This window comes from Cellulosimicrobium sp. So1_17, assembly GCF_055181235.1.
The window spans coordinates 172,259-228,363 of sequence record NZ_CM143702.1; the positions used below are offsets into that span (position 1 = coordinate 172,259).

52 protein-coding genes and 1 tRNA gene (2 of these 53 running past the window's edge) are annotated in these 56,105 nt (G+C 74.2%); 30 read left to right on the forward strand and 23 right to left on the reverse strand.

Annotated features, from left to right (window positions below; all coding sequences use genetic code 11):
* The 4 genes in view from cydC to ACZCLJ_RS00745 are tightly spaced (at most 45 nt apart) and all read right to left on the reverse strand, a layout consistent with a single transcriptional unit that may run on beyond the window.
* Positions 1–1,265, reverse strand: the 5' portion of a protein-coding gene (gene cydC / locus ACZCLJ_RS00730; RefSeq protein WP_463105126.1) for a thiol reductant ABC exporter subunit CydC. It extends 637 nt beyond the left edge of the window; the window shows 1,265 of its 1,902 coding nt (coding positions 1–1,265); it begins with the start codon at positions 1,263–1,265; its stop codon lies beyond the left edge, outside the window.
* Positions 1,262–2,977 carry a thiol reductant ABC exporter subunit CydD gene (gene cydD / locus ACZCLJ_RS00735; protein WP_463105127.1) on the reverse strand — a complete coding sequence of 572 codons (1,716 nt, stop codon included), beginning with the start codon at positions 2,975–2,977 and terminating at the stop codon, positions 1,262–1,264. Before cydD ends, cydC begins: the two co-directional genes overlap by 4 nt.
* Complete coding sequence (gene cydB / locus ACZCLJ_RS00740) at positions 2,974–4,110, reverse strand: cytochrome d ubiquinol oxidase subunit II (protein WP_463105128.1); 1,137 nt, start codon at positions 4,108–4,110, stop codon at positions 2,974–2,976. Before cydB ends, cydD begins: the two co-directional genes overlap by 4 nt.
* A 45-nt stretch (positions 4,111–4,155) precedes the next feature.
* Positions 4,156–5,682 (reverse strand): cytochrome ubiquinol oxidase subunit I, encoded by a 1,527-nt coding sequence (locus tag ACZCLJ_RS00745; RefSeq protein ID WP_463105129.1) that lies wholly within the window; start codon positions 5,680–5,682, stop codon positions 4,156–4,158.
* Positions 5,683–6,781: 1,099 nt separating this feature from the next.
* Between ACZCLJ_RS00745 and ACZCLJ_RS00750 the strand changes: the two genes are divergently transcribed.
* From ACZCLJ_RS00750 to ACZCLJ_RS00765, 4 genes are read left to right on the forward strand one after another with little or no spacing between them, the layout of a single operon-like run.
* Entirely contained in the window at positions 6,782–10,204 is a 3,423-nt protein-coding gene (locus ACZCLJ_RS00750; protein WP_463106333.1) for an Rne/Rng family ribonuclease, read from the forward strand.
* The gene (locus tag ACZCLJ_RS00755) at positions 10,201–10,830 is read left to right on the forward strand and encodes a GNAT family N-acetyltransferase (RefSeq protein WP_463105130.1); all 630 of its coding nucleotides are present in this window, start codon (positions 10,201–10,203) and stop codon (positions 10,828–10,830) included. Before ACZCLJ_RS00750 ends, ACZCLJ_RS00755 begins: the two co-directional genes overlap by 4 nt.
* A gap of 7 nt (positions 10,831–10,837) precedes the next feature.
* Positions 10,838–12,328 carry a 5'-nucleotidase gene (locus ACZCLJ_RS00760; protein WP_463105131.1) on the forward strand — a complete coding sequence of 497 codons (1,491 nt, stop codon included), beginning with the start codon at positions 10,838–10,840 and terminating at the stop codon, positions 12,326–12,328.
* A 30-nt stretch (positions 12,329–12,358) separates the two neighbouring features.
* The gene (locus ACZCLJ_RS00765) at positions 12,359–13,027 is read left to right on the forward strand and encodes a thymidine kinase (protein ID WP_463105132.1); all 669 of its coding nucleotides are present in this window, start codon (positions 12,359–12,361) and stop codon (positions 13,025–13,027) included.
* On the opposite strand, the gene ACZCLJ_RS00770 is transcribed toward ACZCLJ_RS00765, so the two are convergent.
* Positions 12,976–13,584: a protein-L-isoaspartate O-methyltransferase family protein gene (locus tag ACZCLJ_RS00770; protein WP_463105133.1), complete on the reverse strand. Its 609-nt coding sequence runs from the start codon at positions 13,582–13,584 to the stop codon at positions 12,976–12,978. The two genes, ACZCLJ_RS00765 and ACZCLJ_RS00770, sit on opposite strands and share 52 nt — an antisense overlap.
* 217 nt (positions 13,585–13,801) lie before the next feature.
* Here ACZCLJ_RS00770 and ACZCLJ_RS00775 point away from each other — a divergent pair, with 217 nt between their 5' ends.
* The 12 genes from ACZCLJ_RS00775 (at position 13,802) to ACZCLJ_RS00830 (ending at position 22,722) form a co-directional block, all read left to right on the forward strand.
* The gene (locus tag ACZCLJ_RS00775) at positions 13,802–14,008 is read left to right on the forward strand and encodes a dodecin family protein (protein WP_251151671.1); all 207 of its coding nucleotides are present in this window, start codon (positions 13,802–13,804) and stop codon (positions 14,006–14,008) included.
* A gap of 260 nt (positions 14,009–14,268) precedes the next feature.
* Positions 14,269–14,577, forward strand: a complete 309-nt coding sequence (gene rplU, locus ACZCLJ_RS00780) for a 50S ribosomal protein L21 (protein WP_251151886.1) — start codon at positions 14,269–14,271, stop codon at positions 14,575–14,577.
* Between the two features lie 83 nt (positions 14,578–14,660).
* Complete coding sequence (gene rpmA / locus ACZCLJ_RS00785; RefSeq protein ID WP_251151670.1) at positions 14,661–14,918, forward strand: 50S ribosomal protein L27; 258 nt, start codon at positions 14,661–14,663, stop codon at positions 14,916–14,918.
* 136 nt (positions 14,919–15,054) lie between these two features.
* Positions 15,055–16,575 (forward strand): GTPase ObgE, encoded by a 1,521-nt coding sequence (gene obgE, locus ACZCLJ_RS00790; protein WP_251151669.1) that lies wholly within the window; start codon positions 15,055–15,057, stop codon positions 16,573–16,575.
* A gap of 142 nt (positions 16,576–16,717) precedes the next feature.
* Positions 16,718–17,845 (forward strand): glutamate 5-kinase, encoded by a 1,128-nt coding sequence (proB, locus tag ACZCLJ_RS00795; RefSeq protein WP_251151885.1) that lies wholly within the window; start codon positions 16,718–16,720, stop codon positions 17,843–17,845.
* A gap of 92 nt (positions 17,846–17,937) precedes the next feature.
* Positions 17,938–19,269: a glutamate-5-semialdehyde dehydrogenase gene (locus ACZCLJ_RS00800; RefSeq protein ID WP_463105134.1), complete on the forward strand. Its 1,332-nt coding sequence runs from the start codon at positions 17,938–17,940 to the stop codon at positions 19,267–19,269.
* Between the two features lie 173 nt (positions 19,270–19,442).
* Positions 19,443–19,598 carry a hypothetical protein gene (locus ACZCLJ_RS00805; RefSeq protein ID WP_251151667.1) on the forward strand — a complete coding sequence of 52 codons (156 nt, stop codon included), beginning with the start codon at positions 19,443–19,445 and terminating at the stop codon, positions 19,596–19,598.
* Positions 19,599–19,639: 41 nt separating this feature from the next.
* Complete coding sequence (gene nadD, locus ACZCLJ_RS00810; protein ID WP_463105135.1) at positions 19,640–20,245, forward strand: nicotinate-nucleotide adenylyltransferase; 606 nt, start codon at positions 19,640–19,642, stop codon at positions 20,243–20,245.
* Positions 20,238–21,413 (forward strand): hypothetical protein, encoded by a 1,176-nt coding sequence (locus ACZCLJ_RS00815; RefSeq protein ID WP_463105136.1) that lies wholly within the window; start codon positions 20,238–20,240, stop codon positions 21,411–21,413. Before nadD ends, ACZCLJ_RS00815 begins: the two co-directional genes overlap by 8 nt.
* Positions 21,414–21,444: 31 nt before the next feature.
* Positions 21,445–21,906 (forward strand): ribosome silencing factor, encoded by a 462-nt coding sequence (gene rsfS / locus ACZCLJ_RS00820; protein ID WP_463105137.1) that lies wholly within the window; start codon positions 21,445–21,447, stop codon positions 21,904–21,906.
* Positions 21,903–22,583 (forward strand): histidine phosphatase family protein, encoded by a 681-nt coding sequence (locus tag ACZCLJ_RS00825; RefSeq protein ID WP_463105138.1) that lies wholly within the window; start codon positions 21,903–21,905, stop codon positions 22,581–22,583. Before rsfS ends, ACZCLJ_RS00825 begins: the two co-directional genes overlap by 4 nt.
* 66 nt (positions 22,584–22,649) lie before the next feature.
* A tRNA-Ala gene (locus tag ACZCLJ_RS00830) sits at positions 22,650–22,722 on the forward strand.
* Between the two features lie 161 nt (positions 22,723–22,883).
* Here the strand turns inward: ACZCLJ_RS00830 and ACZCLJ_RS00835 are convergent.
* Positions 22,884–23,813, reverse strand: a complete 930-nt coding sequence (locus tag ACZCLJ_RS00835; protein WP_463105139.1) for an SH3 domain-containing protein — start codon at positions 23,811–23,813, stop codon at positions 22,884–22,886.
* 203 nt (positions 23,814–24,016) lie between these two features.
* On the opposite strand from ACZCLJ_RS00835, the gene ACZCLJ_RS00840 reads away from it, so the two are divergent.
* A complete protein-coding gene (locus tag ACZCLJ_RS00840) occupies positions 24,017–27,727 on the forward strand; it encodes a carbohydrate-binding protein (protein ID WP_463105140.1) in 3,711 nt (1,236 codons plus the stop codon).
* 112 nt (positions 27,728–27,839) lie between these two features.
* Here ACZCLJ_RS00840 and ACZCLJ_RS00845 read toward each other — a convergent pair whose 3' ends face one another.
* The 3 genes from ACZCLJ_RS00845 to ACZCLJ_RS00855 form a co-directional block, all read right to left on the reverse strand.
* Positions 27,840–28,292, reverse strand: a complete 453-nt coding sequence (locus ACZCLJ_RS00845; protein ID WP_463105141.1) for an iron chaperone — start codon at positions 28,290–28,292, stop codon at positions 27,840–27,842.
* A 145-nt stretch (positions 28,293–28,437) separates the two neighbouring features.
* Positions 28,438–29,370 (reverse strand): aldo/keto reductase, encoded by a 933-nt coding sequence (locus ACZCLJ_RS00850; RefSeq protein WP_463105142.1) that lies wholly within the window; start codon positions 29,368–29,370, stop codon positions 28,438–28,440.
* Positions 29,371–29,393: 23 nt separating this feature from the next.
* Entirely contained in the window at positions 29,394–30,254 is an 861-nt protein-coding gene (locus tag ACZCLJ_RS00855) for an aldo/keto reductase (RefSeq protein WP_463105143.1), read from the reverse strand.
* A gap of 144 nt (positions 30,255–30,398) precedes the next feature.
* Here ACZCLJ_RS00855 and ACZCLJ_RS00860 point away from each other — a divergent pair, with 144 nt between their 5' ends.
* From ACZCLJ_RS00860 to ACZCLJ_RS00880, 5 genes are all read left to right on the forward strand, one after another.
* Positions 30,399–31,337, forward strand: coding sequence for a LysR family transcriptional regulator (locus ACZCLJ_RS00860; protein ID WP_463105144.1), 939 nt, complete (start codon positions 30,399–30,401; stop codon positions 31,335–31,337).
* A complete protein-coding gene (locus ACZCLJ_RS00865) occupies positions 31,334–32,611 on the forward strand; it encodes an MFS transporter (protein WP_463105145.1) in 1,278 nt (425 codons plus the stop codon). Before ACZCLJ_RS00860 ends, ACZCLJ_RS00865 begins: the two co-directional genes overlap by 4 nt.
* Positions 32,612–32,662: 51 nt before the next feature.
* Positions 32,663–32,899: a hypothetical protein gene (locus ACZCLJ_RS00870; protein WP_463105146.1), complete on the forward strand. Its 237-nt coding sequence runs from the start codon at positions 32,663–32,665 to the stop codon at positions 32,897–32,899.
* A 147-nt stretch (positions 32,900–33,046) separates the two neighbouring features.
* Positions 33,047–33,655: a carboxymuconolactone decarboxylase family protein gene (locus ACZCLJ_RS00875; RefSeq protein ID WP_463105147.1), complete on the forward strand. Its 609-nt coding sequence runs from the start codon at positions 33,047–33,049 to the stop codon at positions 33,653–33,655.
* On the forward strand, positions 33,652–34,554 hold the full coding sequence (locus tag ACZCLJ_RS00880; protein ID WP_463105148.1) for an RNA polymerase sigma-70 factor: 903 nt from the start codon (positions 33,652–33,654) through the stop codon (positions 34,552–34,554). The genes ACZCLJ_RS00875 and ACZCLJ_RS00880 overlap by 4 nt, the downstream gene beginning before the upstream one ends.
* Positions 34,555–34,597: 43 nt before the next feature.
* Here the strand turns inward: ACZCLJ_RS00880 and ACZCLJ_RS00885 are convergent, their stop codons facing one another.
* A complete protein-coding gene (locus ACZCLJ_RS00885) occupies positions 34,598–34,816 on the reverse strand; it encodes an SCO4848 family membrane protein (protein ID WP_463105149.1) in 219 nt (72 codons plus the stop codon).
* A gap of 192 nt (positions 34,817–35,008) precedes the next feature.
* Here ACZCLJ_RS00885 and ACZCLJ_RS00890 point away from each other — a divergent pair, with 192 nt between their 5' ends.
* The gene (locus ACZCLJ_RS00890; RefSeq protein WP_463105150.1) at positions 35,009–35,893 is read left to right on the forward strand and encodes a siderophore-interacting protein; all 885 of its coding nucleotides are present in this window, start codon (positions 35,009–35,011) and stop codon (positions 35,891–35,893) included.
* Between the two features lie 34 nt (positions 35,894–35,927).
* Here the strand turns inward: ACZCLJ_RS00890 and ACZCLJ_RS00895 are convergent, their stop codons facing one another.
* A complete protein-coding gene (locus ACZCLJ_RS00895; RefSeq protein ID WP_251151649.1) occupies positions 35,928–37,037 on the reverse strand; it encodes a fatty acid desaturase family protein in 1,110 nt (369 codons plus the stop codon).
* A gap of 136 nt (positions 37,038–37,173) precedes the next feature.
* Complete coding sequence (locus tag ACZCLJ_RS00900; protein WP_251151648.1) at positions 37,174–38,127, reverse strand: helix-turn-helix domain-containing protein; 954 nt, start codon at positions 38,125–38,127, stop codon at positions 37,174–37,176.
* Between the two features lie 89 nt (positions 38,128–38,216).
* Here ACZCLJ_RS00900 and ACZCLJ_RS00905 point away from each other — a divergent pair, with 89 nt between their 5' ends.
* The gene (locus ACZCLJ_RS00905) at positions 38,217–38,366 is read left to right on the forward strand and encodes a hypothetical protein (RefSeq protein ID WP_251151647.1); all 150 of its coding nucleotides are present in this window, start codon (positions 38,217–38,219) and stop codon (positions 38,364–38,366) included.
* A 103-nt stretch (positions 38,367–38,469) separates the two neighbouring features.
* Here the strand turns inward: ACZCLJ_RS00905 and mqo are convergent, their stop codons facing one another.
* The 4 genes from mqo to ACZCLJ_RS00925 all read right to left on the reverse strand — a co-directional run bounded on the left by mqo (position 38,470) and on the right by ACZCLJ_RS00925 (position 42,274).
* Positions 38,470–39,987: a malate dehydrogenase (quinone) gene (gene mqo / locus ACZCLJ_RS00910; protein ID WP_463105151.1), complete on the reverse strand. Its 1,518-nt coding sequence runs from the start codon at positions 39,985–39,987 to the stop codon at positions 38,470–38,472.
* A 204-nt stretch (positions 39,988–40,191) separates the two neighbouring features.
* Positions 40,192–40,974, reverse strand: coding sequence for a maleylpyruvate isomerase family mycothiol-dependent enzyme (locus ACZCLJ_RS00915; protein WP_463105152.1), 783 nt, complete (start codon positions 40,972–40,974; stop codon positions 40,192–40,194).
* On the reverse strand, positions 40,965–41,675 hold the full coding sequence (locus tag ACZCLJ_RS00920; RefSeq protein WP_463105153.1) for a pyridoxine/pyridoxamine 5'-phosphate oxidase: 711 nt from the start codon (positions 41,673–41,675) through the stop codon (positions 40,965–40,967). Before ACZCLJ_RS00920 ends, ACZCLJ_RS00915 begins: the two co-directional genes overlap by 10 nt.
* Positions 41,672–42,274: a TetR/AcrR family transcriptional regulator gene (locus tag ACZCLJ_RS00925; protein ID WP_463105154.1), complete on the reverse strand. Its 603-nt coding sequence runs from the start codon at positions 42,272–42,274 to the stop codon at positions 41,672–41,674. The genes ACZCLJ_RS00920 and ACZCLJ_RS00925 overlap by 4 nt, the downstream gene beginning before the upstream one ends.
* A gap of 76 nt (positions 42,275–42,350) precedes the next feature.
* Here ACZCLJ_RS00925 and ACZCLJ_RS00930 point away from each other — a divergent pair, with 76 nt between their 5' ends.
* Positions 42,351–43,739: a DHA2 family efflux MFS transporter permease subunit gene (locus ACZCLJ_RS00930; RefSeq protein WP_463105155.1), complete on the forward strand. Its 1,389-nt coding sequence runs from the start codon at positions 42,351–42,353 to the stop codon at positions 43,737–43,739.
* Between the two features lie 75 nt (positions 43,740–43,814).
* Here ACZCLJ_RS00930 and ACZCLJ_RS00935 read toward each other — a convergent pair whose 3' ends face one another.
* Positions 43,815–45,008, reverse strand: a complete 1,194-nt coding sequence (locus ACZCLJ_RS00935) for an aminopeptidase P family protein (RefSeq protein ID WP_463105156.1) — start codon at positions 45,006–45,008, stop codon at positions 43,815–43,817.
* 59 nt (positions 45,009–45,067) lie between these two features.
* On the opposite strand from ACZCLJ_RS00935, the gene ACZCLJ_RS00940 reads away from it, so the two are divergent.
* The gene (locus ACZCLJ_RS00940) at positions 45,068–45,448 is read left to right on the forward strand and encodes a cupin domain-containing protein (RefSeq protein WP_251151640.1); all 381 of its coding nucleotides are present in this window, start codon (positions 45,068–45,070) and stop codon (positions 45,446–45,448) included.
* Positions 45,449–45,516: 68 nt separating this feature from the next.
* Here the strand turns inward: ACZCLJ_RS00940 and ACZCLJ_RS00945 are convergent, their stop codons facing one another.
* A complete protein-coding gene (locus tag ACZCLJ_RS00945; RefSeq protein WP_463105157.1) occupies positions 45,517–46,452 on the reverse strand; it encodes an NADP-dependent oxidoreductase in 936 nt (311 codons plus the stop codon).
* A gap of 43 nt (positions 46,453–46,495) precedes the next feature.
* Entirely contained in the window at positions 46,496–46,903 is a 408-nt protein-coding gene (locus ACZCLJ_RS00950) for a VOC family protein (RefSeq protein ID WP_463105158.1), read from the reverse strand.
* 174 nt (positions 46,904–47,077) lie between these two features.
* Here ACZCLJ_RS00950 and ACZCLJ_RS00955 point away from each other — a divergent pair, with 174 nt between their 5' ends.
* From ACZCLJ_RS00955 to ACZCLJ_RS00965, 3 genes are all read left to right on the forward strand, one after another.
* Positions 47,078–49,816: a helix-turn-helix transcriptional regulator gene (locus ACZCLJ_RS00955; RefSeq protein WP_463105159.1), complete on the forward strand. Its 2,739-nt coding sequence runs from the start codon at positions 47,078–47,080 to the stop codon at positions 49,814–49,816.
* 125 nt (positions 49,817–49,941) lie between these two features.
* Complete coding sequence (locus ACZCLJ_RS00960; protein ID WP_463105160.1) at positions 49,942–50,766, forward strand: alpha/beta fold hydrolase; 825 nt, start codon at positions 49,942–49,944, stop codon at positions 50,764–50,766.
* Positions 50,767–50,777: 11 nt separating this feature from the next.
* A complete protein-coding gene (locus ACZCLJ_RS00965) occupies positions 50,778–51,638 on the forward strand; it encodes an alpha/beta hydrolase (protein WP_463105161.1) in 861 nt (286 codons plus the stop codon).
* Between the two features lie 89 nt (positions 51,639–51,727).
* Here the strand turns inward: ACZCLJ_RS00965 and ACZCLJ_RS00970 are convergent, their stop codons facing one another.
* Entirely contained in the window at positions 51,728–52,999 is a 1,272-nt protein-coding gene (locus ACZCLJ_RS00970; protein ID WP_463105162.1) for an amidohydrolase, read from the reverse strand.
* Positions 52,996–54,276: a YncE family protein gene (locus ACZCLJ_RS00975; RefSeq protein WP_463105163.1), complete on the reverse strand. Its 1,281-nt coding sequence runs from the start codon at positions 54,274–54,276 to the stop codon at positions 52,996–52,998. Before ACZCLJ_RS00975 ends, ACZCLJ_RS00970 begins: the two co-directional genes overlap by 4 nt.
* A 100-nt stretch (positions 54,277–54,376) precedes the next feature.
* On the opposite strand from ACZCLJ_RS00975, the gene ACZCLJ_RS00980 reads away from it, so the two are divergent.
* Positions 54,377–55,066: a GntR family transcriptional regulator gene (locus ACZCLJ_RS00980; protein WP_463105164.1), complete on the forward strand. Its 690-nt coding sequence runs from the start codon at positions 54,377–54,379 to the stop codon at positions 55,064–55,066.
* A gap of 41 nt (positions 55,067–55,107) precedes the next feature.
* Here ACZCLJ_RS00980 and ACZCLJ_RS00985 read toward each other — a convergent pair whose 3' ends face one another.
* Together ACZCLJ_RS00985 and ACZCLJ_RS00990 are read right to left on the reverse strand one after the other, a co-directional pair.
* Positions 55,108–55,524, reverse strand: a complete 417-nt coding sequence (locus ACZCLJ_RS00985; protein ID WP_463105165.1) for a nitroreductase/quinone reductase family protein — start codon at positions 55,522–55,524, stop codon at positions 55,108–55,110.
* Between the two features lie 167 nt (positions 55,525–55,691).
* On the reverse strand, positions 55,692–56,105 hold the 3' end of the coding sequence (locus ACZCLJ_RS00990; protein ID WP_463105166.1) for an ATP-dependent DNA ligase. The gene runs 2,238 nt beyond the window's last position; only the last 414 of its 2,652 coding nucleotides appear in the window; the start codon falls outside the window, past its right edge; its stop codon occupies positions 55,692–55,694.

Consider the following 56,105-nt stretch of genomic DNA (forward strand, 5'->3'; position numbering starts at 1 on the left):
CCCGCGGCGGTCGCGAGCAGCGTCGTCTTCCCGATGCCGGACGGCCCGACGAGCGCGACCGCGCGCCCCGGGTGCAGCGTGAGACCGACGCCCTCGACGACGGTCCGCGCCCGGGGTCCGTCGGCCTGCCACGCGCACGAGACGCCGTCGAGCACGAGCGTGGTGTCAGGGCCGGGGACCACTGCGGTGACCTGTCGCCCTGACACGGCAGCGGGGTCCGTCGGCTGGTCAGGGTCGGAGGTCAGCGGGGTGACCGGTGGTCCTGACACGTCGAGCAGGCCCATGACGCGGCGCGCGGCCTGGCGCGAGCGGTGCAGCTGGACCGCGGCGGCGGGCAGCGCGTTCGCCGCCTCGAACACCGCGAGCGGCGTGAGCACGACGACGGACAGCTCCTCGGGCGTGAGGGTGCCCGACACGACGGCGGGCAGGCCCAGCACGACCGCCGCGAGCACCGCCGCCCCGACGGCCGCCGCGGCGAGAGCGGCGGAGACCCCGGCGGTGCGGGCGCCGTCGTCGGTCGCGCGGGCGAGGTCCCGGTCCGCTGCGCGCAGGTCGGCGAGGCGACCGGGAAGGCGGCCGGACACCGCGAGCGGTCCCGACTCCTCGAGGATCTCGAGCGCCGAGGCCGTCATCGCGGCGCGCGCGGTGGCGCCGCGGACCTCGACGTCGCGCGCCGAGCGTGCCGAGAGCCACGGCGCGACGACTGCGGCGAGCACGAGGCACAGCGCGAGGGCCATCCCTGCTGCCGGGAGGAACGCCGCGACCAGCGCCACGGAGCCGACCGACACGGCGAGCGCGACGCCCGCGGGGATCAGCGCGCGGACGACCACGTCGCCGACGTCGTCGACGTCGGCCCCGACCCGCGCGAGCAGGTCGCCGCGGCGCAGCCGCACGAGGGCCGCAGGCGAGCCGCCGGCCAGAGCCGTGTACAGGTTGGCGCGCAGCGCGGCCATGCCGCGCAGCGCGACGTCGTGCGACGCGAGCCGTTCGAGGTAGCGGAACACGCCGCGGGAGATCCCGAACGCGCGCACGGCGACGACGGCGACCGACAGCGTGAGCACGGGCGGCATCTGCGACGCCCGCGCGATGAGCCACGCCGCGACGGCCGCGAGGGCGACGGAGCTGCCCAGCGCGAGCGTGCCGAGCGTGATCGCCCACGCGACGCGGCGCCAGCGCACGTCGAGCAGGTGCAGGGCCTGCCACAGCGGGTCGGCGGCGAGGCGCGCACGGAGCGGTCCGCGCGTCGGCGCGGTGTCGCGGGTCATGCGCCCACCTCCGCCAGGGGCGTCGTGACCGGTGCCGCCGTCACCTCGACGACCTCGTCCGCGGCGCGCACGAGCGACGCGCGGTGGGCGACGACGAGCACCGTCCGGCCCTGGTCGCGCCACGCCCGCACGGCGTCGAGCACCACCTGCTCACCGCGTGCGTCCAGGTGCGCGGTGGGTTCGTCGAGCACGACGAGCGGTGTGCGCGCGGGATCGCCGAGCAGCGCCGCCGTGAGCGCGGCACGCTGTCGCTGCCCGACGCTCAGCCCGGTGCCGCCGCGCCCGACGGGCGTGTCCCAGCCGTCGGGCAGTCCCGCGACGACGTCGTCGAGCCCGGCGGTCCGGGCCGCGCGCGCGAGCGAGTCGTCGTCGACGTCGAGCCCGTCGGTGACGGCGTCGCGCAGCGTCCCGGGGGCGAGCGCCGGGCGCTGGGGGAGCCACGCGACCTGCGGCCAGTAGGTCGGGAGGTCGATCTCCGCGAGCGGGACGCTGTCGCCGTCGGCCGTCGTCCAGGTGACGCCCCCGGCGTCGGGCCGGACGAGACCGAGGAGCACCTGCACCGCCGTCGTCTTCCCGGCCCCGCTCGCTCCGACGAGCGCGACCACGCGGCCCTGACCGGGGGACGCGGCGACGGGCAGCAGGAGATCGAGGCCGGCCGGGGCGAGGACGTCGCGGTCGCCCGCGCGCACCCCCACGCCGTGCAGGGTGAGGGTCGAGCCGGCGAGGCGGGGTGCGGGGCGTCGCCCGGGCTCCGGGGCGGGCTCGTCGAGGATCGCGAACGCCTGCTGCGCGGCGGCGATGCCGTCGGTCGACGCGTGGAAGTGCAGGCCGACCTGGCGCAGCGGGAGGTAGACCTCGGGCGCGAGCACGAGCACGGCGATCGCCGGCTCGAGCTCCATACCGCCGTGCACGAGCCGCAGGCCGACCCCCACGGCCACGACGGCGACCGAGAGGGTCGTGAGCAGCTCGAGGACCATGCCCGACAGGAACGCGACGCGCAGCGTGCCCATCGTCGCGCGACGGTTGGCGTCGCCGAGCGCCCGCACGCGCCGTTCCGGTCCGCGGGCGCGCCCGAACGCGAGGAGCGTGGGCAGGCCCGCGAGCAGGTCGAGCACCTGTGCGCCCAGGCGCTGCATGACGACGAGCCGACGCTCCGACGTCCCGGCGGTGAGCTGGCCGACGAGGACCATGAAGAGCGGGACGAGGGGGATCGTCACGGCGATCACCAGTGCGGACACCCAGTCCAGGCCGAGGACGACGGCGAGCGCGGCGGGCGTGACCGTCGCGGCGAGCAGGAGCTGCGGGAGATAGCGCACGAGGTAGGGCTCGAGCGCGTCGAGACCGCGCGTCGCGAGCGTCGCCACGGCCGGTCCGCGGCCGCTCGCGAGCCACCGCGGGCCGAGCGCCGCCGCGTGCGCGACGACCTGCTCGCGCAGCTCGGAGACCGTGCGGGTCGCGGCGCGCAGCGCGAACCGCTCCTGCGCCCACGACGTGCCCGCCCGGGCCGCGACCACGGCCGCCAGGAGGCCGACCCGGCCCGCGACGTCGGGCAGGTCGGCCGTGCCCAGGATCGCCGGGGCGAGGATCGCGCCGAGCAGGAGGGCCTGCGCGACGACGAGCGCCGCCGTGACGAAGCCGAGCACCGCGGTGAGGACGACGTAGCCCCGCGCGGCGCGCGCCTGTCGCAGGAGCCGCGGGTCGAGCGGCTTCACGCGCCGGCGTCCCCGCGGCCGGAGCCGCGTGGTCGGTCTCCGGCGCCGAGCTCACGCCCTGCCGCGCCTCCGGACGACGCCCCGCCGAAGGCCGCCTCACGCACCTTCTTCAGCGAGAGCCCCGCCGGCGCCGGGATGTCCCGCGTCGACAGACGGCGACGGAACACCCAGTAGGTCCAGGCCTGGTAGCCGATGACGAGGGGCGTGAGCACCAGCGCGACCCACGTCATGACCGTGAGCGTGTAGGCGGTCGACGACGCGTTGTGGACCGTCAGCGAGTTCGCCGGGTCGGTCGCGGGCATCACGTCGGGATACATCGAGCCGAAGATCAGCACGACCGCGGCGACGATCGTCAGGGCGGAGAAGGCGAACGCGCGCCCTTCCCGACCGCGGGCGTTGGCGACGAGCGTCCCCACGAGGCCGCCCGCGGCGGCCGCGACGGCGAGCCACGTCCACGGCACGGAGTAGGCGACCTGGGCCCACACGGCCCAGCCGCCCGCGAGCACGAGGGCCGCGACACCGAGGACGCCCGCGTGCTGCCGCGCGCGGTGCCGGATCTCACCGTCGGTCTTCAGCGCGACGAACACGGCGCCGTGCAGGAGGAACAGGCTCAGGGTGACGAGCCCGCCGAGCAGCGCGAACGGGGAGAGCAGGGAGAAGAACCCGCCGACGAACTGGTGGTCGGCGTCGAGCTGGACGCCGCGCACGAGGTTCGCGAACGCGACGCCCCACAGCACCGCGGGCACCCACGAGCCCACCTGGATCGCGACGTCGCACCGCCGGGCCCACTGCGGGTCGGCGATCTTGCCGCGGTACTCGAACGCGACTCCTCGCACGATCAGGGCGACGAGGATGAGCAGGAGCGGCAGGTAGAAGCCCGAGAAGAGGGTCGCGTACCACTCGGGGAAGGCGGCGAACGTCGCGCCGCCGGCGGTGAGGAGCCACACCTCGTTCCCGTCCCAGACGGGGCCGATGGTGTTGATGAGCACGCGACGTTCCTTCTCGCGGTGCTCCTTGTCGCCCCGGGGCAGGATCGACACGAGCATGCCCACCCCGAAGTCGAAGCCCTCGAGGACGAGGTAGCCCGTCCACAGGACGGCGATGAGCACGAACCAGACGACGGCGAGATCCACGGTGGTGTCTCCAGAGCTCTCTGTGCGGGTGCCGGGCGCGGCGCGTCAGTAGGCGAAGGACAGGGGAGCGTGGGCGTCGTCGTCGGCGTCGCCGGACCCGTCTCCCGGCGGTTCCTGCGCCTCGGGCGACTCGTCGCGCACGCTCAGCGGCACGCCCTCGATCGCGTAGCGACGCATGAGCGTGAACCAGACGCCCGCGAGCGCTCCGTAGACGAGCGTGAAGACGATCATCGACGTGAGGACCATGCCGGGGCTGACGACCGTCGAGACGCCGCGCTCGGTGAGCAGGCGGATCTGGTCGATGCCCGTCGGGTTGGGCGCGACGACCCAGGGCTGGCGGCCGACCTCCGTGAAGATCCAGCCGAACGAGTTCGCGAGGAAGGGCATGGGGATCGCGATCAGCCCGACGCGCGCGAACCACACGTTGTCGGTGACCCGTCCCCTCCGGGTGAGCCACAGCGCCATGAGCGCGAGCAGGACGGACCCGGCAGCCATCCCGATCATGAGGCGGAACGCCCAGTAGGTGATCGCGAGGTTCGGCGTGTACGTGACGGGGTCGCCGGCCGCGGTGGTGTCGCCGAAGCGCTCGGTCATCTCCTCCTGGACGTCCTCGACGCCGGGCAGGTAGCTCTCCGGGCCGGAGAAGTGGCCGGTGCCCAGGTACGAGGCGAGGCCGGGGATCTCGATGAGGTGCCGCACGTTCTCGCACGAGTTCGACAGGTCGCCGATCGTGAGGATCGAGAACGCCGCGCCCTCCTCGCCCTCGCACAGCGCCTCGGCCGACGACATCTTGCCGGGCTGCTGCTCGTACATGATCTTGCCCTGGACGTCGCCGGAGACCGCGACGCCGATCCCGCCGACGAGCATCGCGATGACGCCGAGCGTCACGGCCGGACGGTAGACGTCCCGCGCGAGCTCGACGTTCTCGGCCTTCCTCGTGCGCACGAGGCGCACCATCCACCAGGCGGCGATCCCCGTGACGAAGGTGCCCGCCGTGAGCATCGTGGCGGTGATCTGGTGCGGGAACGCGGCGAGGAGGGTGTTGTTCGTGAGGACCGCCCAGATGTCGTTCATCTCGGCGCGCCCGGTCTCCGGGTTGTAGACCGCCCCGACGGGGTGCTGCATCCACGAGTTCGCCGCGAGGATGAAGAACGCCGAGAGGTTGGTGGCGAGCGCCACCGCCCAGATGCACGCGAGGTGGACCTTCTTGCTGAGCCGGTCCCAGCCGAAGATCCACAGGCCGAGGAACGTGGACTCGACGAAGAACGCGGCGAGCGCCTCCATCGCGAGCGGGGCGCCGAAGACGTCGCCGACGAAGCGCGAGTACTCGCTCCAGTTCATGCCGAACTGGAACTCCTGCACGATGCCCGTCACGACGCCGAGGGCGAAGTTGATGAGCAGGAGCTTGCCGAAGAACTTGGTCAGGCGCAGCCACCGCTCGTTCCCCGTGCGGACCCAGGCCGTCTGCATGATCGCGACGAGGGGGGAGAGGCCGATCGTCAGCGGCACGAAGATGAAGTGGTAGACGGTGGTGATGGCGAACTGCCACCGGGCGAGATCTAGAGCATCCACGTGCGCTCCTCGGGAGGCCGACGGGGTCGGACGGACGACACCGGACTCGGGCGACGCGCAGCGCGCCCTCGTTCGACGGTAGGCCCAATCTGCACCATCGGCGCGGCCCGAGATGACGAGAAGTGCTGAAAACCCGGCGCTTGTGACTATGTTCACAAGGTTGCAGGACCGTGGTCCCGCGACGCGCGGACGACCGTCCCGAGCGGACGCGCGCGCCTCTCGCCGACCAGGTGCGTGTCGTCAGGGGCGGATGGTCGCCCTGTGCGATACTGGGCGTGCCAGGCGGGCACCGCATCGTCCCTTGGCGCACACGTGCTTGCAGCAGTCCGCGACAGCGGCCCGCGGAGCGCCGCCACGGGGCGAAGGGCCCGGTACGGCAGGCGCCCGCGCCGTCCACCGCGTGCCGCAGCCGTGACCGACGACTTCCGTCGCGGGGGAGACGCGCTCCGGTGCGCTCTCCCCGGGCGACGACCGACCGCCCGAGGGGCCGCACGGTGCGGGGCGGGGCCTCGAGCAAGCTGGAGCACGACGCGTGACGCTCGACAACACCTCCGACAGCACCGCTGACGCCCCCGCCACGGGCGGCGTCGAGCAGGACCCCACCGCGCAGGCTGCTCCCGCGCGCAAGACCGGTCGCCGTCGCGCGACCAGGAACGTCGCCCCGCCCGCGGGCGAGCCGGTTGCCACCGCCCCGGACCGCGGCGCGGGCACGGACGCCGCGGAAGCGAGCGCCCCCGCGACGTCGAGCACGCCCGCCGCCGCGCCGCGCGCGGCGTCCGCGGAGGAGACGCCCCGGGCCGACGCCACCCAGGAGCCGGTCGCGGGCGCCCGTGCCGCCCGTCGGCCGCGCCGCGCGACCCGATCGACGACGACCGCCCCCGACGGCACCTCCGGCGACGAGAGCACGGGGACGACTCCCGCGCCGGCGAGCGCAGGACCGACGCTTGCCGCCCCGACGAGCGGTGAGCCGTCGACGACCGTCGCAGCGCCGGACGTCGTCGACGCAGCCGTCGAGACGGCGGCCGAGACCGCGCCCGCCCCGCGTCGGGCGAAGAGCGGTGCGAAGCGCAAGAAGGCGGCGCCGACCGGCTCGCCCGCGGTGACCGCCGAGCCGCCGGCGCTCGACGTCCTCTCCGAGTTCGGCCTGCGTGCTGCACCGGCCGAGACGGCCGTGGACGCGCCGGCCGCCGAGCCCGACGCCGACGCGCTGCTCGACGCCGACGTGCTCCTGGGCACGAGCGCGGAGCCGCGTCGTGCCAAGCGGGCCGGCCGTCGGTCGACGTCCGGGACGAAGGCGGCTGCTGCGGTGGCCGCTCCCGCCGAGACGGCTGCACCCGGTGGTGCGGCTGTCCCCGTGGTGGGGGACGCTGCGGCGACCGGACTCCCGGCCGCCACGGACGACGTCCCGGCAGAGCCCGACGTCGCGAAGAAGCCTGCCCGCCGCTCGCGCCGCGCGAAGGCCGTGGCCGACGAGACCACCTCCGGCACGGCGACGGCCGCGAGCGCCGTACCCGAGACCACGCCTGAGAGCGCGACGTCGGACGCCGGCGCGGCCCAGGCCGCCTCGGCACCGGCCGCCGCGGACGCGTCCGCCACGTCGCCGAGCGCGGCGCCCGCCTCGGGTCAGCGCGCACGGCGGTCCCGGCGGGCGACCGCCGCGGCCGGTGCGCCGTCGACCGACGCGCAGCGCGAGACCGCGACGAGCCGTGGGGCGACCACGCCCGAGACCTCGAGCCCAGCGCCCACGAGCCCGGAGACCGTGACGACCGCGCAGCCCACGTCCCCGGTCTCGACCACGGGCTCGGGGACGCCGCGCCTCGCGACGACCGCACTCCTCTTCCAGGCGCCCGACCCGGCCGCAGCCCCGCGTCGACCGCGCCGCGCCCAGAGCCCTGCCGGGCCGCCTGCGCACCACGAGACGGTGGTGGAGCCCGCGTCCGTCGAGCCCGCTCCCGCGGTGGCCGGGAAGCGTGCGTCCGGGACGACGGCGCCGGAGCGGCCCGTGACCGAGCGGTCCGAGCCGGAGCAGCCCGTGACCGAGCGGCCCGAGCCGGAGCAGCCGGTGGCGTCGCGGGAGCGGTCGGGCGGCCGTGCGACCCGCTCGTCGCGTCGCTCCGCGGGTCGGTCCGCAGGGCCGGCGCGTGCTGCTGCGCCGGTGCCGGACGTCGCGTCGCAGGCACCGGTGACCGAGGCCACGGACGTGACGGCCGAGCTCGTGCTGAGCGGTGAGGACCGCGCCGCCGTCGAGGAGGTCGAGGCCATCGAGTCGGAGCTCGTCGCAGAGGGCGTCGAGCTCGCGACCGTGGCCTTCGGTCCCGAGGACTTCGCCGACGCGGACCTCCCCGGAACGGTCGACGCCGGCACCGCTGACGCCGGCACCGCTGACGCCGGCACCGTCGACGCCGGCACCGTCGACGCGGAGCCGGCCGACGACGACGACGACGCGCAGGAGGGCGACGACGTCGACGGTGCGCCGCGACGTCGGCGTCGCCGCGGTGGTCGTGGCCGTCGCGGGCGCAACGAGGGTGGTCGGGACGGTGCCGAGGCACCGGTCGACGACGCGGACACCGTCGAGGAGACCGCGGAGGACGCCGAGACCGACGAGCCGGCCGAGGGCGAGGACGAGAGCGGTTCGAGCCGCCGTCGTCGCCGTCGTCGCCGCGGTGGTCGGGGCGAGCCCGGCGAGGTGACGACCCGGACCCGCCCGCGCGAGCGCAGCCTCGCGGACGAGGTCACGGCGCTCAAGGGGTCGACGCGCCTCGAGGCCAAGCGCCAGCGCCGCCGCGAGGGTCGTGACGCCGGACGTCGCCGTCAGATCATCAGCGAGGCGGAGTTCCTCGCGCGCCGCGAGTCCGTCGAGCGCTCGATGGTCGTGCGCGAGACGAACGGGCGCACGCAGATCGCCGTGCTCGAGGACGGCGTGCTCGTGGAGCACTACGTCTCGCAGCAGTCCCAGACGTCGATGGCCGGCAACGTCTACCTCGGTCGCGTGCAGAACGTGCTGCCGAGCATGGAGGCCGCGTTCATCGACGTCGGCAAGGGCCGCAACGCGGTGCTCTATGCGGGCGAGGTGAACTGGGACGCCGCGGGTCTCGAGGGGCAGCCGCGCCGGATCGAGCAGGCGCTCAAGTCCGGCGACCCGGTCCTCGTGCAGGTCACCAAGGACCCGATCGGCCACAAGGGCGCGCGCCTGACGTCGCAGATCACCCTCGCGGGCCGCTACCTCGTCTTCGTCCCGGGCGGCGGCATGACCGGCATCAGCCGCAAGCTGCCGGACACCGAGCGCAACCGCCTGAAGAAGATCCTCAAGGAGGTCGTGCCCGACGGCGCGGGCGTCATCGTGCGCACCGCGGCCGAGGGGGCGAGCGAGGACGAGCTGCGCGCCGACGTCGAGCGTCTGCGCGGTCAGTGGGAGTCCATCGAGGCCAAGGCGAAGAAGTCGTCGAGCGCTCCGGCGCTGCTCCAGGGCGAGCCCGACCTCGCGATCCGCGTGGTCCGGGACATCTTCAACGACGACTTCACGTCGCTCGTCGTGCAGGGCGACGGTGCCTGGACCGAGATCTCCTCGTACGTCGAGGAGCTCGCCCCGGACCTTCGCGAGCGCGTCTCGAGGTGGACGGGCACGCAGGACGTCTTCACCGTGCACCGCGTCGACGAGCAGCTCGCGAAGGGCATGGACCGCAAGGTCTGGCTCCCGTCGGGCGGTTCGCTCGTCATCGACCGCACCGAGGCGATGACGGTCGTGGACGTCAACACGGGCAAGTTCACGGGCTCGGGCGGCACGCTCGAGGAGACCGTGACGCGCAACAACCTCGAGGCCGCGGAGGAGATCGTCCGCCAGCTCCGGCTGCGCGACATCGGCGGCATCATCGTCATCGACTTCATCGACATGGTGCTCGAGTCGAACCGGGACCTCGTGCTGCGCCGGCTCGTCGAGTGCCTCGGTCGGGACCGGACGAAGCACCAGGTCGCGGAGGTCACGTCGCTCGGCCTCGTCCAGATGACGCGCAAGCGCGTCGGGCAGGGTCTCGTCGAGGCGTTCAGCGAGACGTGCGAGCACTGCCACGGCCGGGGGTTCATCGTGCACACGGACCCGATCGAGAAGTCGGGCGGGGGCAACGGCCAGGGCAACGGTGGCGGCGCTCCCGAGGGCAACGGCGACGCGAAGCAGCGCTCGCGCCGCAAGCGCGGGTCGGGTTCCGCCACGGAGCAGGGGACGTCCCAGGACGCCCCGATCACGCTGCCGCACGCGGGCGTCCCGGTGCTGCCGGAGGTCTCGTCGCAGGCGCGCGAGGCGGTCAAGGCGACGCTGGCCACCATCGCGGCCGCCGCGGCTCACGCGCACGACCACGCGCACGAGCACGAGCACGACGGGATCCTGCCGGAGGGCGAGGTCGTCACGTCCGAGCCCGAGCACGACCAGCCCGAGCCCGTCGAGCCGGCGGTGCACGAGGCGACAGGCCCGGCCGACGACGCACCCGCGACCGACACCCCGGACGAGGCGGTCGAGGACCAGGCGTGACCACGGTCCCGACGTACGGCGTCGGGCCCGGGGTGCGGCTGCGCGGGTGGACCCCGCGCGACCTCGCCGCGTTCCGCGAGTGGATGCGACCGCACCACGAGTGGCACCGGTGGGACGGGCCGTACTACCCGGTGCCCGACGACGCGGCGGCCGACGCGCTCGTCGCGCGCCTCACGGACGCCTCGGCGGCGGAGGCGCGCGACCCGCGCGGGCTGGCCGAGGACGGACTGCCGCCGCGTCGCGTCGTCGTCGCCGACGACGAGGACCGGCTCGTCGGGACCTGCTCCTGGTACTGGGAGTCCGCGGAGACGCAGTGGGCCCGGCTGGGCGTGACCGTCTTCGACCCTTCGCTGCGGGGTCGCGGCGTCGGGCGCGAGGCGCTGCGCGCGTGGACGACGTACCTGTTCTCGGTGACGGACTGGGTGCGGCTCGACCTCGCCACGTGGTCCGGGAACGGGGCCATGCTCGGGGTCGGCCACCGCCTCGGGTACGTCGAGGAGGGACGGTTCCGCCGTGCGCGCGTCGTGGACGGCGTCCGGTACGACGCGGTGGTCCTGGGGGTCCTCCGCGAGGAGTGGTCCCCCTCCTCGGGCGACGTTCCGCCGGAGGGCGCGAGCCTGGCATAGTGCCGCCATGGGTTACGACCTCACGGGCCGCCTCGTCGTCGGCGTCGCCTCGTCCGCACTGTTCGACCTGACCGACTCCGACCGCGTGTTCCGGACCGAGGGCGAGACCGCGTACCGCGCGTTCCAGGAGCAGCACCTCGGCGAACCGCTGCGACCCGGTGTCGCGTTCGGCTTCGTGCGGCGCCTGCTGGCCCTCAACGACCTCGCGGCGTCCGAGGACGACCCGCTGGTCGAGGTCATCGTCATGTCGCGCAACTCCCCGGAGACCGGGCTGCGCGTCATGCGGTCCGTGCGCCACCACGACCTGCCCATCACGCGAGCGGTGTTCCGCCAGGGCCACACGCCCTACGAGTTCATCCGCCCCCTCCACATGGACCTCTTCCTCTCGGCCGACGAGGCCTCGGTGCGCGACGCGGTCGCGCTCGGGCTCCCCGCGGGCTACGTGCTCGACCCGACGTTCGCCGACGAGCCGGGGGACGAGCTGCGCATCGCGTTCGACGTCGACGGCGTGCTCGCCGACGACTCGTCGGAGCAGCAGTTCCGCGGTGGGGACCTCGCGTCCTACCGTCGGCGCGAGGCGGCGCTGTCGGACGTGCCGCTCGGCGGCGGGCCGCTGCGGGACCTGGTCGTCGGCATCCACCGGCTGCAGGAGGTCGAGAGGGCGCGTCGCCGCGAGGACCCCTCGTACGACCCGCGCATCCACGTCGCGCTCGTCACGGCCCGGTCCGCGCCTGCGCACGAGCGTGCCGTGGCGACGCTCAAGTCGTGGGGCGTCTCCGTCGACGACGCGTTCTTCCTCGGTGGGATCGACAAGGCGGGGATCCTCGAGGTGCTCCGACCGCACATCTTCTTCGACGACCAACGCGCGCAGGTCGAGTCCACCCGGCTCGCCGCGCCGAGCGTCCACGTTCCCTACGGGGCGCTGAACCGCGCAGCCGCCGCACCCGACGGTGCCCTGCCCGGTCGTCCGGCTCTCCCGACCGCGCCCGACGACGCGCGGACCGTCGCCACTCCGGCCCCGGTGGTCCCGGTCCCGCCGGCGTCACCGTCCGGGAGCGGGGCGAGCGCTCCCGACCGCGCGCCCGAGGACCGGACGGCGGACGACCAGCCCGCGGAGGACCGGACCGCGGAGGACCGGACCGCGGAGGACCGGACCGCGGAGGAGCGCACCGCGAAGGACCAGCCTGCTGACGAGCAGCCTGCTGACCTCGCGCCGGGCCCTCTGCCCGTGCCGGGCGTCGTGCGGGTCTCCACGGTCGTCCCGCAGGCCCGGACCCTCGAGAGGTCGACCGGGACGAAGGAGCTGCCGCTCGTGACGCGGGTGCCCGAGCTCACCGTGCTGGGTGGCGCCCGGGACGAGGAGGAGGCCGGGGAGTCGTCCCGGCGCGCACGGCGCGAGGAGGCCCGGCCGTCGAGCGGCGCGACGCCCGCGGACCCGCTGCCGGCGCCCAAGCCGCTCCCCGTCCGGCAGTCGCCGGGCCTCGCGCGGCACCGGTAGGCGGCCGTGGTGACCGGTCGGGTGGAGGTCGTGTCCGGACCCATGTTCGCGGGCAAGACCGAGGAGCTCCTGCGCCGGGTGCGCCGGGCACAGGTCGCCGGACGGCGCGTGCTGCTCGTGGACCACGTCCTCGACACGCGGCGGGGGAGCGGCACGGTGAGCTCGCACTCCGGCCAGTCCCTCGCGTCGCGCACGGTCCACGACGCGCACGAGCTCGAGGCGGTCGCGCGGGCCGAGGGGCCGTGGGACCTCGTGGCCGTGGACGAGGCGCAGTTCTTCGGTCCCGCCCTCGTCGGCGTCGTCCAGCGGCTGGCCGACGACGGCTCGGTCGTCGTGGTCGCCGGGCTCGACGTGACCTACGACGCCCGTCCCTTCGAACCCTTGCCGGGCCTCTCGGCGCGCGCTGAACGCGTCGACCGGCTCACCGCGGTGTGCGCGGTGTGCGGCGAGGACGCGGCCTTCCACGTCCGCACCGGAGCCGTCGCGACGAGACCCGCGGGCGACGCAGAGGGCGACGCCGGCGACGCGCTGGTCGCCGACGCGTCGCACGTCGGCGGGTCCGAGCGCTACGAGGCGCGGTGCCGGACGCACCTCGTCGTGGCGCCCTGGCGGAGCGGGACGGCGGCGCCGGAGGTGGTGCCCACGGCTCAGCCCGGCGCGTCGTCGGGCGGGTCCTCGACGAGCGGCACGAACGAGTAGGAGCCGTGCTCGCTCGTGCGGACGGCGCCGTCCGCGTCACGCACGACGAGGAGCATCGTGTGCCGGACCGGGACGACGAGCCGACCGCCCGGGGCGACCTGCTCCACGAGCGCGGTCGGGAGCGCCTGGGCCGCCGCCGAGACCAGCACGCGGTCGAAGGTCTCGCCGGGACGTCCCAGCACGCCGCGGCGCGCCGGCTCGAGCGAGGCCCACGGCACGTCGGCCTGCGCGACGTTGGCCGCTCCCCACGCGGCGATCCCCGGGTCGCGCTCGACCCCGACGACGCGGCCGCCGGGCCCGACGAGCCGGGCGAGGAGCGCCGTCGTCCATCCCGACCCGGCCCCGACGTCGAGCACGCGGGCGTCCCGGGGGACCTGCAGGAGGCGCAGCATGGCCGCGACCGTGGAGGGCTGGGAGCTCGTCTGGCCGCCGCCGATGGCGAGCGGGCGGTCCTGCTCGGCGAACCGTCGTTGCGCTCGGGGCAGGAACCCCCGCCGGTCGACGGTCGCCATCGCCTCGTCGACGGGGTCTCGAGGGGTCTCGGACCGGGAGCCCATGGGATCACCTCCGCTCCCGCAAGGCTGGCACGGCGTGGCCCGGCTCGCCGCTCGCGTGCCGAGGGTGGCGCGGCCGCCCAGCTGCCCCTCGTCTGCCCGCCGCCTGTCCGCCGCCTGTCCGCCGCGGGGGCGCTCCCGGTGGCGGGCGGGTGCGCACGGCGGGACGCTCGGGTGGAGCGCGGGCGCGCACGGTGCCTGCCCGAGGGAGGGAACGACCATGGCCGGAACGGTGGCACGCGTCACGCAGATCAGCGCGCGGTCGGAGACGAGCTTCGAGGACGCGGTCCGCACGGGCGTGGAGCGGGCGAGCGAGACGCTGCGCAACGTCTCGGGCGCGTGGGTGAAGGAGCAGAAGGTCGAGACGCAGGACGGACGGATCGTCGCCTGGCAGGTCATGCTCGAGATCACCTTCGTCCTCGACTGAGCCTGCGGCCCGCTGTCCGCGGCCTGCGACCGGGCCTGCGACGCCCGCGGCCTGCGACCGGCCCCGCGACCGGGGATCTGCGAAGGGCGGCATTTGACCTGTCGGCCGGGGTTCCGTAGTCTTGAACGTCGGCGCGCCCAGGCGCGCCGGTCCCGTGTGCCCACGGACGGTTTCGCACTCGCACGCCGCGGCGTGCCCGAGTTTCCAAGACGTCTCACGCCGTGACGAGCACGCCAAGACTAGGAGAGATGAGCAGCAACGTGGTGTACGCGATCGTCAAGGCCGGTGGCCGCCAGGAAAAGGTCTCAGTCGGCGACATCGTCGTGGTGGACCGGGTGTCCGCCGGCGTCGGTGAGTCCCTCGAGCTGCCCGCCCTCCTGCTGGTGGACGGGGAGAAGGTGACCACCGACGCGGCGAAGCTCGCGAAGGTCAAGGTCACCGCCGAGGTCGTGCGGGACGAGAAGGGTCCGAAGATCACGATCCTGCGGTACAAGAACAAGACCGGTTACCGCCGTCGTCAGGGTCACCGTCAGCAGCTGACCCGCCTCAAGGTCACCGGCATCAAGTGATCTTCGCGGCGTGACGCAGCGGGCCGCACGGCCCCGCCGAACGCCGCCCGGCACCCTCCCTCTCGCACGAAAGCAGGTTCGTCATGGCACACAAGAAGGGCGCGAGCTCCTCGCGCAACGGTCGCGACTCGAACGCCCAGCGCCTCGGCGTCAAGCGCTTCGGTGGTCAGGTCGTCAAGTCGGGCGAGATCATCGTCCGCCAGCGCGGCACGCACTTCCACCCCGGTGAGAACGTCGGCCGCGGCAAGGACGACACGCTGTTCGCCCTCGCCGCCGGCGCCGTGCAGTTCGGCACGCGCCGTGGCCGCAAGGTCATCGACATCGTCACCGCCGAGGTCTGACGACCACCCGGCACGGCTTCACGCAGGAGGGGCGCACCGATGCGGTGCGCCCCTCCTGCCGTACCACCCGGCTCCACCCGGCGGTCGACGCCTCCGTCGCCGCCCGCGCTCCGCGCACCTGCGAGAGGATCTGATCATGGCCACGTTCGTCGATCGCGTCGTGCTGCACGTCTCCGGCGGTGACGGTGGCAACGGCTGCGCGTCGGTGCGCCGCGAGAAGTTCAAGCCTCTCGCCGGGCCGGACGGGGGGAACGGCGGCGACGGCGGGACCGTGCGCCTCGTCGTCGACCCGCAGACCACGACGCTCCTCGAGTACCACCACTCGCCGCACCGCCACGCGACGTCGGGCACCCAGGGCATGGGCGACGACCGCGACGGCGCGAACGGCGAGGACCTCGTGCTGCGCGTCCCCGACGGCACCGTGGTCAAGGACACCGACGGCACGGTGCTCGCCGACCTCGTCGGCGCGGGCGCGGAGTACGTGCTCGCCGAGGGCGGGCGCGGCGGGCTCGGCAACGCCGCGCTGTCGTCCCAGCGGCGCAAGGCGCCCGGGTTCGCGCTGCTCGGCGAGCCGGGCGACGAGCGCGACGTCGTGCTCGAGCTGAAGACGATCGCCGACGTCGCGCTCGTCGGCTACCCGAGCGCGGGCAAGTCCTCGCTCGTCGCCGCGATCTCCGCGGCCAAGCCGAAGATCGCGGACTACCCGTTCACGACGCTCGTGCCGAACCTCGGCGTCGTGCAGGCCGGCGGCGCGCGGTACACCGTCGCGGACGTCCCCGGGCTGATCCCCGGCGCCAGCGAGGGCAAGGGCCTGGGCCTGGAGTTCCTGCGCCACATCGAGCGCACCGCCGTGATCGTCCACGTGCTCGACTGCGCGACGCTCGAGCCGGGCCGTGACCCGATCAGCGACCTCGACGTGCTCGAGGCCGAGCTCGCGTCGTACGCGGGCGACCTGGAGATCGAGGGCGGGCGGGTGCCGCTCATGGAGCGTCCGCGGATCGTCGTGCTCAACAAGATCGACGTCCCCGAGGCGCGCGAGCTCGCCGAGCTCGTGAAGCCCGACCTCGAGGCCCGCGGTCTGCGCGTCCTCGAGATCTCGACGGCGAGCCACGAAGGCCTGCGCGCGCTCACCTACGCGCTCGCCGAGCTCGTCGAGAAGGCGCGTGCGGACGCGCCCGCGCCCGAGCCGACGCGCGTCGTCCTGCGGCCGAGGGCCGTGGACGAGGCGGGCTTCACCGTCACGCGCAAGGGCGGGGCGACCGACTACTGGTTCCAGGTGCGCGGCGCGAAGCCCGAGCGGTGGGTCCGCCAGACCGACTTCTCCAACGACGAGGCCGTGGGGTACCTCGCCGACCGGCTCGCCCGGATCGGCGTCGAGGAGAAGCTGTTCGCCGCGGGCGCCGTCGCGGGCGACGAGGTGCGCATCGGCAGCGACGTCAACGCGGTCGTCTTCGACTGGGAGCCCACGCTCATGACGGGCTCCGAGCTGCTCGGCGGCCCGCGCGGCTCCGACAACCGCCTGGACGAGAGCCTGCGCCCGACGCGGACCGAGAAGCGCCGCGAGCACCACGAGCGCATGGACGCCAAGGCCGAGGCGCGCCGCGAGCTGTGGACCGAGCGTCAGGCCGGCACCTGGACGGATCCCGACGCGGACTGACGAGCGCCGTGGGCAGGAGACGGGCCCGGTTCCGCCCCGGAACCGGGCCCGTCTCCTGCCCCCGACGCGGGGTCGGCGTCCTGCCTCGTGAAATCCCCAGCGCGCCCGGGCGTGCGGCCGCGATGATGGGGCGGTGAACGCCCTGTCCTCCCGGTCCCAGATCGCCACCGCCCACCGCGTCGTCGTGAAGATCGGCTCGTCGTCGCTCACGGGGGCGGACGGGCACCTCGACCTCGCCGCCCTGCGCGCGCTCGTCGACGTCCTCGCCGCGCGGCGCGCGGCCGGCGGCCAGGTCGTGCTCGTCACGTCCGGCGCGATCGCCGCGGGCCTGGGCCCGCTCGGCCTGACGACCCGCCCGCGCGACCTCGCGACGGCGCAGGCGACGGCGTCCGTCGGGCAGGGCATGCTCGTCGCCCGGTACACGGAGGCGTTCGCGACGCACGGGCTGCGCGTGGGCCAGGTGCTGCTCACCGCCGAGGACACCGTGCGCCGCGGCCACTACCGCAACGCCCAGCGGTCCCTCGAGCGGCTGCTCGACCTCGGTGTGGTCCCCGTCGTCAACGAGAACGACGCCGTGGCGACGGACGAGATCCGGTTCGGCGACAACGACCGGCTCGCGGCGCTCGTCTCGCACCTCGTGCGCGCCGACGCGATGGTGCTCCTCACCGACGTGGACGGGCTGTACGACGGGCCGCCGTCGCGACCCGGGACGCGGCGCATCGCGGAGGTGCGCTCGGCCGCGGACGTCGAGGGCGTCGAGGTGACGTCGCGGGGGAGCTCGGTCGGCACCGGGGGCATGGTGACCAAGCTGGAGTCCGTGACCATCGCGACCGGGACCGGGATCCCCGTGGTGCTCACGAAGGCCCAGAACGCGGCGGCCGCGCTCGCGGGGGACCCCGTGGGCACGTGGTTCGCGGCGACCGGGAAGCGCACGACCCGGCGCCGGCTGTGGCTCGCGCACGCCGCCCGCACGCGCGGGCGCCTCGTCCTGGACGACGGCGCGGTGCGGGCCGTGCAGGGCGGGCGGGCCTCGCTCCTGCCGGCCGGTGTCACCGCCGTCGAGGGGGAGTTCGACGCCGGCGACCCGGTCGAGCTCGTGACGTCCGACGGGCGCGTCGTCGCCCGCGGGCTGGTCGCCTTCGAGTCGCGCGACCTCCCCGGGCTGCTCGGCCGCACGACGGCCGACCTGCGCGAGGAGCTGGGGGAGGGCTACGACCGCGAGGTCGTGCACCGCGACGACCTCGTCCTGGTGCGCAAGCGCGCCCGCTGACGCCACGCGGGCGCCGGGGACGCGCGCAGGGTCGGTGCCCGCGCGGCGGACGGCGCTCCCGCGACCCGGTCCGTCGGTCGTAGGCTCGGGACATGACGACCATCGAGGACACGGCCGCGGTCGCTCGCGGGGCTGCCGCCGCCGTCGAGAACGGCACCACCGACGTCGCCACCGCGGTCGAGGACGTCGCCCGCCGCGCCAAGACGGCGTCGCGCGCGCTCGCGACCGCGAACCGCGCGACGAAGGACGCGGCGCTGCTCGCGCTCGCCGACGCACTGGTCGCTGCGACCGACGAGATCGTGGCGGCGAACGCCGACGACCTCGAGCGCGGTCGCGCGCACGGCATGGCACCCGGGCTGCTCGACCGGCTCGCCCTGACGCCGGAGCGCGTCGCCGCCATCGCGGACGCGCTGCGCGAGCTCGCGGGCCTGCCGGACCCCGTGGGCGAGGTCGTGCGCGGCTCGACGCTCCCCAACGGACTGCGGCTGCGCCAGCTCCGCGTCCCGATGGGCGTGGTCGGGATGATCTACGAGGCGCGCCCGAACGTCACGGTCGACGCCGCGGGGCTCGCGCTGAAGAGCGGCAACGCGGTGATCCTGCGCGGCGGGTCGGCGGCCGCGAGCTCGAACGAGGTGATCGTCGCCGTCCTCGCGCGCGCGCTCGAGTCGCAGGGACTGCCGGGCGACCTCGTGCAGTCCATCGACGCCTACGGGCGGCCGGGTGCCGTGGCGCTCATGCACGCCCGCGGTCTCGTGGACGTCCTCGTGCCACGCGGCGGGGCGGACCTCATCCGGACCGTCGTGCAGGAGTCGACCGTCCCCGTCATCGAGACGGGCGTCGGGAACGTGCACGTCTACGTCGACGCGAGCGCCGACCGGGTCATGGCGCTCGAGATCCTGCTCAACGCCAAGACGCAGCGGGTCGGCGTGTGCAACGCGGCCGAGACGCTGCTCGTCCACGCCGACGCGGCCGACGACTTCCTCCCGGCGGCGCTCGCGGCGCTGGGCGAGGCGGGCGTCGTCGTGCACGGTGACGAGCGCACGGCGGCGCTCGCGCCCGCCGGGCTCGAGGTCCTCCCGGCGACCGACGAGGACTGGGCGACGGAGTACCTCGCGCTGGAGATCGCGGTGCGGGTCGTCGACGACCTCGACGCCGCGATCGAGCACGTGCGGACGTGGACGTCGGGGCACACCGAGGCGATCGTCACGCGGGACCTGCAGGCGTCCGAGCGGTTCGTCGCGGAGCTCGACTCGGCCGCGATCATGGTGAACGCCTCCACGCGCTTCACGGACGGCGGGCAGCTCGGTCTGGGCGCCGAGATCGGCATCTCGACCCAGAAGCTGCACGCGCGCGGCCCCATGGGCCTCGCCGAGCTCACGACGACGAAATGGGTCGTGCACGGCGACGGTCACGTTCGTCCGTGACGGCCGCTGCGCCCGGAAGTACCCGGTACCGACCGGACCGGGCTCCCACGGGTCCGTGAGACACTGGTCGGCGACCGGAGCCCCTCCGGTCACCCGCAAGCATCCCAGCACGCACCGCCCGGACCCGTCCGGACGGTCGACCCCGTCCGGGGACGACTCTCGAGGAGGACGTCGTGATCCCAGCCGTCGTGAAGGCTGCCGAGGAAGGCGCCGAGGCCGCGTCGCACCTGCCCATCCCGCCGCTCGCCTACGGTCTGCTGGCGTTCGGAGGCCTCGTCGCGCTCCTTCTCGTGACCTACGCGTTCCGCAGCGTGGGCACGCGCCACTGACGGAGAGAACGGGATCCCGTGCCGCGTCCGACGACCGACCGATGAGCTCGCGCAGGCCCCGTCTGGGGGTCATGGGCGGGACGTTCGACCCGATCCACCACGGACACCTGGTCGCCGCGAGCGAGGCCGCCGCGCGGTTCGACCTCGACGAGGTCGTCTTCGTCCCCACGGGCAACCCGTCGTTCAAGCAGCACCAGCAGGTCAGCCCGGCCGAGCACCGGTATCTCATGACGGTGATCGCGACCGCGTCGAACCCTCGCTTCACCGTGAGCAGGGTCGACGTCGACCGACCGGGCCTGACCTTCACCGTGGACACGCTGCGCGACCTGCGCGAAGCGCGACCCGACGCCGAGCTCTTCTTCATCACCGGTGCGGACGCCATCGAGCAGATCCTGACCTGGAAGGATGCCGACGAGCTGTGGAAGATGGCACACTTCGTGGCTGTCACGCGCCCGGAGCACCGGCTGAGCGTCGAGGGCCTGCCTCCCGGCGTCGTCACGACGCTCGAGGTGCCGGCGCTCGCCATCTCGTCGACGGACTGCCGTCGACGCGCGGAGGCGGGCAAGCCGGTGTGGTACCTGGTGCCGGACGGCGTGGTCCAGTACATCGCCAAGCACGGTTTGTATCGAGGTCAGCACGATGAGTGACAACGGCAGCAACATGCAGCCCGTCCGCCCCCTGACGCGGCGCGAGATCCGTGAGCGCGAGCAGGCGGCCGCGGCACAGCGCACGGCGCAGGCGGGCGGCACGCCCCCGGAGCCCCCCGCTGCGTCGTCGGCCTCCTCCTGGGCCCCGACGCCGCCCGCGCGCCCGGCCGCCCCGCCCACCCCTCCGCCGTCGCGGCGCACGCTGCGCGAGACGACGGGTGCGACGGACCATCCGTCCCAGCCCTCCGTCGTCCGGCCGCCCGCGGCGTCCGGCGGGATGCGCGGTCTCGACGAGACCGGTCGCCTGACCCCGGTCCAGGAGACCGCCGAGCGCGTCATGATCCGCCCGCCCGCACCGACGCCGGCCGTCCCGACCCGGACGAGCTCGCGGCCGCCTGCCGGCGTTCAGCGTCCGACGGCGCCCGGTGCGAGCGGCCCCGTCCGCCCGCCGACCCCGACGGGCGACCCCTTCGCGACGTCCTCCGGACGGACGCCGGCACCCGGTGCGCCCGCGGCGACGCCGTTCGGGCAGGTGTCGGCGCCCGCGCCCTCGACGAACCTGCCGCCGACGAACCAGCCGCAGCGCATGTCCGCGTTCGCGAGCTCGACCGCGGCCGCGACGGCACCGCGCAGCCCGGAGCCTGCGCCGTCCCCGTCGCCCTGGGGCGAGACTCAGGTGCAGCCCGCTGCCCGGGAGCCCGTCGAGGCGCCCCCCGCCCGGCCGACGAGGCAGGCGACCCCACCTCCCGCCGAGCCCGTGGGTTCGGCGCTGCCGTGGGCGGCGATCACGTCGGGCGACGCCCCGGAGCCGGCGCACGCCGTCGAGAAGCCCGGGTCACCGTTCGGGACCACGTCGGGCGCGCCCGCGGCGGTCGCGCCCGCGGTGGCCCCCGCCGGGGACGACCTCTTCCCGCGCGTGAACGCCCGGTCGGCCGAGAGCGCCGACGACCACGCCGAGGACGACGACGAACCGCGCGGCCCGTCGTACACCTGGCTGCACTACCTCATCCTCGTGGCGGTCGCCTTCGTGCTCGGGCTGCTCGTGTGGGAGCTCATCTCGCGCGACGACACCGCCCCGGCGGTCGACGACGCAGCGGCCGTCGTCGAGACGGTCGACCCCTCGGACCCGGCGTGGGACGCCGCCGGCGCTCTCGGCGCCGTCCGCTGACCCGCACACCCCACCGACGAACGGACAACACGTGACTGCTACCGAACGGGCCGTCGAGCTCGCCGTCACCGCGGCGCGCGCGGCGTCCGACCGCAAGGCCGAGGAGATCATCGCGCTCGACGTGAGCGAGCAGCTCGTCCTCACGGACGTGTTCCTCATCGCGTCCGGGACGAACGAGCGACAGGTGTCGGCCATCGTCGACGCCGTCGAGGAGGCCATGCACAAGGCCGGCGCGAAGCCCATCCGCCGCGAGGGGAAGCAGGAGGCCCGCTGGGTGCTCCTCGACTTCGGCGACGTCGTCGTGCACGTGCAGCACGCGGAGGACCGGGTCTACTACGCGCTCGAGCGTCTCTGGAAGGACTGCCCCGTGGTGGAGCTTCCCGAGGACGCCCGCGGGGGCGACGGGACGGTCGACGCGGCCGACGACACCACGGGCGCGAGCCGCTCCGAGGACGACGGCGCGATCCGCCTCTCGGGGGAGCCGCTCGCGTGACAGCGGGCACCGTCGTCCTCCTGCGGCACGCCCGTACGGCGTTCAACGCCGCGCTGCGGCTGCAGGGGCAGTCCGACATCCCGCTCGACGACGTCGGCCGCTGGCAGGCCGAGCAGGGCGCGAAGGCCCTCGCGACCGCGCACCGGGCCACGCGGGTCGTCACGTCGGACCTCGGACGTGCTGCCGACACCGCCCGTGCCTACGGCGCTGCCGTCGGCGTGGAGCCGACCTTCGACGCGCGCCTGCGCGAGCGCAGCTTCGGCGAGTGGGAAGGGCTCACGGGCGACGAGATCGCCGAGCGCTGGCCCGAGCAGCACGCGGCCTGGCGGGCCGGCGAGGAGCCCACGCGCGCCGGGGCGGAGGCGAAGGTCGACGTCGCGGCGCGCATGCTCGCCGCCGTGACGGAGCACGCCGACGCGCTCGACCGCGAGGACACCCTCGTGGTCGTCTCGCACGGCGCCGCGATCACGCTCGCCGTGACGGCGCTGCTCGGGCTCGACCCCGCCGGCTGGCGGGGGATCAGCGGCCTGCACAACGTGCACTGGTCGCACCTGCACCGCGCCGGGCCCGCCGCTGTGCCCGCGTGGCGCCTCGTCGCGCACAACGTCGGTGCGGGCTTCCCGCTCGACGAGTGGAACGCGGGGCCGGATTGGAACTTGGAGCCCGTTTCTGCGTAGACTAGCGACGCTCCGCAGGACGGGAAACCGGCCGGAGGAGCGTCTTACCTGGACCTTCGGGTCCTCGGGGCTGTGGCGCAGCTGGTAGCGCACCTGCATGGCATGCAGGGGGTCAGGGGTTCGAGTCCCCTCAGCTCCACCGGACGACGACGCGGGACACGGTGAACAGTGTCCCGCGTCGTTCTGCTTTTCCCGGAGCGCGCAGGGTGTCGGGCGCACTGCCCGCGTGGCACGCCGGGCTCGAGGACAACCTGGCCGAGCGGAGCGCGACGCCGCCTCCGCACGGTTCGACCTCAGGTGCTACGACGTGCTGACGTGCACGTGGTCGTAGTGGTTCGCGGTCACGCCGCCGCGGTCCTCCATCGCCCTCCAGGCGCCCGCAGGGTCGCCCGCCATCCACATCTGCTGCTGGTAGATGACGTAGGTGACCCCGAGGGAGCCGGCGTTGGCCTGCACGTAGCGGGCGATGTCCCAGCCGAGGTCGCCGCTGATCATGATGTCGACCGCGCGCCCGGTGCCGTGGTCGCCGCTGTCACCCGGGCGCGGCCCGCCGTACGCGGTGACCTGCGGGAAGGCTGCGCACACCGACCGGTAGACCGCGGTCGCGTTGCTCTGCAGACCCGACTCGATCCCGGGGCTGACGGAGCAGGCGGCGCCGGAGGTCCCCGCAGCGCTCGCCGGCGCCGCAGCTGTCGGCTCGGTCTCGGAGAGGAAGCTGGAGCTGACCCACGCGACGGCGCCCTCCCAGACCACCTGGTTCCACCCGTCCTGGGCGGTGCCGGTGACGTCGACCACGGTCGCGAGCGGAACCGTCGTGACGCGCTCGGCATCGGCCGAAGGCCCGGTCCTGACGTTGACGGAGTCCGTGGTCCAGAGCTGACCGGTGACGGCGGGCAGCGGCGCGGGCGTGGGCGTGGGCTCCGGTGCGGGCTGGGCCGTCGGAGCGGGGACGACCTCGGGCGTGGGGGCGGGCGTCGGCGTCGGGGCGGGCGTCGGCGCCGCCTGGCGGGCCGACTCCCGGGCGGCGCGTTCGCCGGAGCGGCTGGCGGCCGGCTGGTCGCGTCCTTCGGCGACCCCGGCGACGGGTGCGACCGCGGTGTCGTCGGCGTCCGCCGGCTGAGGTCCGGAGCCGAGAACTCCCGTTCCGAGGAGCGTGACCAGGGCGAGCGCCGGGAGCCGGAAGGAGCGCTTCGGGGCAGCGGGCGCTGCGTGGTGGCGGCCTCGTGACACGGTGCGCTCCGGGGGGTCGGTGGAGGGGACCGCGCCAGTGTAACCAAAACGTTATGGAAGCCGTCCAATCGCCGGCGGCTCGCTCGTCGTGGTCGATGACCCGCGCCCACCCCTTGACGAGGCCTGCGGAATGCGGTTACCGTGCGGGAAACCGGTTTCTCGCGTGTTCATCGCAGCGCACGCGCATCTCGACGAGGAGATCCATGACACCGTTCGGGCGGACCATCCGCACGTCGCTGGCGGCAGCGGTCGCAGCGGCACTCACCGCCACGTCCGCGCTGACGGCCGTCGCCGTCGGCCCGGGCACGGCGCTCGACGCGAGCGACCTCGCGCCGGGCGACTACGCCACCGTGGTCGACACCGGGACCGACTTCACGATCTACGCGACCGACGCCAAGAAGGTCACCGTCGACGCCACCGACCGTGTCTCCGACCGCGGGGACGTCTACTCCCAGCGCATCAAGCTCAACGGGTCCGGCGGTGCCGACGCCCGCTCCCTGCACTTCACCGTCGGCGCCGAGGACGCACCGACCCAGGTCGTGGTCAACGCCCGCAGCAGCGGCAGCAGCGACCGCGCGCTCGCCCTCTACGGCGCGACCGGGGAGGTCGCCCGCGTGCCCGCGCTCGCCGACGACGAGACGGTGCCCGTCGCGACCGCGACGATCGACATCGCCGTGCCCGGCGACTACTACCTCGCGTCCCCGAGCTCCGGGGTGAACGTCTTCTCGGCGCAGCTCGGTCCCGTGGACCTCGGTGATCGTGCGCCATGGGCCGAGGTGGCGGCCCCGACCGTCGACTCCGTCACCGTCGACCCGGCGGACCCGCGCACGCTGCTCGTGGGCTACACCGGCCTGCTCGGCACCGACGGCGGCGACGTCGCCCATGCCGCCCTCCACGACGCGACGGGCGCCGTCGTCGACCGGGCCATGACCGTCACCGACGGGGCCGCCGGCAGCATCGCGCTGACACCGCCCGCGTCCGGTGACTACGAGGTCGAGGTCTCGATCACGCGCTACGGCGAGGACGCGCCGCTGACCTCGGCGCGGGTCCCGCACGCCGGATTTTTCCTCCCGCTCGTCGGTCCGGAGATCGTCTCCGCACTGACCACCGCGGTCTCCGGCGGCCGGGGCACCGTGTCCACCGAGTGGTCCCCGAGCCCCGAGGCCGAGAGCTACTCCGTCCAGGTCAGCGACGACGGCGCCACGTGGGTCACCGCGGTCGACCGGGTCGTCGGCACCACGGCGGACGTGACCGGGCTCGCCACCGGTGCGACCTACCAGCTCCGCGCCGTCGCGCACCGCGGCGCCGAGTCCGCCGTGGGCGCGCCGTTCGAGGTCGCCGTCGCCACTGCCGTCGAGCGCTGGAAGATCGCCGACATCGGCTCCAACGCCGGTTCGGGCGGCCAGGTGGTCGAGAACGCGGACGGCACCATCACCTTCGACGCGCGGGCCAGCTCGACCAAGCTCGCCTCGTCCGAGGACGGGTTCCAGTACTACTACACCGAGGTCGACCCGGCGACGGAGAACTTCACGCTCAGCGCCACCTTCCACGTGGACGACGCCGCCACGAAGGACAACCAGTCCGGTTTCGGCGTGCTCGCGGTCGACACCCTCGTGCCCGGGGAGTCGGCGGCCCGCTACTTCAACTCCGCCGGTGCGCTGATCACGCGCTACGGGGAGGGGACCGCGACGGTGCGGGACGGCACGCCCGGAGCCAGGTTCGTGCACGGCTACACCGGCGCGCCGGACGACAGCTCCGCGGGGACGCGGGACACCTCCGACGCCGTGGTCTTCGACGAGGGCTGGCGGGCGGACGCGACCGGTCCGAAGTTCGCCACGGGAGACGTCTTCGAGCTCTCGCTGCGCAGGTCGAACACCGGGTTCCACGCGACCTGGCACCGCGACGGAGAGGTCCTGGAGGTCATCCAGTACGACCCCGAGATGCTGCTGCAGCAGGACCCGGAGCGCTTCTACGTCGGGATGGCGGTCGCCCGCAAGATCCAGGTGACGGTCACCGACTGGGAGCTCACCACGATCCACCCCGACGACGACGAGCCCGCCCAGGAGCCGCCGACGGAGTACGTGCCGGCCACGCTCGGCGTCGACGTCACCTCGACGACGCCGGAGCGGAGCCTCGACGTCCCGCTCGTGGCGAACATGTACGGCACCGGCCAGGTCCTCGACGCGGCGGGCGACGTCGTCGTCGACGACATCGCCCTCGCACCGGGCGAGCGGGCGCTGGCCACCGTCTCCCTCGAGGACGGGGTGAACGAGCTCACCGCCCGGTTGCTGCCCGACGCCGAGCAGCCCCACCTCGGGGAGCGCGAGGAGATCGAGTCCACCGACCCGGTCGACGTGCCCCTGACCGTCACGGTCGAGCGGTTCGGCGAGCCGGGGCAGTCGATCTGGGTCGCACCGGACGGCTCGGCCGACGGCGCCGGCACCCGGGCCGACCCGCTCGACCTCCACACCGCGGTCGGGTTCGCGCAGGCCGGCCAGCAGATCGTCCTGACCGACGGCGTCTACATCCCGACGCGCAAGGTCGTCGCCGAGCGCGGCCGTGACGGCACTCCTGACTCGCCGATCACGCTCCTGTCCGAGCCCGGCACCAGGGCGACGCTGGACCTGTCGCAGTCGCCCGACGGCGGCCTCGTCCTGCGCGGCGACTGGTGGCACGTCTACGACCTCGAGATCACCGGCTCGCGCGACAAGGCGAAGCCGATGCTGATCGAGGGCCACCACAACGTCGTCGAGCGCGTGGAGTCGCACCACAACGCCGACACGGGCATCCAGATCTCGGGCCGCAGCGCCGAGCCGCCGTCGATGTGGCCGTCGCACAACCTCGTGGTCTCGTCCGTGGCCCACAACAACGCCGACGCCGGGGGCAACGACGCGGACGGCTTCGCCGCGAAGCTCACCGTCGGCGAGGGCAACGTGTTCCGGCACAGCATCGCCCACCACAACATCGACGACGGCTGGGACCTGTACGCGAAGTCGACCACCGGACCCATCGGGACCGTCGTCGTGGAGGACTCCGTCGCGTACGACAACGGCTGGCTCGAGGCGGACCCCTCGCGGACCGGTGAGGGCAACGGGTTCAAGCTCGGCGGCGAGTCGATCCCGGGCGACCACCTGCTGCGCAACTCGATCAGCTACGGCAACCTCGCCACCGGCGTGACGTCGAACTCCGGCCCGGACGTCCGGCTCGACGACGTCACCTCGGTCGCCAACGGCCGCGGCGTCCGGCTGGAGACCAACGCGCCGTCGACCGCCTACGAGGCTCGCGGCGTCGTCTCGTGGCAGAACCCGGCCGTAGACGTGCTGGCCCTCGAGCAGGCCGACACGTCGCTGCTCACCGACCCGTCGAACCACTGGAACCTGGGTGGGGAGTCGGCGGCCGCCGAGTCGTGGTTCGTCTCGCTCGACGTCGACGGCGTACGGCCCGAGATCGCCCCCGACGGCTCGGTCGACATGTCCGGGCTGCTGGAGCTGACGGACGCCGCGCCGGCGGACGCGGGTGCGCGGTTCGCGCCCGTCGAGGAGCCGACCGTCATCGACGTGCTGCCCGAGGTCTCCGTCCCCGAGCCGGGGCCGAACCCCTGGTACGCGAGCACCGTGTACCAGCGCGGCGACCTGGTGCAGCACGACGGCGTCGTCTACGAGGCGCGGTGGTGGACGCGCGACCAGGAGCCGGGCTCGACGTCCTGGTTCGGCGCGTGGGCGGAGGTGGGCCCGGCCGCCGGGGCACCCGCCGTGGCCGAGTGTGCCGAACCGTGGGACGCGTCCACGGTGTACCTCGGTGGCGACGTCGTGGCGCACGACGGGGTCAACCACAGGGCGCAGTGGTGGACCCGCGGGCAGGAGCCCGGAGCGAGCGTCTGGGGATCGTGGTCGGCCGTCGGACCGTGCGTCTGAGCGCGGCCCCGAGCTTTCCCCGGCGACGCTGAGGGAGACGGCGGTCGCAGAGGCCGGAGGTCGGGCCGGGACAGCATGCACGCGCTGCCTCGGCCCGACCTGCTCGCGCTCCTCAGCCCGCCGCGGTCCGCACGAGCCGGGAGATCTCCTGCTCGTTCGCGGCGTTCATCTCCGTGAGCGCGAACGACGTCGGCCACATCGTGCCGTCGTCGAGCCGTGCGTCGTCGTTGAAGCCGAGCGTCGCGTAGCGGGAGCCGAACTTCTCCGCGGGCTGGAAGAAGCACACGATCGGGCCGGGCTTGCTGCCCTTGCCCGGCAGGGCGTACGCCGGCTGGCCGTACCAGGTGCGCGGCACCAGGTGGGGCGCCTCGGCCCGCACGATCGCGTGGACGGCCTCGGCGAGGGCCCGGTCCGCGGCGGACATCTCGGCGAGCTTCTCGCGGACCGCCGCCTCGCCGTCGGTCGTCGCCCTGAGCTCCTTGGCGCGCTCCTTCATCGCCGCTCGCTCCTCGGCGGTGAACCCGTCGGCGCTCGTCGTTGTCGCAGCCTTCTGCGTGCCCGTCATCGGACGCTCCTTCTCGGTCGGTCGGTCGGTCGGTCGGGTCGATGCCTCGATGCTAGGAACGCGTGCGCCCGCACCGCTTCTCGAATCCTGACCGATCGCCCTCGGCCCCCGTTCCTCGCCTCCGTCCGGTCACACCGCGCGCCCGTCAGGGCACGTGGTGTCCCGCGGCGCGGAAGAGCTCGGACCACTCGGCGCGCGTCAGCGGGACGTCCGAGCCCTGCGCCGCGCCGGCGACGCGGTCGGGGCTCGTCGTGCCGAGCACGACCTGCATCTGTGCGGGGTGCCGGGTGATCCACGCCGTGGCGATGGCGATCGGCGGCACGTCGTACTGCGCGGCGAGCCGGTCGATCACCGTGTTGAGCTCGGGGTGCTCGGGCGACCCGAGGAAGACGCCGTGGCCCGCGCCGCCCTGCAGCGGTGACCACGCCTGGACGGTGATGTCGTGCAGGCGGCAGTAGTCGAGCGTCCCGAGGTCGCGGCTGACCGACTGGTCGAGCGCCGCCATGTTGGACGCGACGCCCTGCGCGACGAGCGGCGCGTGCGGGATCGAGAGCTGCATCTGGTTGGCGACGATCGGCTGCTCGACGTACCGGCGCAGGAGCTCGATCTGGCCGGGCGTGTGGTTGGAGACGCCGAACGCGCGGACCTTGCCGGCGGCGTGGAGGTCGGAGAACGCGCGCGCGACCTCCTCGGGCTCCACGAGGGGGTCCGGGCGGTGCAGCAGGAGGATGTCGAGGTAGTCCGTGCCCAGCGCGTCGAGCGACCCGTGCACCGACCCGACGAGGTGGTCGTACGAGAAGTCGAAGTACGGTCCGTCGGGCACGATCCCGGCCTTGGACTGGATGACCCACTCCGCGCGCTCGGCGGGGGACAGGCGCGTCGCCTCCGCGAAGCGGCGCTCGCAGCCGTGCAGGTCGTCGCCGTAGATGTCGGCGTGGTCGAGGAACGTGATCCCTGCGTCTCGCGCAGCGTGCACGAGCGCGCGGACCTCGTCGTCCGACTTGTCCTGGATGCGCATGAGCCCGAGCACGACGTTCGGGACCACGAGGTCCGTCCCGGGGAGGGTGAAGGTCTTCACGGTGGTGCTCCGTCCGTCGCCGGTCAGGCCGCCGAGAGCCGGGCGACCTCGTCGTCGGTCAGGACGAGGTCGACGGCTCTGGCGGAGTCGCGGATGCTCTCGGGGCGCGAGGCCCCCGGGATGGGGATCACGACGGGTGCGAGCGCGAGCTCCCATGCGAGCGTGACCTGGTAGACGCTCACGTCGTGGGCGTCGGCGACCTCCTGGAACGCGGCGTGCGTGCTGCCGAGCTCGCCGGCGTTCGCGATCCCGCCCAGCGGGCTCCAGGGCAGGAATGCGACCCCGAGCGCCGCGCAGTGCTCGAGCTCGCCCTGGCTGGACCGGAACCGCGGCGAGAACTGGTTCTGCACGGACACCAGCCGGCCGCCGAGCACCTCGTTCGCGAGGTCGATCTGCGCGACGTCGGCGTTCGAGATGCCGGCCATCTCGATGACGCCCTCGTCGAGGAGCTCCGCGAGCGCGCCGACCGAGTCCGCGTAGGGCACGGCCGGGTCCGGGCGGTGGAACTGGTAGAGCCCGATCGCGTCCACGCCGAGGCGGCGGGCCGACTCCTTCGCCGCGTGCTTGAGGTAGGTGGGATCGCCGTTCTTCGTCCATGTGCCGTCGCCGGGGCGCAGGTGGCCGCCCTTCGTCGCGACGAGCACGGCCGACGTGTCGCCGCCGTACGACCGGAGGGCGCGAGCGATCAGCTCCTCGTTGTGGCCGACCTCGTCGGCGTGCAGGTGGTAGGCGTCGGCGGTGTCGATCAGCGTGACGCCCGCGTCGAGGGCGGCATGGATCGTCGCGACGGACCGGTCCTCGTCGGGACGGCCCTCGATCGACATCGGCATGCCGCCGAGGCCGACCGCGGAGACGGTCCAGGATCCGAGAGTGCGCTGCTGCATGGAGAACTTCCTCGGGGTCGGGGGGTAGGAAGGGTGATCGCCCGTGCGGGAGGGTGCTCCCGGGACGTGTTGGTCGAGCCTAGGAACCGATAACCTAGAAGTCCAACAACTGTCGATCGTCAATTCCAGAAGAATGAGTGGTCAATGGATCTACGGCAGATGGAGTACCTCGTGGCGCTCGCGGACGAGCGCCAGTTCACCCGGGCCGCGGCGCTCACCGGCGTGTCCCAGTCGGGCCTGTCCGCCGCGATCCGCAGCCTCGAGGACGAGCTCGGGTCCAGCCTGTTCACGCGCACGACCCGCCGCGTCGAGCCGACCGAGGCCGGTCTCGCCCTGCTGCCGCACGCCCGCTCCATGCTCGCGCAGGCGGCCGCCGCTCGCGACGCGGTCGTCCGGTCGACGCACGCGCTCTCGGGGTCGCTGCACGTCGGGTCGGAGCAGTGCCTCGGGATCGTCGACGTGGCCGCGCTGCTCGAGCGCTTCCACCGGCGATTCCCTCTCGTCGAGATCCACTTCGTCCAGGCCGGTTCGCACGAGCTGGTCGCACGCGTGCGCGAGGGTGATCTCGACGTCGCGTTCGTCGCCACGACCGAGCACCTCGGGTCTCTCTCCCAGACGGAGCTCGGCCGAGAGCCCGTCGTGCTCGTGTGCCCGCCCGAGCACCCCCTCGCGAGCCTGGGCCGGGTCGACTGGGCCGACCTCGTGGGCGAGGACTTCGTCGACCTGGACCCGTCGTGGGCGGCGCGTCCGGTGAACGACGCGGTCTGCGCGGAGCACGGTGCGCACCGCCGGGTCCGGTTCACGGTGAACGACGTGCACACGCTGCTCGACCTCGTCGAGCGGGGGCTCGGTGTCGCCATGGTCCCGCGGCACGTCGCCGCGAAGCCGCAGGCGGCGCGTCTCACGACGGTCCCGCTCCCCGAGACGGGCACGCCCGGCTGGGTCGTGTCGGTCGTGACCGGGCACCGGGGGACGGGAGCGTCGGCCGCGCCGCAGCTCCTGGAGCTGCTCGCGGACACGCCCGCCTGCCGGGGTGCGGAGGCCGATGCACGGATCGCAGAGCCGACGGGCGACCCCGCGTGACCCGTCCCGTCGCGAGCCCCGCGAGCACCGGCGGGCCGTTGTTCCCCTTCCGCAGCGTCGTGCTCGGTGCGTTCGTCCCGACCCTCGTCCTGGAGATCGGCGTCGGCGCCATGCTGCCGGTCGTCGCCGTCACGGCGACCGGGCGCGGCGCGAGCCTCACGGTCGCCGGGCTCGTGACGGCGCTCCTGCCGCTCGGCAAGATCCTCTTCGACCTGCCCGCGGGGTCGCTCGCGACGCGGCTCGGCGACCGTGCGGCGATGCTGCTCGCGGGTGCCGTCGCCGTCGTCGCGTTCTCGACGGTCGCGCTGACGAGCGCGCTGTGGGGCCTCGCGGCGGGAGTTCTCGCCCTGGGGGCGTCGTCGGCCGTGTTCAACCTCGCGCGGCAGTCGTACCTCACGGAGATCACTCCGCCGCTGCGACGGGCGCGGGTCCTGTCCACGCTCGCCGGCGTGCACCGCATCGGGCTGTTCATCGGCCCGTTCGCGGGCGCCGCGGTCATCGCCGCGACGTCCGTGCGCGGCGCCTTCTGGCTCGGCGCGGTCTCGGCGCTCGTGGCGGTGGTCGTCGTCGCCGTCGTGCCTCCGGAGCGCGACGGCGACGACGCGCAGGGCCGGAGAGGGCGCGCCGTGCGCCCGCGCGTGAGCATCGCGCAGGTCGCGCGCGACCACCGGCGCCTGTTCGCCACGCTCGGGGTCGCGATCCTCCTCGTCGCCGCGGTGCGCGGCGCCCGGCAGACCGTGATCCCGCTCTGGGGCGAGCACCTCGGCCTCGACGCCGAGGTGACGTCGGTGATCTTCGGGATCTCCGGCGCCCTCGACATGCTGCTGTTCTACCCCGCGGGCAAGGTGATGGACCGGTTCGGCAGGCTGTGGGTCGCGGTCCCGTCCATGCTCACGATGGCCATCGCCCTCGCGCTCGTCCCGGTCACGCACACTGCCGTGGCGCTCGCGGTCGTCGCGGCGCTCCTCGGCATCGGGAACGGCATGGGCTCGGGGATCGTCATGACGCTCGGGGCCGACGTCGCCCCGGCCGACGTGCGCCCGACCTTCCTCAGCGTGTGGCGGCTGTTCCAGGACACGGGCGACGCGCTCGGGCCGCTCGTGCTGGCCGCGGGCGCGGCGCTCGGGTCGCTCGCCGCGGGGATCTGGGCCGCCGCGGCTCTCGGCGGCGCCTCGACAGCGGCGCTGGTGCGCTGGGTGCCGCGGTACTCCGCGCTCGCCGACCTCACGGGCCGCGGCGAGCGGCGCCGCAGCGGCGACCGGGCGAGGGCGTGACCGCGGAAATGGACGTGCGCTCGCGGCGTTCGCGGGCCTAGCGTCTCCCGCATGCCCGACGACGCGTTCCCCGACCCGTTCGACCACCAGGTCACCCAGGACGGTCGCGTGCGGGTCGCCCGCGGTGGCCGCGTCGTCGTCACGGTCGCGGGCGCCTCGGCGGACAGGTTGGTCGCCGCGCTCGGTCGCGCCGAGGCCCGGGGGGACGAGCGCGAGGTGCAGCTCCTCCTCGCGCGCGCGACGGGGAACTACCGGCGCGGCAACGAGAAGCGGTCGCACCGTCCGTGACCTCGATCCTGACCGCCGTGCGTGCCGGCGGAGAGCTGGTGTGACGCACGCCACGACGGCGAGCGGCCGGATCGTGTCACGACGGCGGGTGCCGGCGTGTCCTCATGGCACCGGCGCGACCACGTGCCGGACCGGAAGGAGCACCCCATGGCCCGCATCTCGCTGGACCCGCCCCGCACGCTGCTCAACCGCACGCTCGCCGCGCTGTCGCGTCGTCGGTACGGCGCGGTGCTCGACCCGTTGGCGGCCGTCGGGCACAACGCCCGTGTCGCCACGACCTACTGCGTGCTCGAGGCCGGCGTGGCGCGGTGGCGCGCGCTCGAACCCGCGCACGCCGCACTCGCCGTCATGGCGGCGGCGGTGGACATCGGCTGCTCGTGGTGCGTCGACTTCGGGTACTGGGAGTCCGAGCACGGCGACGTCGACCCTCGGCTGCTCCACGACGTCCCGGCGTGGCGCGACAGCGACGTCTACACCGCGACGCAGCGCCGGGTCCTGGAGTACGCCCAGGCGATGACGGCGACGCCGCCGACGGTCTCCGACGAGCTCGCGGCGGACCTGCGGGCCGACCTCGGCGACGCGGCGTTCGTCGAGCTCACGGCACTTGTCGCGGTGGAGAACCTGCGCAGCCGCGTCAACGCGGCGCTCGGTCTGACGAGCCAGGGGTTCGGCGACCGGTGCGCGGTGCCGCCCGCGGGGGCCCTGGGCGCCGCCGGTGGTCACGCGGCCGGTGGCTCCGGCAGGCTGGGGGAGTGAGCGACGACGGCGGGTGGCCCGGGCAGGACGGGAGCGACGCGCTCGTCGCGCCGTTCGCCCGCCACCGCCGGCTGCTCTTCACGGTCGCGTACGAGATGCTCGGCGCCGCTGCGGACGCCGAGGACGTGGTCCAGGAGACGTGGCTGCGCTGGTCCGCGGACGACCGCGACGACGTGGTGGACGCGCGCGCCTACCTCGTGCGCATCACCACGCGTCTCGCGCTCAACCGGCTGCGGACGCTGCGGACGCAGCGCGAGACGTACATCGGGCCGTGGCTCCCCGACCCGCTGCTCACGACGCCCGACGCCGCGTTCCAGGTCGAGCGTGCCGACGACGTCTCGATAGCGATGCTCGTCGTGCTGGAGACGCTGAGCCCGCTCGAGCGCGCGGTCTTCGTGCTGCGCGAGGTGTTCGCGCTGGACCACGACGAGGTCGCGCGCGTGCTCGACCGGACGCCCGAGGCCGTGCGTCAGACGGCTCACCGCGCGCGCGAGCACGTGCGTTCGCGACGTCCCCGCTTCACGGCCTCGGGCGACCAGCAGCACGAGGTCGTGCGGCGGTTCATGGAGTCCTGCACGACCGGCGACCTGGACGCCGTGGTCGCGGCGCTCGCGCCGGACGTCGCCGTCGTGATGGACGGCGGCGGCCGGGTTCGTGCGGCGCTGCGTCCCGTCAGCGGCGTCGAGAAGGTCGCGCGCCTGCTCCTCGGGCTCGCGGCGAAGCCGGAGGTGCGTGAGCTGGCGTCGGAGCCGGCGGAGATCAACGGCGCGGTCGGGATCGTGTGGACGTCCGGCGGCGTGCCCGTGATGGCCGGGACGGTCGAGCTCGACGACGACCGCGTGGCGCGCGTGCTCGTGTTCCGCAACCCGGAGCGGCTCGCCGGGCTCCGCCGTCGCTGACCGCGGGCGACGCGGCACGGACGGTCGGGCGACGGCTCGACGCTCAGACGAGCGTGACGACCCCGAGGACGCCGACGGCCACGCCGAGCGCGAGCGACACGCCGATGAGCACGGCATGCACGGTGAGGAACCGCGTCGCGCCGCCGTCGGCGTCACGGGACCTCGGGTCCTTCGCGATGCGCTGCCAGAAGCGCGGCCAGATGACGAGGGTCCACACGCCCGTCAGGACGAGGACCAGGGACCAGACGAGGGGAAGCTCCACGGTCCGAGCATGCCAGGCCGGACCGGCCGGTCGGCACCGCGGGCAGCGATCGACGGCGCACCGGCCGTGTGGCGTCGAGCACATCGACGCGACGCCGAGGTGAGGTTAGGCTCTCCTGCGATCGCCCCGGGCGGTGATCGGTCGTCCGGCAGCGTGCCGGGTACCGACCCGTGGAGGAACGAGGAGCCGACGGTGGCGAACTTCAAGATCGTCAAGCCTGCCGACGCGCACGTCCTGACGCTCGAGGTCGTCGGGTCGAAGCGCGTCAGCCCGCACGTCGTCCGGGTGACGCTCGGCGGCGAGGGCATGGACCACTTCACCCCGATGGGGTACGACCAGTGGTTCCGCCTCTTCCTCGCGCGGCCCGACCAGGACGCGCTGAGCCTGCCGACACGCTCGTCGGGCCTGTGGTACGTCCAGTACCTCGCCACGCCCAGGGCGCGGCGGCCGTTCGTGCGCAACTACACGGTGCGTGCGGTGCGGCCCGACCTGCGCGAGATGGACGTCGACTTCGTCGTCCACGGCGACGAGGGGCCGGCGTCACGCTTCGCACTGACCGCGGAGCCGGGGGAGCGCGTGGGGCTGCTCGACCAGGGCGTCGGGTACAACCCGCGCGTCGCGCACGACTGGACGCTCGTCGTCGCCGACGAGACCGGGCTGCCCGCCGTCGCCGGCATCTGCGAGTCCCTGCCCGACGACGCGCGCGGCCTCGCGATCGTCGAAGTGCCCGACCTGGCCGACGTCCAGGACTTCCGCGTCCCTGCCGGGGTCGAGCTGCGCTGGATCGCGCGGGCGGACGGTGCTCCGACCGCGGAGGTGCCTGCAGACGTGCCCTCCGCGGACGTGCCCGCCGCAGACGTGCCGGGTGCCGACGACGGCCACGCCCTGCCCGGTCGGCTCGCGCTCGACGCGGTGCTCGCGGCCGAGCTGCCGTCAGCCCCCGTGTACGCGTACGCCGTCGGCGAGTCGTCGTTGGTGACCGGTGTCCGCCGACACCTCGTCAACGACCGCGGCGTACCCAAGACGCACGTCGACTTCGTCGGCTACTGGCGTCACGGGCACGCTGCGTCGTCCTGACGACGGCTCAGATCTTGCGCAGCTGCTTGGCGGCTCAGACCTTGCGCAGCTGCTTGAACATGGGGCAGTCGAACGGGTCGCGCGCCGACAGCCCGACCTCGTTGAGGTACCGGACCACGATCGCGTAGGACTGGGCGAGGCTCGTCTCCGTGTAGGGCAGCCCGAGGTTGCTGCAGTGCTCTCGCACGATGTCGCGCGCCCGCGCGAGGTGGGGCCGCGGCATGCTCGGGAACAGGTGGTGCTCGATCTGGAAGTTGAGACCGCCCATGAGGATGTTCATGAACCAGCCCCCGCGGATGTTCCGCGACGTGAGCACCTGCTTCGAGAGGAAGTCGATCTTGCTGTCCTCGGGGATGATCGCCATGCCCTTGTGGTTCGGCGCGAACGACGCCCCCATGTACACGCCGAACACGGCGAGCTGGACCCCGAGGAACGCGAACGCCATGCCCAGCGGGAGCGCCCAGAAGATCACGGCGACGTAGGTCGCGAGCCGCACGACGATGATCGCGAGCTCCGTCATCCGCGTGCGCAGGTCGGCACGCACGGCGTTGCCGGTGATGAGGCTGCGGAACGCGGTGACGTGGAGGTTGAGGCCCTCGAGGGTGAGGAGCGGGAAGAACAACCAGCCCTGGTAGCGGTTGATGAACGCCTTGATGCCGGTGGCCCGCCCGGCGTCCTCGCCGAGGAAGACGATGACGTCCGGGTCGATGTCGGGGTCCTTGCCACGTCGGTTCGGGTTCGCGTGGTGGCGCGTGTGCTTGTTCATCCACCAGGAGTAGCTGATGCCCACGACGGCGTTGGCGAGGATCTTCCCGACCCGGTCGTTGACGGGACCCGAGGCGAAGACCTGGCGGTGCGAGGCCTCGTGCGCCACGAACGCGAACTGCGTGAAGATCAGGCCGAGTGCTGCGGCCATGAGGAGCTGGAACCACGAGTCGCCCAGGAGGACGATGCCGGTGACGACGCCGCCCAGCGCGAGCGTCAGGAAGCCGAGCGTCCACAGGTAGTAGCCCTGCGCCCGCTCGAGGAGACCTGCGTCGCGCACGGTTCGCGAGAGGGCGGTGTAGGTGCTGGTGACGGCTGCGCCGTCGTCGGTCTTGGGTCGGGTGGCCCGGAAGCCCGGACGGACGGCGGCAGAAGTCATGTGCATCCTTGCAAGGGGATCGAGTCGACTTCCCAGCCGCGGAGTTGAGCGGGTGCTCGTGGTGCAGATGTGCCGATCCTACGGGACCGTAGGTTGTTCGCAATCGTCCACGGCGTGAAGAAGCCGCGAAGGCCTGTCAGGCGGCGTGGCGGAACGTGAGCCGGAACTCGGTCGGCGTGACCCCGACGGCCCGACGGAAGTGGTGGCGCAGCAGCGCTGCCGACCCGAAGCCGCACCGGCGCGCGACGTCCTCGAGGTCGGTCCGCGTCTCCTCGAGGAGCGTCTGGGCGTGGGCGACACGCTGTGCGGTGAGCCAGGCGAGCGGCGTCGTGCCGGTCTGGGCGACGAACGTCCGCGCGAACGTCCGCTCCGACGTGTGGGCGCGTCGGGCGAGGTCGCGAACCGTCAGCGGCTCGTCGAGATGCTCGGTCATCCAGTCGAGGAGCTCGGCGAACGAGTCCTCCTCGGCCTCCGGGACGGGGCGCTGGACGAACTGCCGCTGCCCGCCCTCGCGCTGGGGCGGGACGACCATGCGGCGCGCGATGACGTTCGCGACCCGGGACCCGAGCTCGCGCCGGACGAGGTGCAGGCACGCGTCGATCCCCGCGGCCGTCCCCGCGCTCGTGATGAGGTCGCCGTCGTCCACGAAGAGCACGTCGGGGTCGATGTCGAGCGTCGGGTGCCGCCTCCGCAGCTCGTCGGCGTGCATCCAGTGCGTCGTGACGCGGCGGCCGTCGATGACGCCGGCCGCGGCCAGGACGAACACGCCCGAGCACACGCTGAGCAGCGTCGCGCCGCGCGCCGAGGCGCGACGGATCGTGTCGAGCACCGCCTCGGGGTAGTGGCTGCCGATGCGGATGGCCGGGACCACGACGAGGTCGGCGTCGTCGACCGCGTCGAGACCCAGCGCGGGGACGACCTGGGCACCCACCGAGGTGCGCACGGGCTCTCCCGCGACCGGACCGCAGACCCGGAAGTCGAAGCGCGGGACGCCCTGGTCGCTGCGGTCGAGGCCGAAGACCTCGCAGACGACGCCGAACTCGAACGGGGCCAGGCCGTCGCTCACGACGGCCGCGACGGTGCGGATCATGGCCCGACCGTACGCCGCTGGCAGGATCTTGTCGACACGCGTCGGTCCTGCCACTCGTCCGGCGCGGCGCGCCCGACGATGCTCGAGGCATGGACATCCTCTGGGGCGTGATCGCCCTCCTCGTCGTCGTCGGCTCGACGGTCGTGGCCCTCGCGGTGCGCCGCGAGGACCCGGCGCACCCCTGGTTCCCCGCAGGTTCCGGCGAGGTACCGGGCGCTCAGGAGCTCGACCGTCGCTGAGCCGCGCGTCGGGACCGCGTGCGTCGAGGCGTGGCGCGCCGGGACGCGGGACGGCCCGGACCTCCGTGGAGGGCCGGGCCGTCGTCGTCGGGGCGCCGTCGGGTCAGGCGCGCGTCGAGACGTCGAGGTCCGCGTCGCCGGTGAGCTGGTCGAGGCCCTCGAGCTCCTCGGCCTCCCACGGCGCCTGGCCGAGGCTCGGGATCATCGTCGCGAGCTCGGGACGCCACTTCGTGAAGCGGTTCGGGAAGCAGCGCTCGAGCAGGTCGATCATGGCCGGCACGGCGGTCGACGCGCCCGGAGACGCTCCGAGCAGGCCCGCGATCGACCCGTCGGCCGCGGCGATGACCTCAGTCCCGAACTCGAGGACGCCCTTGCCGTCCTGGTCCTTCTTGATGACCTGGACGCGCTGGCCCGCGGTGATGGTCTCCCAGTCCTTGGGGTGCGCCGTCGGCATGAAGCCCTGGAGCGCCGTGAACTTCGTCTCCGGGCTCGCGAGGAGCTGCCCGACGAGGTACTGCGTCAGGTCGAGGTTCTTGACGCCCGCGCCGATCATCGAGCCCAGGTTGTGCAGGCGCAACGACGTGAACAGGCCCAGGTACTTGCCCTTCTTGAGGTACTTGGGGCTGAACCCGGCGTACGGGCCGAACATGAGATAGCTCTTGCCGTCGACGACGCGCGTGTCGAGGTGCGGGACGGACATCGGCGGGGAGCCGACGTCGGCCTTGCCGTAGACCTTCGCCTGGTGCTGCGCGACGAGCTCGGGGTCGTCGGTTCGCAGGAACTCGCCGCTGATCGGGAAGCCGCCGTAGCCCTTGGCCTCGGGGATGCCGGCCTTCTGCAGGAGCGGGAGCGCGCCGCCACCGGCGCCGACGAAGACGAAGCGCGCCTCGACGGTCGAGCGGCGCGCGGGCGCGTTCCACGACCGGTCCTTGACCGTGAGGCGCCAGCGGCCGTCCTTGGTCTTCTTGAGGTTCTTCACCTCGTGCTCGAGGAAGAGCTGCGTGCCGCTCGCGACGAGGTGGTCCACGAGCTGCTGCGTAAGGGCGCCGAAGTCGACGTCGGTGCCGCTCGTGGCGCGCGTCGCGGCGATCGGCTCGTCGCCGTCGCGCTCCGCGACGAGGAGGGGGGCCCACTGCGCGACGACCGCGGGGTCGTCGGAGAACTCGAGCTCGCTGAACAGGGGGTGCTGGCGCAGCGTCTCGAAGCGGCGGCGCAGGTAGTCGACGTTCTCCGTGCCGCGCACGAAGGTCATGTGCGGGGTGCGGGAGATGAAGCTCGCCGGCTGCGGGAGGGCGCCCGTCGTGAGGAGGTGGTGCCAGAACTCGCGCGAGACCTCGAACTGCTCGTTGATCGTCACCGCCTTGGCGATGTCGATCGAGCCGTCGGGTCGCTCAGGGGTGTAGTTGAGCTCGCACAGGGCGGCATGGCCGGTCCCGGCGTTGTTCCAGGGGTTCGACGACTCCTGCGCGACGGCGTCCAGGCGCTCGTAGATGCGCACCGTCCAGGAGGGCTCCAGGACGTTGATGAGAGCTCCCAGGGTGGCACTCATGATGCCACCGCCGATGAGGGCTACGTCGATCTGGTCTGCGGTGCTTGCGGGGTTGCTCGCTCGACTCGACACGGTGCGATTCTACGCTTGTGACAGAGTGCACAAAGTGTGCGGTGCGTCACGGGCGTGCGTCACATTCCTCGAGGACCAAGGTCCCGGACGCCGAGGTAGTACCGCAGCTCGCCGAGGTAGCACCCCGGTCCTGCACGGGTACTACTTCCCGCAACCGGGGTACTACTTCGCGCGACTCCGGTACTACTTCGCGCGACTGCGGTACTACGTCGCCGGCGGGGAGTACGGCGAGGGCCACGGGCCGATCTGCGGGAGGTCGACGTGCGTCCCCGCGCGCCACGCGTGCGGGACGGTCTCGGGCGTGCGGCCCGCGAGCCAGGCCGCGACATCGAGCAGCGAACCGGTCACCGTGGTCTCGGTCTCGGTCTCGGTCTCGGTCTCGGTCTCGGTCCCGGACTGGGGCTGCGCCGCTGCCGGGTCGATCGCCACCTCGACGTCCTGGGGCAGTCGGACGGCGAGGAAGTCCAGCAGGTGCTCGGCGAGCGCCGGCGGCCACGTGCCGATCCCGATCCCCGCGTCGAGGTCGACGGCGTGGAGTCGGACCTCGCGCCACCACGCGACGAGCGCGTCGACGACGGTGCCGTCGCGGTAGGAGACGGCCGCGACCCAGCCGGACGAGCCGGGGGCCGGCCACGCGGCCTCCAGCCGCTCGGCGAGCGCCGTGAGCGCCGCGACGTGCTCGACGACGGTGCATCGCGCCCCGGTCTGCATACCGGCCTCGCGGCCTGGGGCGCCGCCGTCGTACACCTCGACCAGCTCGCCCGCCGCGGCGCGCTCGGCCTGGCGTGCCATCGCCTCGCCGATCGCCGTGACGTGCGCGAGCACGTGGCTGCGCGACCAGCCGGGCAGGAGCGACGGCGCCGCCAGCGCGGCGGCGTCGAGCTCGCCCGCCGAGCGCGTGACGGCGGCGAGGGCTGCCCGCGCGTCGTCGCGGACGGCCTCGACGTCGGGCACGGCGCGGGCGTCGGGGGTGTCGGTCAGGGCCACAGGAGCTCCTTCGTCCAGCCGGGGGAGGGAGGGTCGTCGGGCGACGGAGGCGTCGCCGACGTGGTGTAGCGCAGGCGGGTCTGGCCGTCGCCCGGCGACGACGCCCAGAACTCGACCGTCGTGGCCTCGAGCGCGTACGCGGTCCAGGTGTCGAGCACGAGCTCCGGCTCGGTGCGCACGCGGGCGAGAGCCGCGTCCCACGCCTCGCGGTACTGCGCCCGCGAGGCGAGGGTCGTGCTCTGCTGCCCCGCGAGCGCCGTCGCGCGCGAGAAGTCGGACCGGGCGAGGAAGTCGGCCGCCGACACCTCGGCACCGAGCGGCACGACCGGGCCGCGCACGCGGACCTGCCTGCCGCGCTCGCGCCACAGGAACGTCAGCGCCGCGTTCGGGTTCTGCGCGAGCGCGATGCCCTTGGGGGAGTCGGAGCGCGTCGCGAAGGCCCACCCGCCCGGGCCGACGTCCTTGAGGATCAGGGTCCGGGCATCGACGCGGCCGCCGGCGTCGGCGGTCGACAGGGTCGCGGCGTGGGGGGCGGGAACGCCGGCGTCGATCGCGTCCTGGAGCCAGTCGACGAACAGCGTCACGGGATCGTCGGGCGCCGCGTCCACGGCGAGACCGGGCAGGTCGGGGCCGAGCACGGGCAGGGCGCGGAGCCGGTCGCGCAGCGTCGGGCTGTCGGTGTTGTCGGTGCCGTCGGTCATTCGTCCTCCGGGTCGTCTGGCGCGGGAGCGCTGGCGGTGAGTGGGGTGCCATCGGCGTCGAGGAGCGCGACGAACCCGCGGACCGCGCCGGCCATGGCGTCGGGGTCGTCGAGCGCGCGGGCGAGGACGTACCCGCCCTGCACGATCGCGACCGCGGCGAGCGCGCGGTCCCGGGCTGCGTCGTCGGGCAGCCCGTCCTCGCGCAGGACGGCGGTGACGAGGTCCACGAGGCCGACGAAGTAGGCCCGCACGTCGGCGGTGAGGGCGGCGTCGTCCATGACGGCCTGGTCGCTCACGAGCCGGCCGACCCTGCAGCCGGCGAGCGCGGGCCGGGGGCGCTCGAGGTAGCGGACGAGGCGGTCGCGAGCGGTGCCGGGGCGGTCGAGGTCCTGGCGGGCGGCGTCGAGAGCGCCGCTCGTGGTCGCGTGCACCGCCGCGCTCGCGAGGTCGTGCTTCGACGGGAAGTGGTGGTAGAGGCTGCCCTGCCCCACTCCGCTCGCGTCGAGCACCTGTCGCGGGCTCGTCGCGCCCACCCCCTGTGCCCAGAAGAGGTCCTGCGCCGCGGCCACGAGGCGGTCCCGCGCGCTCGTCGAGATCATGTCCGCAGCATACCTACCTCAAGGTATGGCGTCGAGACGAGATGCAGACCCCCGCGCAGCGGGGGATCGTGGTGCGGTGACGGTGCCGCAGCGCGTGCTGGTGGTCGCGATCCTCGCGTCGTTCGTCTCGTTCCTCGACGGCTCGGTGGTCAACGTCGCGCTGCCCGCGATCTCCGACGAGCTCACGACCGGCCCTGTCACGGGGCTCGCGCTGCAGCAGTGGGTCGTCGACGCGTACATGATCACGCTCGGGTCGCTCATCCTCCTCGCCGGGTCGCTGTCGGACGTCCACGGCCGGCGCCGCGTCATGGCCGTCGGCCTCGTCGGCTTCGCGGTGACCTCCGTCGCGTGCGCGCTCGCGCCGGACGGGCTGGTCCTCGTCGTCGCGCGCGGCCTCCAGGGCGTCGCCGGGGCGCTGCTCGTCCCGAGCTCCCTCGCCATGATCATCTCCACGTTCGACGGCGAGCGGCAGTCCCGCGCCATCGGCTCCTGGACCGCGTGGACGAGCACGGCGTCGATCGTCGGGCCGCTGCTCGGCGGCGTCCTCGTCGACGCGTTCTCGTGGCGCTGGGTCTTCTGGATCAACGTGGTCCCCGTCGGGGCGACGCTGTGGCTCCTGCGCGGGATCCCGCGGAGCGCCGCCGAGGAGGGCTCCGCGGCGGGACGGCGGATCGACACGCTCGGCGCCACCCTCGCGGCCGTCGGCCTCGCCGGGACCGTGTTCGCGCTCATCGAGCAGGGCCGCTTCGGGTGGTCGAGCCCGGTGGTCTGGGGGCCGGCTCTCGTCGGCGTGGCCTGCCTCGTCGCGTTCGTCGTCTGGGAGCTCCGCGCCCCGGACCCGATGCTCCCGCCGCGGCTGTTCAGGGTGCGCAACTTCGCCTGGGGCAACCTGGCGACGGCTGCGATCTACGGCGCGCTCTACTTCGGCGGGTTCGTCGTCACGGTGTTCCTCCAGCAGGTCGGCGGCTACAGCGCGACGCAGGCGGGTCTCGCCCAGGTGCCGATCACGCTGCTGCTGCTCGCGCTCTCGACCCGGTTCGGGGCGCTCGCGGGCCGCTACGGGCCACGCCTGTTCATGACGGTCGGGCCGGTCGTCGGTGGCGTGGGCTACCTGCTCCTGCTCACGACGACCGACGACGCGGTGTACGTCACCCAGGTCCTGCCGGGCATGGTGCTCTTCGGGCTGGGGCTCGCGATGACGGTCGCGCCGCTCACGTCCGCGATCCTCGGGTCCATCCCGGCGTCCGACGCCGGCATCGGGTCCGCGGCGAACAACGCCGTGTCGCGCGTGGCCGGGCTGGTCGTGATCGCGTTCGCCGGGGTGATCGTCGGCGGGGTCCTCGACCTCGACGGGTTCCACCGCTCGCTCGTCGTCACCGCGGCGCTGCTGTTCCTCGGCGGTGTGCTCAGCTGGGTCGGCATCCGCAACGAGCACGTGCGCGGCGGCTCGGCCCCGCGCGCGTGACCGGGGCGCTGCCGTGCCGCGGGAGGCGTGCAGCGGGACGACCCCGCCGAGCGAGCACGGCTCGGGAGACGATGCTCAGGAGACGACCTGGAGGTCGTGCGTCGAGGTGTTGAGGCGACGGGCGCCGTCGGGCGCGTCGGGAGGGAACGCGACGACGATGTCCTCGATCCGGACCCCGAACCGGCCCGGCAGGTAGACGCCCGGCTCGACGGAGAAGCACATGCCGGGCTCGATCGCCCGTTCCTCGCCCTCGACCATGTACGGCGGCTCGTGCGTCGTCGTGCCGATGCCGTGGCCCGTGCGGTGCACGAAGAACTCGCCGTAGCCCGCGTCGGTGATGACGGCACGGGCCGCGCGGTCGACGTCCTGGCACGTCGCGCCGGGACGCACCGCGTCGACCCCGGCCTGCTGCGCGCGACGCACGACGTCGTACACCTCGCGCTGCTCGGCGAGCGCGGCCTCGTCCGTGCCGTCCGGCGCGCCCCCGGCGACCAGGACCGTGCGGCTCGTGTCCGACCCGTACCCGTCCCGCAGCCCGCCGAAGTCCAGGACGATCATGTCCCCGGGCTCGATGACGCGGTCGTCGGCCTCGTGGTGCGGGTCGGCGCCGTTCGGCCCCGAGCAGACGAGCGTGAAGTCGACCTGCTCGTGGCCGTGGTCGCGCAGGAAGCGGTCGAGGTCCGCGGCGACCTCGGTCTCCCGCCTGCCCGCGAACGGCACCTGCAGGACGTCGGCGAACGCGGCGTCGGCGGCGGCACCGGCGGCGGCGAGCCGCTCGATCTCGGCGGTGTCCTTGACCGCGCGCAGCATCGGCAGCGCGTGCGTGAACGCGACGAACCGCGCGTCCGGGAGCGTGCGCTGCAGGCCGAGCACGTGCAGCGCCCACGTCGAGTCGGAGACCGCGTACGACCCGGCGGGCTCCAGGAGCCGCGCGGCCGTCGCGTGCTCGTCGTCGCCGTCGCGCCACGGCACGACCTCCAGGCCGTCCGTCCCCGCGCCGCGCAGCAGGTCGCCGCGCTCCAGGAGCGGCACGACGACGGCCGCCTCCCCGGCGTCCGGGAGCGTCGCCGGGATCGCCAGGAGGGTGAGGCGCTCGGTGACCGCGGTCGGGGTGTACCCGGTGAAGTAGGCCAGCTCGGGGCCGGGGGACACGAGGAGGCCGGCGAGCCCGGCCGCGCGCGCCTGCTCCGCCGCGCGGACGCGCCGCGTCGCGTAGACCTCGGGTCCGAACGCGGTGGGGTGGGCGGGCGACGTCGGGCTGCTGCTCATGGGGCAAGCGTGGCACCAGGAGGAGGTCCGGGCACGACGGCGCGTGGCAGGGTGTGGGCATGACCGGTGCCCGCAACCTCCTCGCCGCCCTCGACGCGTTCGACGGCCACTGGCAGCCGCACCGCGTGGCGAGCGTCAACGACGACGACGTCAAGGTCGTCAAGGTGCTCGGCGAGTTCGTCTGGCACACGCACCCCGAGACGGACGAGCTGTTCCTCGTGCTCGCGGGCGAGCTGACGGTCGACCTGCGCGAGGACGGCGTCGAGCGCCCTGTCGTCCTCGGGCCGCACGACGTGCTGGTCGTGCCGCGCGGCGTGGAGCACCGCCCCCGCGCCGCCGTCGAGACGGCCGTCGTGCTCGTCGAGCGGCAGGGCACCGTGAACACGGGCGACGCCGGCGGGGAGCTCACGTCCCCGGTCCGTGAGCTCCCCGACGCCTGATCCCGCGACGTCCGGTCCCGCGCGGGCCGGTCCGTGAGGGCCGGTCCGTGAGGGCGCTCCGCGCTCGGTCAGACGCGGACGACGACCTTGCCGCGCACGTGTCCCGACGCGCTGAGCTCGTGCGCCGCGGCCGCGTCCGCGAGGTCGAAGACCTCGGCCACCTCGGGGCGCAGCACCCCCGCGTCGCCGAGCCGTGCGAGCTCGGCGAGGTCGGCGGAGTCGGGCCGGACCCAGACGTAGTGACCGCCGAGCTCGTCGCGCGCCCGGGCGTCGGTGATCGACGCGACCGTGCCGCCGTCGCGCAGGACGTCCGGGACGGAGTCGAGCGCGTCGCCGCCCACGTAGTCGAGGACGACGTCGACGCCCTCGGGAGCCAGCGCCCGGACGCGGTCCGCCAGACCGTCCCCGTACGTCACCGGCTCCGCGCCGAGCGAGCGCAGGAAGTCGTGGTTCTTCTCAGACGCGGTGCCGATCACGCGCGCGCCCACCGAGCGTGCGACCTGCACCGCGAAGGACCCGACACCACCGGCCGCCGCCTGCACGAGCACGGTCTGGCCGGGCTGGACGCCCGTGCGACGGATGGTCTGGTACGCCGTGAGACCGGCGAGCGGGACGGCAGCGGCCTCCTCGAACGACCAGGCCGCGGGCTTGTGCGCGAGGGTGCGCACCGGTGCCGCGACGAGCTCGGCGAACGTGCCGCCCGAGACCTCGCCGCCCACGACGTCCTTGCGCACGTAGCCGTACACCTCGTCGCCGACCTGGTACTCGGGGGTGTCGAGGCCGACCTGCTCGACGACGCCCGCGACGTCCCAGCCCGGCACCACCGGGAACGCCGCGTCCATGACCTGGTCGAGGTAGCCCTCGCGGACCTTCCAGTCGACAGGGTTGACGCTCGCGGCGCGCACGCGGACGAGCACGGAGTCCGGGCCCACCTTGGGCGTGGGGAGCTCCGTGAGCTCGAGGACGTCGGGACCGCCGTAGCGGGAGTACGTGATGGCTCGCATACGGGCGGCAACGGCGAGCCATCACGTTCGATTCCCGGAGGTCTCAGCCCTCGAGCGCGCTCGGGTCCATGTACAGGACCTCCCACTGGTGGCCGTCGAGGTCCGCGAAGCTGCGCGAGTACATGAACCCGCCCTCCTCCTGCGGGTCCTTGACCGCCGTCGCGCCCGCGGCGAACGCGGCGTCGGCGATGCGGTCGACGGCCTCCCGGCTCTCCACGCCGAGCGCGTTGATGACCTCGGTCGTCGAGGTGGCGTCCGCGATCGACTTGTTCGTGAACTGCTTGGCGAACTCCGCCGTGAGGAGCATCACGTAGATCGCGTCGCTGATGACGATCGACGACGCGTTCTCGTCCGTGAACTGCTCGTTCACCGAGTACCCGAGCGCGGTGTAGAACGCCTTGGACGCGTCGAGGTCCTTGACGGGCAGGTTGACGAAGATCTGGGTGCTCATGGCTCTCCTCGGGAGGGTGGGGCGATGGTCTCGAGGGGGTAGACGGTGACCCCGGGCAGAACTCATCGCCGCAGGTCGCGACCCCGCAGGGGTGTCGCCGAGGGGGACCGGTCGCTACGCTCCCGTCAGGACCAGGCGGAGCGTCCGCGCTCCTGACGGAAGGACCTCGGTGCCATGCCGGAGGACCTGCTCGGACGGGACGACGAGCTGCACCAGGTGGCGACGCTCGTGCGCGACGCGCGGAACGGCATCGCGGGTGCTCTGGTCGTCCACGGCGAGGCGGGCATCGGCAAGTCCGCTCTCCTCGCGGCGTCGACCGCCGAGCTCGACGGCGTCGGCGTCGTGCGCGTCGACGGGTACGAGGCGGAGTCCGGGATCGCCTACGCCGGTCTCCACCGTCTGACCGGCCCGTGGCACGCCCTCGTCGACGGACTCGCCCCGCCCTACCGCGACGCGCTGCGGTCGGTGCTCGGACGGCCCGACGGGACGGCGCCGGACCGCTTCCTCGTCGGGCTCGGCGTGCTCGAGCTCCTCTCGGCGGCCGCGCGCGAGCGACCGCTCGTGTGCGTCGTCGACGACGTGCACTGGCTCGACGCCGAGACGGTCGCGGTGCTCGCGTTCGTCGCGCGCCGCCTCGGGGCGGAGCCGGTCGCGCTGCTCATGGCGTCCCGCGACGACGACCGTCTCGACGACGTGCTCGCCGGAGTCCCGGTGCTGCCCCTGCGAGGGCTCGACCCGCTGTCCGGTGCGCGGCTCCTCGTCGCGAGCCTCGAGGGCGGCGTCGACCCGCTCGTCGTCGCGCGCGTGGTCCGGGCGACGGGCGGGAACCCGCTCGCCCTCGTCGACCTGGGGCACGAGCTCACCGCCCAGGAGCTCAGCGCGTCGGCCGTGGGCGAGGAGCCCGTCCCGGTCGGCCGGCACCTCGAGGCCCACTACCTCACGCGGGTCCGGCGCACCTCGCCGGCCGTGCAGGAGTGGCTCCTCGTCGCCGCCGCCGAGGCGACGGGCACGGTGCGTCTGGTGTCGCAGGCGTGCGCGGCTCTCGGCGTCGACCCGCGCGCCGCCGACGAGGCGGAGGAGCACGGTCTCGTCGCCCTCGGCGCGACCGTGCGGTTCCGCCACCCGCTCCTGCGGGCCGCCGCCTACGGGGCCGCGTCCGGTCCGGACCGGCGCCGCGCCCACCGCGCGCTGTCCGAGGCAGCCGACGCGTGCGACCTGCCGGAGCTCGCGGCGTGGCACGCGTCGAAGGCGACCGTGGGCGAGGACGCCGCCGTCGCCGACCGGCTCGAGGCCGTCGCGGACGCCGCCGGCGCCCGGGGAGGCTTCGTCTCCCGCGCGCGCGTGCTCGCCCGCGCCGCCGAGCTGACGCCGCCCGGCCGGTCGCACGACCGCCGGGTCCTCGCGGCCGCGGAGGCGGCCGTCGCCGCTGGCGCGGCGCAGGTCGGAGCCACCCTGCTCGACGGGCTCCCGGTCGAGCGCCTCCCGCCGGTCGACCAGGCCCGGGTGACCGCGGTCCGGGTGTCGCAGGGCCTCTTCACGGGCGACCCTGACGTGCTCGCCCACGCGACCGCCGACCTCCTCCGGGCGGCGGACCAGCTCCGCGGCCACGAGCCGGACCGGGAACGGGAGGCGCTGGTCCGCGCGTTCGAGTACGCCCTGGTCGCCGAGCGCTCCCGCCGCGGGACGACCCTGCACGAGCTCGGCCGGCGTCTCGACGACGGCGCGGGGACCGGCGACGACGCGGCGTCCCGGGTGCTGCGCGCGCTGAGCGCCCTGGTGCTGCACGACCCCGAGGACGCCGTGCCCACGCTGCGGCACGGCCTGGACTCGCTGCGAGGGCTCGAGGGGCCCGCCGTGCTCCCGTACGCCTCGGCGGGCGTGGCGCTCGCGACCGCCCTGTGGGACCTGCCGGCCCGCACGGCGTGGCTCGAGCAGGTGACCCAGGCGGCGCGCGACGCCGGCTCGCTCCAGATGGTCGACACGGGTCTGTGGATCTCCTCGCTCGCGGAGCTCAGCGGCGGCACCCCGAGGCGCGCCAGCCAGTTCGTCGAGCAGGTGCGCGAGCTGCGTCGCGCCATCGGCTACGACGGCGAGCAGGTGGTCAACGTCGCGTTCCTCGCCTGGACCGACGCCCCCCGGGCACAGGTCGAGGCCGTGGCGGCGGCCGCCGGGCAGGCGGGGTACGGCGGTGTCGAGTCGAGCGGGCGGGCGGCGCTCGCGGTGCGCGACCTCGCGCAGGGGCACTACCGCGACGCCTACGTCGCTCTGCGGTCGCTCGTGGACGACCCGTTCCTGCAGGTCACGCCGCTGCAGCTCCCGGACTTCGTCGAAGCGGCCGTCCGCAGCGGCCACGACGGCGAGGCGGAGCGCCACGTCGCACGGGTCGAGCGGATCGCGGACGCCACCGGGTCGCCCTGGGCGCGGGGTGTCGCCCTGCGGTGCCGAGCCCTCGTGACCCCCGGGACGGGGTCGACGGACCTCCTCGACGCCTCGGCCGAGGCGCTCGACGAGGCCGGTGCGCCCGTCGAGGCGGCACGGTCGAGGCTCCTGCTGGGGGAGAGCCTGCGCCGCGAGCGACGTCGCGCCGAGGCGCGCGCGTGGCTGGGCCCGGCGCTCGTGGCGTTCGAGGCCGCCGGAGCCGCGGCGTTCGCCGAGAGGGCGCGGACCGAGCTGGCGGCGACCGGCGAGGCGCCGGGACGGCGAGCCAGGACCGCGAGGCCGTCGCTCCTCACACCGCGGGAGGAGACGATCGCCCGGCTCGCCGCGCGGGGGGAGACGAACGCCGAGATCGGGGCGACGCTGTTCATCAGCGCGAACACGGTCGACTACCACCTGCGCAAGGTGTTCCAGAAGCTCGGCGTCTCGTCCCGGCGGCAGCTGCGCGAGCGCTTCCCGCACGGCACGACCACCTGAGCCGGGGCGGGGACCGGCGACGCGGTCCGACCACCCGGGGTGCACGGGGACTACGTGCCGCACGTGGTCCGCGGACCGCGGCGCCGAGACAGGCTCGGGTCGTCGGCACCACCCGAGGAGGCAGCATGCCGTACGTCACCACCGAGGACGGAGCACGGATCTTCTACAAGGACTGGGGAGACGGCGGTACCCCGGTCGTCCTGAGCCACGGGTGGCCGCTCGACGCGGACGCCTGGGACGCCGCCGCGCTGTTCCTCGCCACGAACGGGCACCGCGTGGTCGCCCACGACCGGCGGGGGCACGGGCGGTCGACCCAGACGTGGCACGGGAACGAGATGGACACCTATGCCGACGACCTCGCCACGCTGATCGAGACGCTCGACCTGCGCGACGTGACGCTCGTCGGTCACTCGACGGGCGGCGGCGAGATCGTCCGGTACGTCGGGCGGCACGGCACCGCGCGCGTCGCCCGGCTCGTGCTGGTCTCGGCCGTGCCGCCGTTCATGCTCCGCACGGACGACAACCCCGAGGGCCTGCCCGTGGAGGTCTTCGACCAGATCCGTGCCGGCGAGGCCGCCGACCGTGCGCAGCTCTACCGCGACCTCGCCGACGGCCCGTTCTTCGGCCACAACCGCAACAACGACGTCGACCAGGGCTTCCGCGACGCGTTCTGGCTCCAGGGCATGACGACCGGCCACCGGGGCGCCTACGAGTGCATCGCGGCGTTCTCGGCCACCGACTTCCGCGACGACCTCGCGGCGGTCGACGTCCCCACGCTCGTGGTCCACGGCGACGACGACCAGATCGTGCCCTTCGAGGTCGGCGGCAAGCGGTCCGCCGAGCTCGTCGACGGGGCCCGGCTGGTCGTCTACGAGGGCAGCCCGCACGCGCTCCCGGACACCGACCGCGAACGGCTGCACACCGACCTGCTCGACTTCATCGACTCCTGAGGAGAAGCACCATGACCGAGAGCACCACGTCCGGCGCAGGACCCGAGGGCGCTGCGCCCGGGCCGAGCACCGTCGTCCTCGTCCACGGGCTCTGGATGACCCCGCGGAGCTGGGAGGGCTGGGTGGAGCACTACGAGGCGAAGGGGATGCGTGTCCTCACCCCGGGCTACCCGGGCTTCGAGATCGAGGTGGAGGCGCTGCGGGAGAACCCGCAGGTCATCGCCGACCTCACCGTCCCGGAGACCGTCGACCACCTCGCCGGGGTGATCGAGGCGCTCGACGCGCCGCCGATCATCATGGGCCACTCGTTCGGCGGGACGCTCACGCAGCTCCTGCTCGCTCGCGGGCTCGGTGCGGCCGCCGTCGTCGTCGACTCGGCGCCCACCGAGGGCGTGCGCGTCAACCCGCCGTCGCAGGCGCGCTCGCTCTTCCCGGCGCTGCGCAACCCCGCGAACCGGCACCGCGCGGTCGGGTTCACGCCGGAGGAGTTCCACTACGCGTTCACGAACACGCTCTCCGCGGAGGAGTCGCGCGCCGTGTGGGACCGGTACGCCATCCCGGCGCCGGGCTCGTGGGTCTGGGAGTACGGCCTCATCGCGAACTTCAAGCCCGGCCACCAGGACACGTGGGTGGACTACTCCGCGGACCGTGCGCCCCTGCTGTTCATCGGCGGCGAGAAGGACCACATCATGCCGCCCTCGGTGAACCGGTCGAACGCCAAGCACTGGGAGAAGAGCCCGGCCGTCACCGAGTACTACGAGTTCGCCGGGCGCGACCACTGGACGTGCGCCGCGCCGGGCTGGGAGGCGGTCGCCGACCACGCGCTCGACTGGGCGCTCGAGCACGCCCGCACGACGGCGCCGCTCGCCTGACGCGTCGACAGCGCCCGAGGCGTGGACGGCGGTCCGAGGAGGACCGCCGTCCACGCGCCCGGTCCGTGCCGTCCCGCAGCGGGGACGCGTCAGACGAGCACGTCGCCGTCGCGCGCGACGACGCGGCCGCCGGCCACGACGAGCGCACGACGCGGGGCGCGCACGACGGCGTCGGGGACGTTCTCGGCGTCGACGAGCACGACGTCCGCGGGCGCGCCCACGACGAGGTCGTGCACGTCGCGCCCGACGAATCGGGCGGCGTCCGCCGTGGCGATCCGGGCCGCGGCGACCAGCTCGTCGTCGTGGCGGAACCGCGAGAGGCGCGCGAGCTGGGTCGTGAGGGCGAGCAGGTCGCCCGTGCCGTAGGGGGACCACAGGTCGCGGATCCCGTCGGTCCCGAGCCCGACGGCGACCCCGGCCTCGCGCAGCGCGTGCAGCGGCAGGGGGGCGGCGCCGATCGGGGCGACCGTGGTCATGGTGATGCCCGCCGCGCCCATCGCGGCGACGAGGTCCGCCTGGCGCGACGCGGGCAGCTGCCCCACCGCGAAGCCGTGCGCGACGTTGACCTTGCCATGCAGGCCTGCGCGCAGCGTGCGGTCGATCATCAGCTCGACCTGGAACGCGCCGAGCTCGCCGCCGTCGTGCAGGTGCACGTCGATCCCGACGCCCCGGCGCTCCGCGATCGCGAAGAGCCCGTCGAGCTGGCCGACCGGGTCGCGGTCGATCGACGCCGGGTCGAGCCCGCCGACGTGCTCGGCGCCCGCCACGGCGGCCGCGTCGAGGAGGTCGAGCACGCCGGGTCGGCGCAGCACGCCGTCCTGGGGGAACGCGACGATCTCCGCGTGCACCGCACCGCCGAGCTCCGTGAGCGCCTCGCGCACGACCTCGATGCCGCGCAGCCCGAGCCCGAGGTCGACGTCGACGTGGGTGCGGATCGCCGTCGTGCCGTGCCGGACGAGCTCACGCAGCACGGTGAGCGTGACGTCCACGCCGGGGATGCCGAGCTCGTCGCGGTGCGCCCGCTCGTGCGCGATGCGACCCTGCGTCGTCGCCTCGCCGCCGTAGCTCACCCACGGCTTGCCCCACCAGCTCTTGTCGACGTGCGCGTGCGCGTTGACGAGGCCGGGGAGCGCGAGCAGGCCCCGTCCGTCCACGACGCCGTCGGCGCCGCCCGGGTCGTCGGCAGGGCGTGCTGTGCCCGACGCCGCGGGCCCGGCCGGGTCGTGCGGCGTCACCGCGGCGATCCGGCCGTCGGCGACGTGCAGGTCGACATGCTCGCCGCCCCACGGGCGGACGTCGCGCAGCACGGTCAGGGATCGCGAGAGGGGCGTCGTCGGGGCGGTGCGGTCGGGGGTGCTCATCGGTCGGTTCCTTCCGGCAGCGGGACGACCACCTGGGGCCGCCCGGGGATCTGGATCTCGTACGTCTCGAGGGTCGTGAGGTCGACGACGGTCGCGCCGTCCCACGCCTCGGCCTGGGTGTACCCGCCGGCGAGGACGGCCCGGGGCGCGCCCGTCTCCGGGTCTGTCCACGTCGTCACGGTCTCGTGCCGGCGTGCGAGCGGCGCGACGCGCTCCTCGCCCGTCGCCGGGTCGAGCACCGCGACGTTCGGTCCGCCGACCGCGTTCCCGAACGGTCCGTTGCCGACGACGACGACGCGGCCGTCGGGCGTGCGGGCGACCCCGTGCTGGTGGCTGTCGGCCGAGGACGCGACGCTCGTCGTCGTACCGGTCGCCGGGTCGAGCCGGACGAGGACCCTGCCCTGGTAGGGCAGGAGGAGGGTGCCGTCGTCGTCGAGCACGGCGTAGTGCGGCTTCTCGAACGACGCGAGCCCGTCCTCGGTGCCGAACGGCGCGACCTCGATGCGCCGCGCCTCGAACGTCGTGGTGTCGACGACGTGCACGGAGAACTCGTCGTGGTCGACCGTGTAGACCTCGCTGCCGTCGGCCGAGACGAGCACGTCGAAGGGCCGCAGCCCGACGGGCGTGCTCGCGACCACCTCGCGCGATGCGAGGTCGATCGTCTCGAGCGTCGAGTCGTCGCCGCGGTGCACCGCGACGTGGACGCGCGCGCCGTCGGGAGAGACGGCGATGCCCATGCCGCCGCGGCGGTACTCGCCGTAGCCGACCCGGGACGGAGAGTCGCGATAGGGGACGAGGTCCGTGCGCACGAGCGCGTCGAGGTCGACGACGGCGACGCCCTGCGCGGTCGCGACGTACGCCGTGCGGCCGTGCGTCGCGACGCCCCACGGCGCCGGGCCGACGACGACGCGCGCGACGACGGCGCTGCCCTCGCGCACCGTCGGGTCGACGACCGCGAGCCCGTCGCTCTCCGCCTCGGTCGCGAGCAGGAGTCGCGGCTCCGCCGGGTCCGTCAGCTCCGTCGGGTCAGGGGCCGCGGCGGTGTCGGGCGCAGGCGTGGGCTCGTCGGGCGTGCTCGCGGGCGGGGACGTGGAGGCTGCTCCGGCCGGGTCTTCGGTCACGCTCCCGGTCGTGCTCCCCGTCGAGCACGCCGCGACCACCGTGAGCGCGACGGCGGCGAGGAACGTGCCGAGCGACGTGGTGAGTGCGGTGCTTCTGGCGGGGCCTCGGGTGGCGCGACCGGCAGTGCTCGCAGCGGACGGACGGGACGACGACATCCACGGATGGTATACCATTTGCGATCGAGGGCGACCGAGGCCGAGCCGATCCGGAGCGCCCGGGGACCGGCACCGACGGACCTCCGGGAGGATGGGACGCATGACCGCCGAGAGCACGGGCGCGGGACGCCCCGACGAGGGCGGCGCGCCGTCGGACGGCCCGTTCGAGCCGGAGGCCCGACGCGTCGAGCAGGTGCTGCGCGACCAGATCGTCGACGGCGCACGGGCTCCCGGCAGCCGCCTCGTCGAGCGCGACCTCGCCGCCGAGCTCGGCGTGAGCCGCGTCCCGGTGCGCGAGGCGCTGCGCGTCCTCGTCGCGGAAGGGCTCGTCACGCCCCGGCCGCGCACGTGGGCCGTGGTGCGGACCTTCACCGACGGCGACGTCGAGCATCTCCTCGAGGTCCGGTCCGCGCTCGAGCAGCTGGCCGCGCGTCGGGCGGCGGAACGGCACGACCCTGCTGCGCTCGCCGCCCTCGACGCCGCGCTCGCGCGCCAGGCCGGTGCCGCCTCCCGCGGCGACGCGACCGCCGCCCGCCGGGCCGCGGCCGACTTCCACGAGGCCCTGCTCGCGGCGGCGGGCAACCCCATGCTCGACGAGATCACCGCCGTCACCGCGAGCCGCGTGCGCTGGCTCCTCGGCCAGCACGAGGACCTTGCGGAGATGGTCGACGAGCACCGCGTGCTCCTCGACGCCGTCCGAGCGCGCGACGCCGACGCCGCCGCGGAGCATGCCGTCGCGCACCTGCGGACGTCGCGCGAGGCAGCGGCCCTGAGCCGCGCCGAACCCTGAGCCGCGTCGATCCTCAGGCCGCGCCGAAACCTGAGCCGACGTCAGGCGTCGTTCCCGTGGCGCCGGGGCTCGAGCACGACCACCGCCGTCTCGGTCGGCCGCCGGGCCGCGAAGCCGTCGAGCTTCTCGTCCAGCGCGCGCCACTGCGCCCAGAGCCGGTCGCGCTCCGCACCACGCGCCGCACGGGCGTGCACGGCGCGCGTCTCGCCCTGGAGCACGACGGTCGTGTCGGGGAACGCCTGGAGGTTGAGCCACCACGCGGGCTCGGGTGCCGCCCAGCCGTTCATGGCCAGGGTCACGAGGTTCGGCCCGTCCTCGAGGTAGCCGACGATGACGGCGTGCTCCCGGCCCGAACGCCGCCCGACGGTGCGCAGCAGGAGGGTGCCCCACCGTGCGGGCCGAGGACGCCACAGCCCACGCCGCCCCCCGGTGACGCGGTAGTAGGCCCGGTGAACCACCCACGCCGTCCGGACGAACCAGCGAGGAGGCACGCGGGGCGGTGGGCCGGTCTCGGGACCGTCGGTCGTCGTATCAGGCACGGTGCGCGTCTCCAGCGTCGAGGGTGACCACGGACGCGCCCACGGTCCCGTGCCCTGGTGCGGGAGTCAACGCCTCTCGTGCCCTGTCACGCCGGAGGCAGCTCGACCACGACGTCGTCCGGCGACTTGTCCCGCCGCCAGCCCTTCCACACCGGGTGACGCAGCTTGCCGAGGGGCGTGTCACCGTCGGCCACGTCCTCGGCGCCGCCCTCGGGCCGCCCCGTCCAGTCCCCGTAGACGACCTCCGCCACCCGCCGCGGCGAGACCCACCGGGCGTCGCGGGCGTCCTCGCGCGGCACGCCGACTGCGGCGGGCGTCGTCCGCTCGATCTTCCCGAGCTCCGTGACGAGCTCGCGGCGCTCGCCGTCCGTGAAGCCCGAGCCGACGCGGCCCACGTAGACCAGCCGGCCGTCGTCGGGCACGGCGAGCAGGAGGGAGCCCATGAGGTGCGTGCGGTCCCCGTGGCCCGGCCGCCACCCCACCACGACGACCTCCTGCGA

Excerpts from the sequence above, each read along its gene's own strand:
- ACZCLJ_RS00760 (WP_463105131.1), top strand. The coding sequence starts at position 10,838 with ATGGGTTACGACCTCACGGGCCGCCTCGTCGTCGGCGTCGCCTCGTCC.
- ACZCLJ_RS00770 (WP_463105133.1), bottom strand. The coding sequence starts at position 13,584 with ATGGGCTCCCGGTCCGAGACCCCTCGAGACCCCGTCGACGAGGCGATG.
- ACZCLJ_RS00775 (WP_251151671.1), top strand. The coding sequence starts at position 13,802 with ATGGCCGGAACGGTGGCACGCGTCACGCAGATCAGCGCGCGGTCGGAG.
- rpmA (WP_251151670.1), top strand. The coding sequence starts at position 14,661 with ATGGCACACAAGAAGGGCGCGAGCTCCTCGCGCAACGGTCGCGACTCG.
- obgE (WP_251151669.1), top strand. The coding sequence starts at position 15,055 with ATGGCCACGTTCGTCGATCGCGTCGTGCTGCACGTCTCCGGCGGTGAC.
- ACZCLJ_RS00800 (WP_463105134.1), top strand. The coding sequence starts at position 17,938 with ATGACGACCATCGAGGACACGGCCGCGGTCGCTCGCGGGGCTGCCGCC.
- nadD (WP_463105135.1), top strand. The coding sequence starts at position 19,640 with ATGAGCTCGCGCAGGCCCCGTCTGGGGGTCATGGGCGGGACGTTCGAC.
- ACZCLJ_RS00815 (WP_463105136.1), top strand. The coding sequence starts at position 20,238 with ATGAGTGACAACGGCAGCAACATGCAGCCCGTCCGCCCCCTGACGCGG.
- ACZCLJ_RS00840 (WP_463105140.1), top strand. The coding sequence starts at position 24,017 with ATGACACCGTTCGGGCGGACCATCCGCACGTCGCTGGCGGCAGCGGTC.
- ACZCLJ_RS00845 (WP_463105141.1), bottom strand. The coding sequence starts at position 28,292 with ATGACGGGCACGCAGAAGGCTGCGACAACGACGAGCGCCGACGGGTTC.
- ACZCLJ_RS00855 (WP_463105143.1), bottom strand. The coding sequence starts at position 30,254 with ATGCAGCAGCGCACTCTCGGATCCTGGACCGTCTCCGCGGTCGGCCTC.
- ACZCLJ_RS00860 (WP_463105144.1), top strand. The coding sequence starts at position 30,399 with ATGGATCTACGGCAGATGGAGTACCTCGTGGCGCTCGCGGACGAGCGC.
- ACZCLJ_RS00870 (WP_463105146.1), top strand. The coding sequence starts at position 32,663 with ATGCCCGACGACGCGTTCCCCGACCCGTTCGACCACCAGGTCACCCAG.
- ACZCLJ_RS00875 (WP_463105147.1), top strand. The coding sequence starts at position 33,047 with ATGGCCCGCATCTCGCTGGACCCGCCCCGCACGCTGCTCAACCGCACG.
- ACZCLJ_RS00895 (WP_251151649.1), bottom strand. The coding sequence starts at position 37,037 with ATGACTTCTGCCGCCGTCCGTCCGGGCTTCCGGGCCACCCGACCCAAG.
- ACZCLJ_RS00900 (WP_251151648.1), bottom strand. The coding sequence starts at position 38,127 with ATGATCCGCACCGTCGCGGCCGTCGTGAGCGACGGCCTGGCCCCGTTC.
- ACZCLJ_RS00905 (WP_251151647.1), top strand. The coding sequence starts at position 38,217 with ATGGACATCCTCTGGGGCGTGATCGCCCTCCTCGTCGTCGTCGGCTCG.
- ACZCLJ_RS00920 (WP_463105153.1), bottom strand. The coding sequence starts at position 41,675 with ATGACCGACGGCACCGACAACACCGACAGCCCGACGCTGCGCGACCGG.
- ACZCLJ_RS00925 (WP_463105154.1), bottom strand. The coding sequence starts at position 42,274 with ATGATCTCGACGAGCGCGCGGGACCGCCTCGTGGCCGCGGCGCAGGAC.
- ACZCLJ_RS00935 (WP_463105156.1), bottom strand. The coding sequence starts at position 45,008 with ATGAGCAGCAGCCCGACGTCGCCCGCCCACCCCACCGCGTTCGGACCC.
- ACZCLJ_RS00940 (WP_251151640.1), top strand. The coding sequence starts at position 45,068 with ATGACCGGTGCCCGCAACCTCCTCGCCGCCCTCGACGCGTTCGACGGC.
- ACZCLJ_RS00945 (WP_463105157.1), bottom strand. The coding sequence starts at position 46,452 with ATGCGAGCCATCACGTACTCCCGCTACGGCGGTCCCGACGTCCTCGAG.
- ACZCLJ_RS00950 (WP_463105158.1), bottom strand. The coding sequence starts at position 46,903 with ATGAGCACCCAGATCTTCGTCAACCTGCCCGTCAAGGACCTCGACGCG.
- ACZCLJ_RS00955 (WP_463105159.1), top strand. The coding sequence starts at position 47,078 with ATGCCGGAGGACCTGCTCGGACGGGACGACGAGCTGCACCAGGTGGCG.
- ACZCLJ_RS00960 (WP_463105160.1), top strand. The coding sequence starts at position 49,942 with ATGCCGTACGTCACCACCGAGGACGGAGCACGGATCTTCTACAAGGAC.
- ACZCLJ_RS00965 (WP_463105161.1), top strand. The coding sequence starts at position 50,778 with ATGACCGAGAGCACCACGTCCGGCGCAGGACCCGAGGGCGCTGCGCCC.
- ACZCLJ_RS00970 (WP_463105162.1), bottom strand. The coding sequence starts at position 52,999 with ATGAGCACCCCCGACCGCACCGCCCCGACGACGCCCCTCTCGCGATCC.
- ACZCLJ_RS00975 (WP_463105163.1), bottom strand. The coding sequence starts at position 54,276 with ATGTCGTCGTCCCGTCCGTCCGCTGCGAGCACTGCCGGTCGCGCCACC.
- ACZCLJ_RS00980 (WP_463105164.1), top strand. The coding sequence starts at position 54,377 with ATGACCGCCGAGAGCACGGGCGCGGGACGCCCCGACGAGGGCGGCGCG.